The 57,671-nt window shown below is 49.3% G+C and carries 40 protein-coding genes and 1 riboswitch (1 of these 41 running past the window's edge); of the genes, 11 read left to right on the top strand and 29 right to left on the bottom strand.

Features of this window, described 5'->3' with window-relative positions:
- Together Q4526_RS09665 and Q4526_RS09660 are read right to left on the bottom strand one after the other, a co-directional pair.
- Positions 1-1,126 carry the 5' portion of an ABC transporter substrate-binding protein gene (locus Q4526_RS09665; protein WP_215976871.1) on the bottom strand. 113 nt of this gene lie to the left of the window's left edge, so 1,126 of the gene's 1,239 nt are visible here — the first part of the coding sequence; it begins with the start codon at positions 1,124-1,126; its stop codon lies beyond the left edge, outside the window.
- A gap of 73 nt (positions 1,127-1,199) precedes the next feature.
- Entirely contained in the window at positions 1,200-1,682 is a 483-nt protein-coding gene (locus Q4526_RS09660; protein WP_215976870.1) for a hypothetical protein, read from the bottom strand.
- Between the two features lie 312 nt (positions 1,683-1,994).
- Between Q4526_RS09660 and nhaD the strand changes: the two genes are divergently transcribed.
- The 3 genes from nhaD to Q4526_RS09645 all read left to right on the top strand — a co-directional run bounded on the left by nhaD (position 1,995) and on the right by Q4526_RS09645 (position 4,418).
- Positions 1,995-3,440, top strand: a complete 1,446-nt coding sequence (nhaD, locus tag Q4526_RS09655; RefSeq protein WP_215976869.1) for a sodium:proton antiporter NhaD — start codon at positions 1,995-1,997, stop codon at positions 3,438-3,440.
- Between the two features lie 256 nt (positions 3,441-3,696).
- On the top strand, positions 3,697-4,059 hold the full coding sequence (locus tag Q4526_RS09650; protein WP_215976868.1) for a PilZ domain-containing protein: 363 nt from the start codon (positions 3,697-3,699) through the stop codon (positions 4,057-4,059).
- Positions 4,056-4,418, top strand: a complete 363-nt coding sequence (locus Q4526_RS09645; protein ID WP_215976867.1) for a PilZ domain-containing protein — start codon at positions 4,056-4,058, stop codon at positions 4,416-4,418. The genes Q4526_RS09650 and Q4526_RS09645 overlap by 4 nt, the downstream gene beginning before the upstream one ends.
- Positions 4,419-4,426: 8 nt before the next feature.
- Here Q4526_RS09645 and radA read toward each other — a convergent pair whose 3' ends face one another.
- Positions 4,427-5,797 (bottom strand): DNA repair protein RadA, encoded by a 1,371-nt coding sequence (gene radA / locus Q4526_RS09640; protein WP_215976866.1) that lies wholly within the window; start codon positions 5,795-5,797, stop codon positions 4,427-4,429.
- Between the two features lie 52 nt (positions 5,798-5,849).
- A complete protein-coding gene (locus Q4526_RS09635; protein WP_215976865.1) occupies positions 5,850-6,530 on the bottom strand; it encodes a hypothetical protein in 681 nt (226 codons plus the stop codon).
- Positions 6,531-7,037: 507 nt separating this feature from the next.
- Between Q4526_RS09635 and Q4526_RS09630 the strand changes: the two genes are divergently transcribed.
- Positions 7,038-10,082, top strand: coding sequence for a TonB-dependent receptor (locus Q4526_RS09630; protein ID WP_215976864.1), 3,045 nt, complete (start codon positions 7,038-7,040; stop codon positions 10,080-10,082).
- A gap of 692 nt (positions 10,083-10,774) precedes the next feature.
- On the opposite strand, the gene Q4526_RS09625 is transcribed toward Q4526_RS09630, so the two are convergent.
- The 11 genes from Q4526_RS09625 to Q4526_RS09575 all read right to left on the bottom strand — a co-directional run bounded on the left by Q4526_RS09625 (position 10,775) and on the right by Q4526_RS09575 (position 30,241).
- Positions 10,775-13,897 carry a TonB-dependent receptor gene (locus Q4526_RS09625; RefSeq protein WP_215976863.1) on the bottom strand — a complete coding sequence of 1,041 codons (3,123 nt, stop codon included), beginning with the start codon at positions 13,895-13,897 and terminating at the stop codon, positions 10,775-10,777.
- A 423-nt stretch (positions 13,898-14,320) separates the two neighbouring features.
- A complete protein-coding gene (locus tag Q4526_RS09620; protein WP_215976862.1) occupies positions 14,321-16,105 on the bottom strand; it encodes a VCBS domain-containing protein in 1,785 nt (594 codons plus the stop codon).
- A gap of 143 nt (positions 16,106-16,248) precedes the next feature.
- On the bottom strand, positions 16,249-19,008 hold the full coding sequence (locus tag Q4526_RS09615) for a polysaccharide lyase 6 family protein (protein ID WP_215976861.1): 2,760 nt from the start codon (positions 19,006-19,008) through the stop codon (positions 16,249-16,251).
- Positions 19,009-19,622: 614 nt separating this feature from the next.
- Positions 19,623-20,714 carry a polysaccharide lyase family 7 protein gene (locus Q4526_RS09610; RefSeq protein ID WP_215976860.1) on the bottom strand — a complete coding sequence of 364 codons (1,092 nt, stop codon included), beginning with the start codon at positions 20,712-20,714 and terminating at the stop codon, positions 19,623-19,625.
- 43 nt (positions 20,715-20,757) lie between these two features.
- Complete coding sequence (locus tag Q4526_RS09605) at positions 20,758-22,431, bottom strand: fructose-bisphosphatase class III (protein ID WP_215976859.1); 1,674 nt, start codon at positions 22,429-22,431, stop codon at positions 20,758-20,760.
- A 15-nt stretch (positions 22,432-22,446) separates the two neighbouring features.
- Positions 22,447-23,520, bottom strand: coding sequence for a class II fructose-bisphosphate aldolase (fbaA, locus tag Q4526_RS09600; protein ID WP_215976858.1), 1,074 nt, complete (start codon positions 23,518-23,520; stop codon positions 22,447-22,449).
- 42 nt (positions 23,521-23,562) lie between these two features.
- On the bottom strand, positions 23,563-24,489 hold the full coding sequence (locus Q4526_RS09595; RefSeq protein WP_303609605.1) for a sugar kinase: 927 nt from the start codon (positions 24,487-24,489) through the stop codon (positions 23,563-23,565).
- Positions 24,490-24,546: 57 nt separating this feature from the next.
- Positions 24,547-25,299: an SDR family NAD(P)-dependent oxidoreductase gene (locus Q4526_RS09590; protein WP_215976857.1), complete on the bottom strand. Its 753-nt coding sequence runs from the start codon at positions 25,297-25,299 to the stop codon at positions 24,547-24,549.
- A gap of 148 nt (positions 25,300-25,447) precedes the next feature.
- Positions 25,448-25,795, bottom strand: coding sequence for a cupin domain-containing protein (locus tag Q4526_RS09585; RefSeq protein WP_084591621.1), 348 nt, complete (start codon positions 25,793-25,795; stop codon positions 25,448-25,450).
- Positions 25,796-25,874: 79 nt separating this feature from the next.
- Complete coding sequence (locus Q4526_RS09580; RefSeq protein WP_215976856.1) at positions 25,875-28,025, bottom strand: alginate lyase family protein; 2,151 nt, start codon at positions 28,023-28,025, stop codon at positions 25,875-25,877.
- Between the two features lie 5 nt (positions 28,026-28,030).
- Positions 28,031-30,241, bottom strand: coding sequence for a polysaccharide lyase 6 family protein (locus tag Q4526_RS09575; RefSeq protein ID WP_215976855.1), 2,211 nt, complete (start codon positions 30,239-30,241; stop codon positions 28,031-28,033).
- An 887-nt stretch (positions 30,242-31,128) separates the two neighbouring features.
- Here Q4526_RS09575 and Q4526_RS09570 point away from each other — a divergent pair.
- Positions 31,129-32,433 (top strand): MFS transporter, encoded by a 1,305-nt coding sequence (locus tag Q4526_RS09570; RefSeq protein WP_215976854.1) that lies wholly within the window; start codon positions 31,129-31,131, stop codon positions 32,431-32,433.
- 607 nt (positions 32,434-33,040) lie between these two features.
- On the opposite strand, the gene Q4526_RS09565 is transcribed toward Q4526_RS09570, so the two are convergent.
- Positions 33,041-33,919 (bottom strand): NAD(P)-dependent oxidoreductase, encoded by an 879-nt coding sequence (locus Q4526_RS09565; protein ID WP_215976853.1) that lies wholly within the window; start codon positions 33,917-33,919, stop codon positions 33,041-33,043.
- Between the two features lie 749 nt (positions 33,920-34,668).
- Here Q4526_RS09565 and Q4526_RS09560 point away from each other — a divergent pair.
- Both Q4526_RS09560 and tpiA read left to right on the top strand, forming a co-directional pair.
- Positions 34,669-35,445, top strand: coding sequence for a FadR/GntR family transcriptional regulator (locus tag Q4526_RS09560; protein ID WP_215976852.1), 777 nt, complete (start codon positions 34,669-34,671; stop codon positions 35,443-35,445).
- Positions 35,446-35,749: 304 nt separating this feature from the next.
- Positions 35,750-36,511 (top strand): triose-phosphate isomerase, encoded by a 762-nt coding sequence (gene tpiA, locus Q4526_RS09555; RefSeq protein ID WP_215976851.1) that lies wholly within the window; start codon positions 35,750-35,752, stop codon positions 36,509-36,511.
- 180 nt (positions 36,512-36,691) lie between these two features.
- Here the strand turns inward: tpiA and atzF are convergent, their stop codons facing one another.
- The 8 genes from atzF to Q4526_RS09515 all read right to left on the bottom strand — a co-directional run bounded on the left by atzF (position 36,692) and on the right by Q4526_RS09515 (position 47,936).
- Entirely contained in the window at positions 36,692-38,503 is a 1,812-nt protein-coding gene (atzF, locus tag Q4526_RS09550) for an allophanate hydrolase (protein WP_215976850.1), read from the bottom strand.
- Positions 38,500-42,120, bottom strand: coding sequence for an urea carboxylase (gene uca / locus Q4526_RS09545; protein ID WP_215976849.1), 3,621 nt, complete (start codon positions 42,118-42,120; stop codon positions 38,500-38,502). The genes atzF and uca overlap by 4 nt, the downstream gene beginning before the upstream one ends.
- A 97-nt stretch (positions 42,121-42,217) precedes the next feature.
- A complete protein-coding gene (locus tag Q4526_RS09540) occupies positions 42,218-42,859 on the bottom strand; it encodes an urea amidolyase associated protein UAAP2 (protein WP_215976848.1) in 642 nt (213 codons plus the stop codon).
- A gap of 10 nt (positions 42,860-42,869) precedes the next feature.
- A complete protein-coding gene (locus tag Q4526_RS09535; protein ID WP_215976847.1) occupies positions 42,870-43,580 on the bottom strand; it encodes an urea amidolyase associated protein UAAP1 in 711 nt (236 codons plus the stop codon).
- Positions 43,577-44,353: an ABC transporter ATP-binding protein gene (locus Q4526_RS09530; RefSeq protein ID WP_215976846.1), complete on the bottom strand. Its 777-nt coding sequence runs from the start codon at positions 44,351-44,353 to the stop codon at positions 43,577-43,579. Before Q4526_RS09530 ends, Q4526_RS09535 begins: the two co-directional genes overlap by 4 nt.
- Entirely contained in the window at positions 44,350-45,165 is an 816-nt protein-coding gene (locus Q4526_RS09525) for an ABC transporter permease (protein ID WP_215976845.1), read from the bottom strand. Before Q4526_RS09525 ends, Q4526_RS09530 begins: the two co-directional genes overlap by 4 nt.
- A gap of 59 nt (positions 45,166-45,224) precedes the next feature.
- Positions 45,225-46,265 (bottom strand): putative urea ABC transporter substrate-binding protein, encoded by a 1,041-nt coding sequence (locus Q4526_RS09520; protein WP_215976844.1) that lies wholly within the window; start codon positions 46,263-46,265, stop codon positions 45,225-45,227.
- A 61-nt stretch (positions 46,266-46,326) separates the two neighbouring features.
- A riboswitch (guanidine-I (ykkC/yxkD leader) is annotated at positions 46,327-46,451 on the bottom strand.
- 243 nt (positions 46,452-46,694) lie between these two features.
- A complete protein-coding gene (locus Q4526_RS09515; RefSeq protein WP_215976843.1) occupies positions 46,695-47,936 on the bottom strand; it encodes a GAF domain-containing sensor histidine kinase in 1,242 nt (413 codons plus the stop codon).
- A gap of 375 nt (positions 47,937-48,311) precedes the next feature.
- Here Q4526_RS09515 and Q4526_RS09510 point away from each other — a divergent pair, with 375 nt between their 5' ends.
- Positions 48,312-48,728, top strand: coding sequence for a CopD family protein (locus Q4526_RS09510; RefSeq protein ID WP_215976842.1), 417 nt, complete (start codon positions 48,312-48,314; stop codon positions 48,726-48,728).
- Between the two features lie 22 nt (positions 48,729-48,750).
- On the opposite strand, the gene Q4526_RS09505 is transcribed toward Q4526_RS09510, so the two are convergent.
- Positions 48,751-49,206, bottom strand: coding sequence for a DUF2231 domain-containing protein (locus Q4526_RS09505; protein WP_215976841.1), 456 nt, complete (start codon positions 49,204-49,206; stop codon positions 48,751-48,753).
- A 99-nt stretch (positions 49,207-49,305) separates the two neighbouring features.
- Between Q4526_RS09505 and coxB the strand changes: the two genes are divergently transcribed.
- The 3 genes from coxB to Q4526_RS09490 all read left to right on the top strand — a co-directional run bounded on the left by coxB (position 49,306) and on the right by Q4526_RS09490 (position 53,874).
- A complete protein-coding gene (gene coxB / locus Q4526_RS09500) occupies positions 49,306-50,214 on the top strand; it encodes a cytochrome c oxidase subunit II (RefSeq protein ID WP_215976840.1) in 909 nt (302 codons plus the stop codon).
- Complete coding sequence (ctaD, locus tag Q4526_RS09495) at positions 50,214-52,727, top strand: cytochrome c oxidase subunit I (RefSeq protein WP_215976839.1); 2,514 nt, start codon at positions 50,214-50,216, stop codon at positions 52,725-52,727. Before coxB ends, ctaD begins: the two co-directional genes overlap by 1 nt.
- A 334-nt stretch (positions 52,728-53,061) precedes the next feature.
- Complete coding sequence (locus tag Q4526_RS09490) at positions 53,062-53,874, top strand: cytochrome c oxidase assembly protein (protein ID WP_215976838.1); 813 nt, start codon at positions 53,062-53,064, stop codon at positions 53,872-53,874.
- A 25-nt stretch (positions 53,875-53,899) separates the two neighbouring features.
- On the opposite strand, the gene Q4526_RS09485 is transcribed toward Q4526_RS09490, so the two are convergent.
- The 4 genes from Q4526_RS09485 to Q4526_RS09475 all read right to left on the bottom strand — a co-directional run.
- Positions 53,900-54,880 carry a hypothetical protein gene (locus Q4526_RS09485; protein WP_215976837.1) on the bottom strand — a complete coding sequence of 327 codons (981 nt, stop codon included), beginning with the start codon at positions 54,878-54,880 and terminating at the stop codon, positions 53,900-53,902.
- 725 nt (positions 54,881-55,605) lie between these two features.
- Positions 55,606-56,274 (bottom strand): hypothetical protein, encoded by a 669-nt coding sequence (locus tag Q4526_RS09480; protein WP_215976836.1) that lies wholly within the window; start codon positions 56,272-56,274, stop codon positions 55,606-55,608.
- Positions 56,275-56,621: 347 nt separating this feature from the next.
- Positions 56,622-57,509 (bottom strand): IS3 family transposase, encoded by an 888-nt coding sequence (locus Q4526_RS16490; protein WP_368411103.1) that lies wholly within the window; start codon positions 57,507-57,509, stop codon positions 56,622-56,624.
- Positions 57,434-57,671, bottom strand: a 238-nt coding sequence (locus Q4526_RS09475) for a hypothetical protein (protein WP_303609604.1), incomplete at its 5' end; no start/stop codon positions are given. The genes Q4526_RS16490 and Q4526_RS09475, both read right to left, overlap by 76 nt.

Raw genomic sequence — 57,671 nt, 5'->3', positions numbered from 1 at the left:
TAGATTGGTCGTAGACCACATCGTCAAACCACCACTGCCCTACATTCAGCGCCATGCCTTTAATATGTTTGGTTTCGTCACCTTGCCAGTAATCTGATGTGTAAGGTGCCACCGCTACGTTCACGCCCTGGCGATTAGTGATAATAAGCTCGGTAATATACGCCTCTTGGTTTTGCCAAAGTGAGACAAACCCTGCGAGCTTACTGTCTTGCATTGCCAGCATCGGCTCAAAATCACCCTCGGCAAAGGCTTTACGCCATGTATGATCGCGGCTATGAATCTCTGCTTTACTAAGAGGTTCCTGTTTTTTATGCCATAGCAGCCTTTCCTGTAACAGCTGATGCCCCAGCCAATGGTTAACGACCATACTGAGGCGGTCGTAAATCAGTGACTTTTCTTGTTTAGATAAGGCAAAACCTTTTGGCACACAACGTGGGATTTGCTGGTTAAACTGCTTAAAAAAACGTGGATTTTGCTCTAAGAAGTGATGCCCAAAATAGACGCCGAGCGGCACATAGCGGAAGAATTGGGATTGATAGACATCCGGCGACAACTCTAGCGAAGCCGCCGCCTGTTGAAAGTGGTTGAAGTCTGCCAAAATGACATTTATTCGGCCCGCCATTAATAACTTGATCAATTGCGGCAAATCTTGCGCGGCCAAATAGTCGGTTACCCCGTTAAACTCCAACCACTGCTGCTGGTGACTTCCTAGAATGGCCCCGGTGCGAATGTTTTTCAGGTCGGCCACTGACGAGGTACCAGTGCGTGAGAACCAATACCATTTCTCCAAAACCAAGGGATTCGATAGACGAGCAAACTGATCAAAAACCGGACTGGGCATGGCAGTAAAAAAGCCCGCCACTGCACCCTTGCGCACTTCTTGCTGAACCCGTCGCCAAGGTTGAAATTGCATTTTTAACCGATAGGGGAGTCGGTTAAAAATGCAATCGACATAGACGAGTGCGCCTTGCTGGCCTTTCGACACTGACTCCGCTGAATAAGCTGAAGCCTCGTTGGTGCCCATCAGCACCTGCTGATCTGCGCTTTGTTCACTATTCGCTTGAAGCGCAAATGCCATTAATGCCACGATGGCAGCATTCGCTCTAAATACAGACCCAATATTCATCCGAGAATTGCACCTTTCGGTTTCCTTTTCGGAAGTATAGCAGCCCCACGGATGAGAGAAGTTTAGTCGCCCACTAGCGCTTAATTTGGGGTTGAAAGTGCCACTCTTCGAGACCGAGAGGGATGTCTGTCGGCAAGTTGACCAAATACAATCCCATATCTTTCACACGACCGGACACCACAACCTCAATGCTGCCATTGAGCAATACACTTTTGTAAGAACCCGGCTTGCAGATATCGACCATAACGGTATGTTCACCGCGCTGATCCGTATAACGAAGCGCCAAATGTAAAGGCACTGGGCACCCTTGAGGTAGACGCATCCAAGCGGCTAAATCAAACCGTCCCTGCCACGAGCCGGCAGGTTTCCAGCTCGCGTGCGCACTTACCAATGAGGTGGGCACATCGGTAATGCGCTTGTCTTGAACCTCATCTTTGATAAAAGGGTTACCGGTGGTGACTCTCGTCGCGCCATTTGTTGCGCTTTTCATTGCGCCCAGTCCCGCGTGTTGAATGGCTTCGGTAGCCGCTTGAGGTGTTTTGCGATTAAACATCATGGCAAACTCCAGTGCTCAATGAATCGTGTTGCAAGCACCTTAGCACCGGGGTTTTGGTCAAACTGTGAACTTACCGACACTGCGAGCCAATTTTTCTGACAATTTTCGGCAATGCCTGACAGATCTCAACAGGGGCGTGACTGGTAGCGCTACCATTCCCCCCTAAAATCAATCGCTTTGCACTTATTTACCCAACCCCAAAATATGATAAAATCCGCCTTCCTAGATATTAGTCGGCACCTGGGCAGCCCAAGCCCTTTGCAACACCTAATGATTCGACCGGCCCACACTACATAGCACTGGACACTTATCATGTTGACACTGACCCATCGCGTCTTGGGGATTCTTGGCGCGTGCCTACTCGTCATTTCTCCGCAAACTTACGCCGCAACTGGCGCGCTCGACTTAACCACCTCACCTATTGGCTATTTTGCACTGATTTTATTTGCCGTAGCCTACATAGTGGTCATGCTGGAAGAGAAGCTGCACTTACGCAAATCCAAACCGGTGCTGATCGCCGCCGGTATCATCTGGATGTGTATTGGCTGGATGTACTCTCAAGCCGGCTTGCCACACGATGCAGAGCATGCATTCCGCCACACTCTGCTGGAATTTGCCGAGCTAATGCTGTTCCTATTGGTCGCCATGACCTACATCAACGCTTTGGAAGAGCGCCGCCTGTTCGATGTTTTACGCGCATGGATGGTACGTAAAGGCTTTAACTATAAAACACTGTTCTGGCTCACAGGATTTCTGTCGTTTTTTATCTCCCCTATCGCCGACAACCTCACCACGGCACTGTTGATGTGCGCCGTGATCGTTAAGGTTGCCGGTGACGACACTCGCTTTATCAATCTGTGCTGTATCAATGTGGTCGTTGCCGCTAACGCCGGTGGTGCTTTCAGCCCTTTCGGCGATATCACCACTTTGATGGTATGGCAGGCGGGTATTGTCGACTTCCACGAGTTCCTGGCCCTGTTCATTCCTTCACTGGCCAATTTTTTAATTCCTGCGGCCATCATGAGCTTTTTCGTGGAAAACCGAAAACCTGTCGCGGTTGAAGAAGAAGTTGAACTTAAGCGCGGTGCTTTGCGCATTATGAGCTTATTTTTATTAACTATCCTAACCGCCGTTTTGTGTCACCTATTACTACACTTGCCACCGGTACTCGGCATGATGACCGGCCTCGGCTACCTGCAGTTTTTTGGCTATTTTCTACGCCGCACGCTGCCGGGCTCCTTGGCGCGCAAACGTGCTATGGCCGAACGCTCAGGCGACCAACAGGCACTGGAGCGCCTGGGTAGCGTGGTGCCGTTTGACGTCTTCGGCAGGGTCGCTCGCGCAGAGTGGGATACGCTATTGTTCTTTTACGGCGTAGTGATGTGTGTCGGTGGCTTGGGGTATATGGGCTATCTGGCCTATATGTCGGAGCTTTTGTATTCAGGCTTTGGCGCGACCAATACCAATATTATTTTAGGTATTGCCTCGGCGGTCATTGATAACATCCCCGTTATGTTTGCGGTACTGACCATGGAGCCTGAAATGTCTCACGGTCACTGGCTACTCATTACATTAACGGCCGGCACTGGAGGTAGCTTATTATCAATTGGCTCCGCTGCAGGTGTGGCATTGATGGGGCAGGCGCGTGGCGCCTACACCTTTTTTGGCCACCTCAAGTGGTCTCCAGTCATCGCCTTAGGCTACGCCGCCAGTGTGGCTCTGCATCTGTGGCTGAACGCGGGCATGTTTGAACATTAACATTGCACTGTAGCCATTCAGCGGGGGCGCCCCATTAGCTCCCGCTAATATTTTATCTCAACGCCACATTTTAGTGGCGCTGCTTTATCAGGCGGCCACGCCGCCAAGCCCCCGGCAGAAAACCGGCCAATATTCGGCTACACTATCGCTTATACCCATTACCATCGTTCCGAGTATCGCGATCAAGGTAACTTTACCCCAATAAGCACCACGTCTTTTCGCACTCAGCCCAATGCCAGATCAGCAGGTATAGCCCATGTCAGAACAAGAGCGCCGCCGCTTTCACAGAGTAGAGTTTGATGTCAAAGTAGAGCTGTCTCAGCACGGCCTACACTGGCAATCGGAGTTAGTCGATATCTCCATAAAGGGTGCACTACTGGCAGCGCAACTGCCCGATGCTTGCGAACAAGATGACCCTATTGAAATAAAAGTGGTTCTCTCCAATCAGACCACGATCACCATGCAAACTGTTGTGGCACATCAATCGGAGCGCGGGGTGGGGCTCGCCTGCAAATCTATCGATGTAGAAAGTATTCGCCACTTGCGCCGCCTGTTAGAATTAAATTTGGGCAGCGCCGAGCAGGCGGAAAGAGAATTAACCGAGTTACTGCAACAATGACCCAAGACATTTCAACCCAAGACACGCTTACAGCCTCAGAGCGTCGCGATTACGATCGGTTGCCACTACGCGCCTACGCCGAGCTTTCCCACGCCACGGAACGTTACGAAGCACACTTGATCGACATATCCCAATTTGGGGCAAAGATCGCTTTGCTGGTCGATCACGCAATCAACCCAGGCGATGACTTTACCCTAACCTTAGAACCTGAAAATTTACCCGATGCCCTCAGCCAACAATTACCCTTGTCACTGCAAGCCAAGGCGGTGCATATAAAGCAGCATATTTTAGGGATTCGATGTCAGCCCGCCGATGAAGCGGATGTTGAGCGCTTTAACCGCTTGCTTTCGCTGCTATAGCCTTCTGGTTATTCAATCGCCGCCAAGGCATCGGCCAATTTATTCACCGCGACAATCTCGATGCCCTCTATGCTCTTGGGGGCATTGCCAGCGGGCACTATCGCCCGCTTAAAGCCATGTTTGGCCGCTTCGCGCAGTCGCTCTTGCCCACTGGGAACGGGGCGGATCTCCCCCGCCAAGCCTATTTCGCCAAACACCATTAAGTCGCGCGGTAACGGACGATCACGAAAGCTGGACACAATGGCCAGTAGTAAAGCCAAATCGGCACTGGTTTCATTGACACGCACGCCACCCACTACATTGACAAATACATCCTGATCGCCCACCAGCACCCCTCCATGGCGATGTAGCACGGCAAGCAGCATTGAGAGCCGGTTTTGGTCCAACCCCACTGCCACCCGGCGTGGATTGCCCAAATGACTGTCATCCACCAGCGCCTGGATCTCCACTAACAGCGGGCGCGTCCCCTCCCACATCACCATTACCACCGAGCCCGACGATACGTCGTCGCTACGCTGCAAAAAAATGGCCGAAGGGTTACTTACTTCTTTCATGCCTTGCTCGGTCATGGCAAAAACGCCGAGCTCATTAACCGCCCCAAAACGATTTTTACTGCCCCGCAGTGTACGAAAACGTGAATCGTGAGAGCCCTCTAGCAAAATGGAGCAATCAATCATATGCTCCAACACCTTAGGCCCTGCGAGGCTGCCATCTTTGGTGACATGCCCCACCAAAATAACTACCGTTCCCGTTTGCTTGGCGAAGCGGGTTAAAAAGGCCGCGGCCTCCCTAACCTGTGATACCGAACCAGGTGCAGATTGTATCTCCGCCAGATGCACCACCTGAACCGAATCCACCACCATAACACGGGGCTGCAGCTGCTCCGCCGCCTGGCCTATTAGCTCAACGCTGGTTTCCGACAGCATTTGAAGCTTATCAGTTGGCAGCGATAAACGTTTCGCCCGCATAGCCACCTGCTGTAAGGACTCCTCACCGGTCACATACAGACAGGTCATCCGCTCTGCCAGCTTGCACAGCGTCTGCAATAAAACTGTACTTTTACCAGCACCAGGGTGGCCGCCAATTAACACCACTGAGCCCGGCACAAAACCGCCCCCCAGCACTCGGTCAAACTCGCCAGTACCCGAACATAGACGCGGAACATCCTGCAAACTGATTTCTGCCAACGGCTGCACCTTGGCAGTGGTATTGCCGGCATAACCGGAAAACTGAGCGCCACGTGCGCCCGCCTTAGTGGCCGGCCCAAGCTTCATTTCAACGACACTGTTCCAACTGCCGCATTCGGCGCACTGCCCCTGCCACTTGGTGTAGTCGGCACCGCACTCATTGCAGACAAAGGCTATTTTTTGCTTAACCACTCAGCCTCCTTAGGCTATCGCGTAACAATTTCGGACGGTCCAAACCCATGACTCAGCTCTCAACCTCGGTTAAGGCCGGGCCCCGAACATACATAGTGCCGCCCTCAGTCATCAAAAAACTCACCTCCAGCGAGGTTACCGAAACATCCTCAGCCGGCGGCACAGTAAACTCGACCTGATACCGCTGCCAGTGCGCACTATTGTCGTCGGTCAGTATTGGCTCTTTTAGACTGCTCAGTACTGACGAGCCACCCAACAATGGAGAATTCATGTTTCTACCTTTCAATAATACAGCTAGAGCTGCCGGCTCCATTGCCTGCCCCCACTCGCTGGTAAAGTCAGCCTTTACTTCGGCCGAAAACACTAAGGTTTTCCCTTGTAAAGACTCTAGCACTTGCCCACGAAAAAGTTGTCCGACCTTCCCCCAAGGCTCTTCACCTGTACGAGTGATATTCAGCTCCCCTTCATAAACCGTAATACTGTAAGAGGTATTACTCGAATGCTGGGAAAAACTCCACCCCTCCAGACGCCCCTGTTCATTAACAGGAAAATTGGCAAACTCTATAAACCCAGGAGCAGGCGCCACATAACCAACTGGAACATCATCTGCGGAAGAGGAGGAGCTAGAACTAGAGCTCGCGGCATCAGGAAGCTGACTAGAGCCTCCACACCCAACTACGGCACTCAGAACCAACACACATATTGCGGTAGATTTAAGTTGAACAATGTCCATATGCCACCTTACATAACCATTTTCAGAGATTCGGCAGTTTATGGGATTTTAGTGACGTTGGTAAGCACAACCACGACCTAATCCACAAAGGCGAGAAGCGCAGCTCACTCATCACATTCCCCCAGCGCACTTACGCGTAAGCCTCTATCGTCTCCGCCACGTTTTGACTCGTAACTATCCATACCATTTTCATATTGGTCTACCAATTTTAACGCCACCCATTACCCCCAAAAAGTCTGCCAACCCGCCCTAAATCTTTAATCCTATCCTCTTTAAAACACCCCAAAACAAGGGGTTATTCGTGTTTAATATGCCTAATAAATTGGCACAATCAACTATCATCCACTAATTATAGAAATTAGCTGATCTAATTGAACCTTTTTCGACCAAAACACTTGCCTTATGTAGGCACTTTGGTCGACAATATTATCTGCCACGAAAGACTAAATTGGGCGCCAAAGAGCGCTTATCGTACAATAATCAATAGCGGCATCCTTGGAGGAATTCATGCAAGATAAAAATAGACACCCTTTGACGGCTCAAAATCGAGGCCAATTTAAGCGCACAGCTCTGGCTACCACGCTAGCCGCTCTTACCTGTATTCATGCAGCCCAGGCACAGGAAACCAGCGAAGACAACACTTCTGAAATAGTAGAAGAAGTATTTGTTACCGGTTCTCGCGCCACCATTCAAACCACCATTGATATCAAGCGCAACTCAACCACTATTGTCGACGGTATGTCCGCCAACGACATCGGTGATATGCCCGCACTGTCTATCGGTGAAGCCTTGGAAAATATCACAGGCGCTTCGTCTCACCGTGAAAATGGCGGCGCCACCGAAATCTCTATTCGCGGCCTTGGCCCTTACCTAAGCGCTACAACGTTCAATGGACGTACCGCTTCTAACGGCAGTGGTGACCGCTCGGTTAACTTCTCTCAGTTCCCCTCGGAGTTGATCAACAAGCTCGCCATTTACAAAACCCAAGACGCCAGCCTGATTGAAGGCGGTGTTGCCGGCTTAATCGCTCTAGAGACCGTTAAGCCACTGGATTACGGTAAGCGTCGCTTTCAGGTGGAAGTGAAAGGCGGCATACAACCCAACCAGCAAAATATTGATAACTCCATGTCGGGCGATATTGATGTGCGCGGCAGTGCCAGCTACGTCGACCAGTTTGAGTTCGACAACGGTGCCGCACTGGGTATTTCTCTCGGTTACGAGCAGAGCGATATCTCTCAGCCAGAATCTGAAATGCGCATGTCTAGCCCCAGCGGCACATCCCAGTTTGCCTGTATCAATGACCCCAATGCGCCAGATCGCGGTTATTACCTAGCTAATGCGAATGATTGTGAAGGTCCTGGCGACGACGACGACTACAACACCGTGGTAGACCCAGAAACAGGCAAAGCTTACGATGACGGCTTAAACTATGCGTTCGCCCCAAGCTCTAACGGCTATCGCCAGAATGACACGTCGGACGAGCGTGAAGCCATTTTTGCTGCGATACAATTCCAGCCCACCGACAAGCTGGATATTAACGTTGACTATCAAGTCTCAGAGCGTATTCGCGCTGAAAAACGTCAAGACTTAAACTTCGCCAACATGAAGCGCACCACCCCCGGTGTCACGCCAGAGAACTTAGTAGTAAGCGATACTGGTGCCATATCCAACTGGCAGGGTGAAACCGCAATTGAGTCCAATAGTGAACTATTCTATCAAGATGAAGAGTACACAGGTTACGGTTTAAACGTCGCCTATGACTTCACCGATAACCTGACGGTTTCTGCTGATTACTCTTTCTCTGAGACCACTCGTGAATCACAGCTTTATAAGCTTCGGTTACGTTCGGACAATTTCGACACCTCGTTAGAGCCTGGCACTTCGACCTATCGCCCCATGGTTCAGTGGGATACCGACTCGGGTATTCGTCAGTACACTATCGTTGATTTCGATGTTACCGACCCCACCTTGTTCTCTAGCAACTACCGCCTTCGTCTCGACAATGACCTGGACCGCACCAATACTATTGAAGCTGGTCGCTTAGACTTTGACTTAAGCTTAAACGGTGTTATCACCGGAGTTAAAGGTGGTGTTCGTCAGTCTGAGCTTCAATATATTGACATGGGCCCAGAAAACCGCAGAGAAATTTTACTAGACACCAGCGATCATCGTATTGTTCAGAGCATTAACGAAAGCTGTTATATCGACTTCCCGGAAGACGACTTTTTGGGTGCCGAGCGCGACGGTGCTTTAATCACAATCGTTGACCCACAAGGCAATGTTGTTAAAGAAACCAACAGCTGGGCAACGTTTGATACAGCCTGTGTTGCCGAGCGATTGGCAGAAGAAAATGACACAGATTTAGCCTTTGGCGAACTGCCCCTCAACAAAGCCAACATCACCGATGTTAGCGAGTCGACTACTGCCGCTTACATTATGGCCGACTTTGACAGCGAGCTGATGAACAAGACTGTACGTGGTAACTTTGGCGTGCGCGTTGTGCAAACCGAAGTTGAATCTGTTGGCTTCCGTACCGACTACACCATTCAAGACTCGGCCAGTGAAACTGGGCTTGCTCTAGTCCCCGTTGATGGCGCAGACCTTGAACGCGTTGTAGCCGGCAACGACTACACCGAAGTATTGCCCAGCGTAAACGTGATCGTCGATCTGCGTGAAGACCTGATGTTGCGCGGTGCCATTTACCGCGGCTTGTCTCGCCCAGAGCCTGCCGACATGAGCTACCAACGTAGCTTTACCCCCAATGATGAAGAAAATATCACATCATTGGACCAGCTGCTTAATAACGTGAGTGGCGACGGCAACCCTTACTTGGCACCGCTGACCTCGTGGAGCTTCGACGCCGCTATCGAGTGGTATCCCAATGAAGACACGATGCTCACCTTTGGCCTGTATCATAAGAAGTTCCAAGGTGGTTTCGAGACCAATCACGTCACCGAGGAATTCAACATTGACGGGCAAATCCTGCCTGCCTCTTTCGATCTGACCGAAACCAATGAAGACTCCAGCAACCTGACCGGCTTTGAAGTAACCGCAACGCACAACTTCTCTTACCTGCCAGGCTTCCTGAGCGGCTTTGGTTTCAAAACCAGCTACAACTACGCCGACTCAGATTTTGAGTTTGAAGACAGCCTGTACGGTGACATCACTGTTCGCAATGAAGCAGGTGAAGTGACCTCACAGAAAATTGGCATTGTAGAACCGGGCAACGTACCGGGCTTCTCTGAGCACGTCTTCTCAGGTCAGCTGTACTACTCGGTAGGCGACTTTGACGCCAGCTTGATCTACAAATACCGCAGCGAATACTTCCAGCCCTACACCAGCAATGGCACTCGCCTACGCTTTGTGGGCGATACCGGAGTCTGGGAAACTCGCCTGTCTTACTACATTACCGACAACGTACGCCTAAGCCTGGAAGGCATTAACTTGCTGGATGAGCCTAAGGTTCAATACCACTTTAGCAATGACAACTTGGGTGAGGTTAACAGCTACGGACCTCGTATTTACTTTGGCGTAAAAGCTAAGTTTCAGTAAATAGCCCGCAACAATTACCGCCCTACGGGGCGGCTTTTAAATGGCCCGCCTTGCGGGCCATTTTTTTACCTATTCACTTTAGACCTTTGATATTTTCTCGCCCACACAAAAGACCCAACACCTAGCCTCAGGTAATGTCCTACAACATTTCAGGCAGTATCTTTTAAAACACCTTTTACTAACGCCTCTCAATAAGCAATCGCAGCTGAGCGGCACCCGCCAAACCCACCTACAAATACCCGCCCACCCTCTAATTTATGATTCCCTCAAGCAAAACAGAACACGTTAAACTAAATCTTTACGCAAACAGTCACACCCAATTAACCATTGCAATATGGGCACACTAATCACGCAAATGCCCTTCAGAACAATAAATAGCACACCTCAAACTCTTTTCCTGCAGCCAATTAAAAAGCCCACAATCAAACTGCAAGAAACCAATACGAAAAAGGCCTTTACCCCAACCACCTAAAATACGCATATCAATCGTGCGGGTGTGATGTGGATGTGGCGTGGCGTGAATCGTCTATGTTATATATTCACCCACATCCACGCGCAGAAAACACTAAGAAAGGACTAAGGACTGTCGTTGATGTAAAAACCCCAAACAAAAAAAACCCAGCTAATGCTGGGTTTTTTTGTTATAGATGCCGCCATAGGCGACACCTAATCCTTTAGAGCAAAGCTATAGATTAAAATCTGTAGCTACCACCAAAGGTGATACGACGATCAGGATAACCTGAGAAACAAACCGGACCAGATTCAGAAACACAACGCTGGGTCACGCCTTCCTCTGTCAGGTTCACAGCCTCAACACCAACGGTGATTTGGTCATTGATGTCATACGATACACTTGCATTCAGCTGTCCACGATCTTCGTTTACAACAGGGAAGCTCAGCGTACTGTTAGTACTTGAACCACCTGCGAAATCTTCTGAACGGAACGCTTCACGCCAGGTGTAACGCAAGCGAGCAGATAAGCCGTACTTCTCATAGTATGCAGTGATGTTATAAGCATTTTCAGAGAACTCAAGCAGGCCTTCTTTCAGCTCAAGGCCTGAACCAAGTACTTGCTCACCACGGCCAGTGGTAATATCTACCGCAGAACCGCCGGAGAACTCTTGCATGGTGTAGTTAGTTAATACACCAAAGCCAGATGCCCAACCCAGAGTGTCTTCAAAGTTTGATAAGTCATACTGGAATGCAAACTCAAAACCTGACTGCGTGGTTGTTACAGGATCATTACCTGGAATAGAGAAATCAACACACATCCCAAGCTGACCAGGAGTTCCCAGAACATTTGGGTTCACAATTGGATTGTAGAAACCGCCACCAGGACAGTTGGGGTCAGTTTCACGCACAAAGCCATTGTTTACTGGGGTCAACTTAGCACCTTCCAAAGTTGTACCGAAGATATTGGTACGCTCTTTTTCAAAGTAGCCTAAGCTTACTACCGCAGATGGAGCAAAGTACCACTCAACACCGATGTCAAATGAATCTACTTCTTCTGGCTCAAGACCTGGGTTACCCAGCGCTACTGTGGTGTTTTCGTTATCACTTAAGGTATAACCTACAGCTAGCTGAGAAAAGCTTGGACGGCTGATATCCGAGCCGTAACCGATACGAACCAAGACATCTTCAGTAGGCTGAACTACTAAATTCAACCGTGGCAGAATAAAGTCATAGCCACCAGTAAAGGTCTCTAAACCTGATGGACCATACCCTGTAGAGGCTACATCTGTCTCAAGATAACGGAAACCAACATTACCGCGCACGATGCCATACTCAAAGTTTGCTTGTGCATAAAGCGCTGTAGTTTCTTCCTTCGCTTTACGGTAACCAGACTCTGCAAATGTAGGCACGAAGCTTGATGGGCTTGAATCGTGCGCCTGCGTCTCTTCTTCGAGCCTAGAGATTACATAATCTGAATTAGAGAAAGAGGCATCAGGATCAACCAACATGAAGTCTGAAATGTACAACGACCTGCCATCAGCATCACCAAAGTTATCCGGACCAACCACTAGCAAATCGTCAAAATTAGCAGCAAATGGACTATCATCTAAATAGGAATAACCTGATTTCGCTTGCGAACGACCATACTCATGCTCGGACTCATTATAACGAACACCAAAATCAACTGAGTTCACACCAAACATTTCGAGTTCATACGAGAAGTCTAAGCGGAACGCATCTTCCGAGTTTGTCGTTTCATCGAAAGTGATTTCATAACCGTCTAACACGTAGTTAGCTGCATCGGTCAATTCAGCAGCCGAAGGACTATACATGCCCCCCTCTGTAATACCAAAGGCTAAAGAACCACCGCTTAGGTCGTACTCGTATGGCAAGGCGTTATCATTATAAATCCGGATACTTGAAGGATCTACTTGAGTCCCTTCAGCGGCTAGATATGCAGCTGCAATTTCATTTTGAACACCTGCGATATTACCTCCAAAGTCGTCCATAACCAACGCACGTTGAGCATCACTAAGCGCGTAATAGTGGCTACCAACTGGCGCAATCAATGGCGTATTGGGGTTCAGGAAGTTCATGGTGTTACTTACTGTAGGACTAAAAGTGTCCGATGTAGTTGAAGCGAGTTCAAAACTTGCAGTAAGCTTGTCACCAGTCCATTCACCACCAATCGAGAAGATCTCACTATCAGTAACACGCGAGCCGGTCTCGCTTGATGTACGGAAGTTACCATCACTTGGGTTGACCGATTTATCAACAAACGTTCCATTAGCTGGAATAACTGGGTTTATATCGCCTGCAACTGCTACATCGTAAGTAGGGAATTGCTGACCTTCCAAATTGCCATAACTAATGGTTTCATAATCAGTTGGGGTATTGAAATTTAGCAGACCGCCAATACCTGATGCCTGCAAGCGATACTGATCTCGACTTCGCTCTTGCTCGGTTATAACCACATCAGTGTAGAACTTAAGGCTATCGCTAGGCGCCCACTCAAAAGTAGCGGCTATGTTTTTGGTTTCATAGTCGTCATTCTCTTGCTCTTGGACTAAGAAATTAACGCCCTGCCATTGTGCTGGAGCACCGGTAGTATCAACTCCGTTAGCCGCAACATTATCACGCTGAACTAGAACATCAACATCGACACGAGGACGGAAAGATACAGCTTCCTGCTCAGTGTAGCTACCGCTAATAACGAAACCAAAATCACCTGCATCGGTTGACCAGTTATCACCATAAGCGCCTGAGATACGAGGCTTAATACCTTCAGTGCTAAGACTGCTGTCTTCGCCTTGAATTCTGATTGAGCCCAAAGTCTCTTTCAGATCAAGCGGACGAATGGTACGCAAATTAACAGTACCACCTACAGAGCCTTCAATAGTTTTCGCTTCTGGAGATTTAATAACTTCAACTGCAGCAATCATTGCAGCATTAACATCTTCAAAATTGATACCATTACGGCCTGAGCCAGAACCTACTGTAGACACACCATTAACTTCTACACGGTTTGAAGTAGTACCACGAATTTGTACACCAGTACCTACACCCGCTGTACGAGTAATTTGAACACCAGTGATGTTCTCCATTACTTCAGCCAAGTTTTGGTCAGGTAGCTTACCAATGTCATCTGCGATGATTACTTCGACTAGCTTAGTTGACTCGCGTTTCTCCTCGAGGGCATTTGCCAGAGAGGCACGAATGCCTGTTACGACAACCTCTTCCAGCATAGCGTCGTCTTCTTGTGCAACCGCAACCTGGGCAAAGGTCAGGGCTGACGCCGTCATCATTGCGCCACTGATGGCCGCAACGGCTTTGGACAAATTAAATTTATTATCGTTGCTCACTTCTCATTCTCCATTTTATATGTTTTTTGGCAGAACAATTTTTTCTCTCGCCACAGGAACATTACCCAAACAGCTGCCTTATTGTCAACCATTTTGAATACAGCTGGTCACAAGCTTGATACACCATCAGACAACAATCCATTATATTCTTTAATTTCAATTAGTTACGCTATTTTCCCTCTCAATTGTTAGCGTTACAATTCTACCCACTTTCAACGCTACAAACCTGCCTAACTCGCCAGCTATATAGTCAGAAATACCATTACCGCCTGTAAACCAACAGTCACTCTGGTTAACCAATTTGACCACCCGAATCGCAAACCCAGAATAAATATATAAAATAAAAGTAGCACCCAAAGACATAAAAAAGCCCGCCACTGCATACACAGGGCGGGCAAGACAGTTATAAAAAATATGGAACGGTTACTCTACATCAATAACCACTTCTTCAGAGTTACTGTGGTAAATAGAACCCTCATTAACATCCGGATCCAATGAAATACCAATATCGTAGCTTTCGAAATCATCTTCAAACTCTAAAACAGTGCCTTCTTTATCAGAATAAAGTTTGAATTCATCCACTCGGTACTGCGCCGTTGGCAGCACTGAGCTGGTATCACCAAATCTAAAGGCGATTACTTCAACACCATTTTCTACCGCAGTGAGTATGCTCGAGGTCGACATGAAGGGCTCGTCAGTGACATCTTCACCATTGATGGTAATTGTCAACAACGGTGGAGTACTCGCATCAGCCTCAGAAGCATCCCAAGTGATTTCCACATAGTTCCATACCGCCGGCTCGTAAACTACAGGCACTTCGTAATCTTTATTGCGAATTACGTATTGATCAGCCTGAATACGCAAGTCAAGTAACGCTGGGTTGGTACTGGTACTGTTACCAAATAATCCAATATAGGCATCTTTAGCAACACCATCGGCAGTTTCAGCCATATCATCTTTGTTAAAGTAAGCGGTGATCTTACCCTCTACCATCGCCTCATCAAGCTTGTAACGCAATTCGGGGTTGTCGTTGGTCATGCTGTCAGTCATGCGGGCCACTTTGTTGCCAGCAGCACCAGGGCCTGACTCGGCACCTGTTCCACCACCACCAGTACCATTCACTGCAACCGCTGCCACTTCTACCTCGGCACTATTGCTATGGTAGACAGAGTCTGCATTCTCGTCTGGATCCAGCTTGGTGCCTGCCTCATAGCTTTCGAAGTCATCTTCAAAAGCGACTTCAGTACCGGCAATATCTGAGAACACTTTTACATTATCCACGTGATAGGCGGCATCCGGCAGCACCGAGCCATCATCACCTAACTTAAAGATGACAACCTCTACACCGGCTTCTACATTAGTCAGAACACTAGCAGCAGATGAGAAAGGATCGGTAGTAACGCTCTCACCATTAATGGTGATGGTTACCAAAGGCGGAGTGCTAGCATCGGCGGCAGAGGCATCCCAAGTCATTTCAACATCGGTCCACACGCCGGGCTCAAACGGAATTGACACCTCGATATCGTCTTGATCGCGAATTACAAATTGATCTTCCTGAATACGCAAATCAACTAAAGCCTGGCTGGTACTAGTACTTGTGCCGTACAGCCCGATATAGGCATCTTTAGCTGAACCATCGGCGGTTTCAGCATTGTCGTCCTTCATAAATGAAGCGGTCAGCTTACCCTGCTCCAAAGCTTCGCCAAACTTATAACGCAGCTCACCTGCATCGCTGGTCATGCTATCGGTAATGCGCGCAACCTGAGAGGTCTCAACCGCTTCACTGGCACCGGTAATAGTAATTTCTAAGGTTGCCGTAGTGCCATCTACTGATTCAAGCTCAATCGAGTCGACTACTGAATCATCAGCGTCGGCCAGACCTGCAACCGTGGTGTCGGATGCATCAACGGTGTAGCTCCACACGCCGCTGGCTTCGATCGAAAAGGTGCCGTACATAGTGCTCTCATTCGTTAACGGCACGACTGCATCTTCGCCTTCATCTAAATCGGTAACCGACACTAAACCTGCGACAGCGCCTGCAGTGCTATTGTTAGTAGTACCCGTCAAACCGGTGAACGTTGCTGGAACATTTTCTACTGGGCCTGCGCTTGAAGTATTGGCTGGCGCTTCAAACACATCCTCGCCATCACCCCCACAACCCGCTAAAGTTATGGCCAAAATTGACGCGGTTAAAATCTTCATTTTCATAAGCTTGCACCCTTATTTATAGCTAAGTTTTTATGCGAATCATTTAAACGTACTACGCACTTAAAATGTCACGAATAACAAATGCCTAGTTTTCACCTAAGACAAGGGCCCAGCGGGGAGCCCTACCTTAGGTTTTATTATTTCTAACTATCACCACCAACATGACTGACCAATCTAAAGCCATCAAAACTGGCTTCATCGTCAGACGATGGGGCCGCCTCATAAGTCAACTCAAAATTATCAACACGCAACTCATATATTTTTCGAGTATCGCTGTCCATTTGCTCCGTGCCGCCAGGGTTATTAGCGATAGACTCGGCATTGAATTGAGCAAAAATTCTCACTGAGGTATTGTCACCACTATTAAAGGTCATTGATGCTTGGTAGTACCCATCTTCTGACGATTCGGGTGCCCCGCTGCTTTCCAACTGATCGTAATCGGCTATTTTTTCCCCTAATGTCACGCTACCTGCTTCATTTTGTGCGCCAAAGGTTGCCGTGGAGTTTGAGGTAGACTTCACCAGCAAATACATGCTCAGTGTGTACTCGGTGTTGGGAAGAACACCATCGATTATCTGGTACAACGTAGGTGTACTGTTTTCATCTTCTGGGTAGCTATAACCCAATTGCACCGAACCTTTATCACCGAATGCCGAGTTATTCGAGCTACCAACATTACCTAAACCTTGCGAGCCTTGATCATCGCCAACGTTTTCGATGGTTTCCCAACCGGTGATATCAGAATCATCCGTGCCTTCTGGAAAATCGGGATTTTCAATATCAGCCTGCTTACTCAGCGTGGCAGGCATACGGCCAATAATATCGGCTGAGGTATTGTTTCCCGAGTTAAAGGTTACCGAACGGAATTCAAAATCACTTGAATCATCTGTTGCCATAAACTCATCGCCATTTGCCAGCTTGACACCGAATTCTCCCGGCCCTTTCACAAAGGCGGACAAGGTGTAGAGGGTATTAGCTTCTAGGTCGACACTCTGACTAAGCTGGCCGGCGCCCGACACAACGGCAGAGGCGCCGCGCGAAAATACCTTATCGCTATCGTTTGACACTTGCGCCGAACCACTGAATGACCAAGCTTGCCCACCGTCATCGAAGTCAACGTTCTCAAGTGATATACGCTTCACAAAACCAGCACTGAAGGAGGGTGTGTAGCTTTTAGGCCCCACTTGATCGGGCGTAATAGGGAACCAAGTCGCGCTACCCGAGGCCACGTGATCGGCCCCGACAATGGTATTAGAACCACGCGCCTGACCATCCATATCGATATCGACGCTGGCGAAGCTGCCCATATCAGCGGCTACAGCACTTAAGTTAGGGCTGTTATCACTCGGGCGCCAAAGGCCATCATTACCTTTTTCCAGCTTAGCGTCGACAAAGTTCATTCCAGACACGGCACTTGAACCATCGTCCGCTAAGCTTTGGCCATAAATAATGTTACCCGCTATTTCCGAGCCACTGGGCATACCATCACCCATCTGTGTTAACACCGGCCCGATGCCTTGGGCAATCAAGTTATTCACCAAGAACAAATCTTTAGGGTTCTTGGATTTTTTACCGCCGTCAACATTCAAGCTATTAATACTGTCCACAACCGTGTTGTAACCAATTAAAGAATCTTCCAGTTGTTGGTAACCGCTTGCGCTTGGGCTGGAATCTGCCCCCATCAGTACAATGCCGCCGTGGTGAGTCGTATTTTTATAGCGCGCACCCTCAATGTAATTATTAACCACACGGTGACCGCCATCAATCAGTCGCAGGCCGCCCGCAAATGGGTGACCGTCGCCAAACATAAAGTTGTGAGCGATAGTGGCATTGCCACCGTGGCGAGTAGTGATTGAGCCATAACTGTCGCGCACAGTGTTGTGAACGATGCTGTTATTGGTCGCCTTGTTAGAAATAACTTCGGCTTCGCCGTCAATACGCTCAAAATAGTTGTGTGCAACCACAGAGAAGGAGTCCCCCTCGTGTGTGGTACTCAAACCAATACGAACCGCCTCATATTCGTTGTCACCGCTGTCGGCGTAAGCTTTGCCCTCTGTGGGCGCTCTATCACCAAAATAGTTGTGATCGATTTTAGTGTAATCGACTTGTGCTGTACTCGGATCCTGGCCATCGGGAATCCAACGATCAACAACCAGCAGTGCGCCACGGGTTGTTTTACCTGCGAACCAGTTATGGTCAATTCGAGTAAACTCACCATAATCATAAACCCATTTGGTATTGCTATCGCGCCCTACGTCCATATCGATAATGGCGTTTTCGGTGATACGACAATGGCTACATAAGTCGCCGCTACCCAAACGGGTCGCAATCATATTACTACTGGCCGACTCACCATCTTTAAAGATAAAGCCCTGAAGTACGACGTAAGAACCACCCATCTCCACTTTCACTTCACCACCGATGGTTACCTGACCTGGGTTTTGCGCGGCCACAGTAATCGGCTGTTCTGGCGTACCAGCACCGCCGATGTCTATATCGAGATTTGAATACTGACCATCCGCCAGACATAAAGTGGTACCTGGCGCCATTGCGCCGCCAGCAGCATCTTCTAATGCTGAAATTGAGGTAACCACTTGGGTACAGCTGACCTCTGGCACTGAGTCTTCATAAGTGAAGTCGCCGGCAACGGGGGCGTCCCCGGTCTGCGTCGGTGTGCTCGACTGCGATGATGAATTACTACTTACACTACTGCTCTGCGAAGAAGACTGATCCGAAGTACTAGAGCTACTAGAACTAGTGGTGGACACAGAGGAGCTAGAAGATGAAACTGGCTCGGAAGAACTGCTTACCGACGAGCTCGGCGAAGAACTGCCACCGCCAGAACCACCACAAGCGGCAAGCACAGAAACTGAAAGTAACAAACAATACCGTAAAAAAATCATACACAACCTATTTTTATTCACTATTATTTTATAAATTGATGCCACAGCAAAAACGCAACTGACTGTGATACCACTACTTAATTTATAGAAAAGAGAAACTGCACCGAACGGTTAGCCTGCATATCTTGTCCTGTAGCCTCACCCACCACAGGAGCCACTTTTACTGTGGCAGCATTCTGTACCTATATTTATGCGCTGCGTTTACCCTCTGCTAAAAGCAATTTAGTTGTTGAGCGAGCCTATGTTTGATAAGAAATTAAGCTTAACTCCCTAGTTTATGCTTATTAGTAGGGATAATCTGCCTGTATAAGCTGACATTACCGAATTGGCTGCAGCATTGTCAACCGATTTGACATACATTTGGTTCAACCAAAGATAAAGCCGGTCACGCCCCAAAAAAAACCATCACAATATCAATAAGATAGCCTCGACAAATAGTAAATAATCATTAAAATCAGCCAATCAATAGAAGCTTTTATCGCCATGCGCTCAGCGGCAGGCCAAAATACGAAATACTCACAAAGGTAGAGATTTAGTGCAAAAGAGAGGAGCTGAAGTGGCGATCATCACGACTCTCAGCCTAACTGGAGCCGTGATGGTCGAGCAGAACAACGCTAGTTTAAAGTAATTGAGCGGAAAGTGGCCTGAGCGTAATGACCTGCCTGAGAGTCTTTCTCCCAAAGCCCAGTACCGGCACAACCTGCGTACCACATACCCTCTTGATCCTTACTGCTGCACTGATTGTAAGCACCCGCTTTAAAGTAGAACCAGTCACCACTGTAACCTTTAGGATTGTCTAACTCATCCACCTTGCCATAGGGGTCGACATTATTTGACAAATCAACCGAATATTCTATGGTCTGCTTACCTTCACCCGTGAAAGTAAGGTTCATGACGCTACCATCGACATCTACGACATAGCTGAACGTTTCATCGAGCTTCAGGCCCGCTTCACCGGGATCCTCCGGGTTATCCCACACATTGCCCCACACGGGGAAAGCAATATCGGTACGGTTGGGATCATCCTGTTCAAGATTGCGCTCGTAAGTCCAGAAAACAGAACCGTACTCATGATCGGGCCACTTTTTGTAGTAAATCTTTAACGGCTCATTCCCATAACCGAAACCTTTGGCCATTTTGCTATCTTTACCCGCATGTATTTGACCGACTACGACTGAAAAGGCAGGCTTTTTATTTGGGTTTTTGGCCTCAACAGCAACATGATTAACAGCCAGGGTTGCTGACAGTTTGCCACCAATAGAGCCATAGCGCGAAGCTTTAGGGTGCGCTGCCAACGCAAAATTATTACCAGGCGCCTTTGTAGAGCCTTTAGCATCGATCATTTGACGCAGCTCACTGCGGGTATTGGTAGAGCCCGATGTCGTCACCGCTTTATTGGGGGCGGCAAACACTACACCAGCATCGGTGGCATAAAAGAAACGTGGCTCAAGCAAGCGGTCAATGTGCGGCGGGCCCACTTCATCAATTTTACCGTCTCGGTTACTATCCATGGGCAGGGTGATCTTCCATTGAGAAAGATCTATGACAGAGCCAGGAATACGTTTACCGGCAAGAGACGGCTGGCTAGCACTGCTCTGTTTTGTTTCGGTCTGCCCCTGACAAGCGGTCAACAGAGCCACAGAAGATACGACAGACAGCGCAATAATCGGCATAGCGCGAACGGTTTTTTTGACGTTTTTTATCATAATTTTCTCCCAAAAAATTTTCTTAAAGGGTGGTTTTGTTCAGTTATATTTCATTAAAGCTAAAACCAGCAGTCTCAGCATCAAGTTTGAATAATTGGGCACTCTGATCATTGGCAATTAACACCATGCCAGCGGCACCTGTGCGAGATCGATAAGCTTGAGAAAACCCCCCATCGATGCATAACAATTGATTATTAGCGTACCGCGGCGACTCTCCGGCTTTTAACTTTACCGGCACATGGCCATTGATAATAATACTGCCAGCATCTCCACTCAACTCTTCTGCCACCTTGGCGACAAAATTAGCATCGTTTCTGGCATCAAAATATGGGTTCTTACCCTCTTTATGGAAGTGCTTATTCGCAATAAAGTAGCGTTCAAACGTCGTCATTTGTTCTTTTCCGAACAAAGGCGAGTTGGGCCCACACCAAAGATACCAAGCAACATCCGATAGATACTTACAGCTGGTTGAGTGTCGACGTGAATAGGCTTTGCGCATTTGCAGCTCGAAGGCATCGAACATCGCCCGCCCAGTTACTTGGCGACCAGCAACTGGGGCCGGCAAAAACTCCAAGTCATCATCCACCGGCATGCAACCATGAAACAATAAATATTCACCATCGCTATCCACTAAGCTGCCATTAGCAAACAAAAAGTTAACGTGCCGCTGTAAGCGTTCAGAACCGACAAATTGTTGCTTTAATTTCTCAATGACCGACCACTCAGCATCGGTTAAGGATGTTGGAGAGTGCGGGTTAACCGTTGGCAACGACGAGTCAATTAAGTCAACTGTCTCGCCCTGCAGGCTGATTTGTCCATGCGTATAATCGATTTTATTCAACAAGAGCCTGGACTCCATTGAATAATCTGGATTCCTTTCAACTATATGATGCTCAAGCTTAAATTGAATCATCGCAACTGCTTTATGCATCGCAGCCAATTGCAACTGAGACCACTGCGCCGCGTCAGACAAAGGCATAAACTGCTCGCAAGAGTCGTCAGCGTAAGCCTGCTCAGCCAGAGTGGCCAAATCTGACAGGTCAATTGAATAGTCGTCCGTCAGCGTTTCAACATGCCCATACCGAATACAAAGACGAACAGCCGTGGCAATACACTCAAGCGAGCCTGAGGCGGCTCCCATCCACAAAACATCATGGTTGCCCCACTGAATACCAACCGCGGGCAGCTTTTCCAACTGATCAATAATATGGGGAGCACTTGCACCACGGTCAAAAATATCTCCCACCAGCTGTACTCGATAAGCAATCAGACTGTGGACTGACTCTGCGATTAGATTGCAAACTGATATTCGATCGAATGCATCAAGACGGGAAACTGCCTCAAGGTCAACTTCACTCACCTCAGCCTGTATGGCGCACTGATCAACAACAGGCAATAGCCAGCTACAGTTAACAAATGCATCAACGCATACAGGCCAAAAGCGACGTTCATTTTTAAATGTGAGCAACAGATCCATCATAATGACAACATCACTCACGGCACTATATTCAGCATCTACCGTTCGCTGTCGAGGCAATAAGTAATGCCTGAGCACACCTGCACGCGAGTCATCATGTTCCGATGCATCGATCACAATTTTCTCTACGATCCCGAATTTTTCTTGCACCAGATAATCAAATACATCCCCCTGACCATGTACATCAGAGAGAAATACCCGATAAGGGCTCGCGGCAAACTGACTGCTATTGGCACTCATCACATTTCTCGCCGATCAAAAAACGCTTTCGCAATTTAACTGCCGACAAATGTCGGTAAGTTTTGATGAAAAACCCTCTTCAGCTTTACGCATCCAAACACGCGGATCGTAAAACTTCTTATTGGGCACATCTTTACCTTCAGGATTACCTATTTGAGCCTGCAGGTAACCTTTACGGTCTTCATAAAATTGCCGTACGCCATTCCAGTAGGCCCACTGAAGATCGGTATCCACATTAACTTTAATAACACCGTAATCAATACCTAGAGCGATATCTTCAGCGGAAGAACCCGACCCACCATGAAACACAAAATCGACAGGGTTGTGACCCAGCTTATACTGCTTACTGAGATGATCTTGAGAGTTTTTCAAGATTTCAGGACGCAGAGAAACATTGCCCGGCGAATAAACACCGTGAACGTTACCAAATGAGGCCGCAATAGTGAATTTATCGCTGATAGCACTGAGCTTCTCGTAGGCATAAGCCACCTCTGAAGGCTGCGTATATAGGCGTGATGAATCAATACCAGTATTATCTACCCCATCTTCTTCGCCACCGGTAACACCTAGCTCAATTTCAAGGGTCATACCCATAGCACTCATACGTTTGAGATACTCACAGCAGGTGTCAATATTGTCTTCTAGCGGCTCTTCGGACAAATCAATCATGTGCGACGAGAACAAAGGCTTGCCGTACTGCTTAAAATACGCCTCACCGGCATCAAGTAAACCGTCAATCCAAGGCAATAATTTGCGCGCAGCGTGGTCTGTATGCAGCATGACAAAAGCCCCGTATGTGGACGCCATAGAATGTACATGCAAAGCCGCCGAAACCGCGCCTTTTATCGAGCCCTGATGATTGGTGTTTGAGACAGATTTACCACCATAAAATGCAGCGCCGCCGTGAGACAGCTGAATAATGATTGGAGCATTTAATTCAGAGGCAACCGCCATAACACTATTAACAGTGCTGGAGCTGGTGATATTCACAGCGGGCAACGCCATTCGATTCGCTTTGGCAAAGGCAAAAGTTTGGCTAACCGCATCACCGAGGATGACATTATCAGTTAAATTCAATTTGTTAATCATGGACAACTCACTTTTAGTCTGTGGGTATGTGGTGTCGAAAACTTAAAAGCTAGGCATATCGCTTTCAGCAATGATGGCACCTTTATACTGAATCACCGTAGAGGCCAACAGATGGCCTTTTTGTGCGGCAATTTCATGGCTTTCGCCCTGGGCGCGAAAATGTAAATACGCAGCATTAAATGAGTCACCCGCCGAAGTGGTATCGACGACCTCAACCCGGCGCCCACTCACCATTTGGCGAGACTCCCCTGTATCCACACAACAGCCTTCAGGGCCCATCTTCAGTACGACTTCTTGTGCGCCGCACTGGCGAATACGATTAATAACCGCATCTTTATCGGTTTCGCCGAACAACAGGGTTTCATCATCAATGGTGGGCAGAGCAATGTCGCTCAATGCGTAAGCGCGGCTAAAAGCCTTCTTGGCATCTTCTATGTTGGCCCAAAGTACAGGGCGATAGTTACCATCAAAAACGATCTTTTTACCCGCGGAACGCAACTGCTGCAACATCGCAAATAAACGATTCAATGAGGGCTCATCAACAATGGCCAAACTGATGCCGGACAGGTAAATGAAATCGAACTGAGATAACTCATCGGTTAATGCCTGCTGCTTTTCATCGCTATCAAACAAGAATTTCGCGGCCGAATCATTGCGCCAATAAATAAAATGGCGTTCACCTTCAGCATCGTTACTGATATGGTAAACACCTGGGCGCTTAGCAGGGTCAACTTTTACCAAACTGGTGTCGACACCATTGCCTTCCCACTGGGCCATCATCCAACGGCTCGCTTGATCATCCCCCATGCCAGTCACAAAACTTGCATGGGTACCAAGGCGGGCCAGATAGACGGATGTATTCAGTGTGTCACCACCGTAGCCAATCACCGCTGGAATTTTTGCTTGATCCGGAGATAAGCTACCACTGGACATTTCCAGCATACATTCGCCAATCGCTGCAATCTTCACTCTCTACCTCTTCAATGTATTGTCTCTCGAGCTTCAGTCGAGATCAAAAGCTTACACTCAGGAAAACAGCAGGCCGCCGTTAACATCTAAATTCAAGCCAGTTAAAAACGATGCTTCATCTGAGGCCAAATAAACCACCACATCACCCACTTCATCGGGTGCCCCTTCACGTCGTAAAGGTGTTGCCGCCGCAATGTTTTGACGCACTTCATCTTTGGTAAATGTATCGTGAAATGTGGTGCTGATGACACCTGGACACAAAGCGTTGACCCGAATACCTTTAGGGCCCAGCTCTTTTGCCATGGCACGGGTGAACGTCATAACCGCCCCCTTGGCCGTGGCATAAGCTGATGCACCCGGACCGCCTCCATCGCGCCCCGCTTGTGAAGCAATATTTACCACCGAGCCGCCCTTACTCATATGAGGGGTTACATACTTGGTCAACATAAAGGTGCTGGTAAGATTTAAGCGCATTACCAAATCGAAAAATTCGGGGGTCATCTCATCAATGGTTTTGCGTTGAACCAAACCGCCCGCCACATTCACCAACAGATCAATCTTTTGACCAAATGCTTCTTGCGCCTTAGCCACTAAATTTTGTACATCTTGCGCATCGGTCATATCGCCCTGGACTAGAATAGCATCCACGCCTAGCGCTTTAACTTCCTGCAGAGTAGATTGCGCCTGCTCGGCATTGCTGAAATAGTTAATAACAAGCTTTGCTCCTTCCTGGGCCAGCTTCAGCGATATTGACTTGCCGATATCGCGAACCCCACCGGTAATAATACAAACTCTATTTTCAAGCTTCATACTAAACACCACCTCAAGTTCAAAAAAGCGACTGTCCATCAGGTTTTAGGCGGTCACTCTACCAATAAATAACCGAGCAAAACGGGGCACTATCGCCCCGTTTACAACTACCAATTTCTTACTATTTAGGCTTTTAGATAGGTTGAGCTTATTTTCCACCCACCATATCAGCACGAATTGGGCTGAATATATCGATCAGAATACCGGCCTCTAAACAAACGGCACCGTGCTCTTCGTTCGGCGGAACATAAAAACAATCACCACCTTTCAGGATTTTCTTTTCACCATCAATCATAACTTCAAATTTGCCACGCTCAACGTAGGCAACCTGAGAATGGAAGTGACTGTGAACATAGCCTTCACTGCCCTCATCAAAGGTAACGCGAACAACCATGATTTGCTCGTTATAGCCCATGATGCGACGCTTAACCCCCGGCGCCACATCTTCTTCTTCGATGGTATCCATTTCAATAAATTTACTTGATTCGATCAGCATTCTCTTCACCTTTTACTATCACGGAATATTAAAAGTAACTGCCTATCGTTCCAATGAGAGGCAGTTCTAAACATCAATTCTACTGTTGTAAGACTTCAGCCTCAACTGGGGCAGATCCTTTCTTACCAGTGGTGAGCACCAGCGTATAGGTGCCTGCATCACCCATATTAACAATGAGCTCGGCGCCAGACTTAGTTGTATTGTAGTCCAAAGACTTAACACGGCTATAAGCGTTAGTAACAAACTCAGCCGTGCCATTGTATTCGCCGTGTGGCTCAACAATCGAGTACATGACCGCATTGCTCGCCTGCAATCGACGCACAGCACCTTGATCGCGACGCAAATTGTGGTTTGGATCGTTGGCGCCTAACTGGAAAAACAGTGTTTGCGCCGACTCGCCATCACTCGCCTCGCTGCCATAGGTATACGAATAGAACCGATCACCCAGAAGCCATGTCAAACGATTGCCCTCAGACGCCGAATCGCCCTGGCTACGCAGCAACATATGCTGATAACCATTATCATTACCCATCGCCGTCCAGGCATCGAGGGCCTCTGCATTTTTAAGATTATGGTCAATCACCTGGCCATTAAAATGCAACGGCAAGTCATACAGGTGCTTGTCATCAGATTGAATAGACACGACATCGATAACAAATGGCTCGATTGACTCAGGCTTAACCAATGCTTGTACGCGGGTAATTGCAACCCCGTCATAAGCGGTATTAATTCGACCAATGCTTACATCAGCTGCATCACCAGTACTAAAGAAAACTTGCTCGGCAGGCCTTGTATTGGCCACCGCCAAATCGGCATTGAACTGGCTCGTCTTATCGACAACCAATGCATTATGAGCGACCGTCTGTTTAGCCCAGGTGTTATTTTCGTGTAAATAATGGCCGCCGTATTTGGCTTCCACATTCAAATAGCGTGCAGCACCGTAATCGGTAACAACCTCTTTGCCGTTATCATAAAACTGCCAACCCAAACGATCGTAATGGCCGTGCCCCATACCTTGGCTTGTATTTTTTGCCACAATCAAGGAGCCCGATTCATTATCACCAGAGCGCATTAATGTTAAGCCACCCTGATCACCTTTAGCGCCATCGCTATACACTTTCGACTCATAGGGATATGGCTCGACGTTATTACTGGCAAGAATTTTAGACAAAGCGACGCCACCGGCACTTAGGCTAACGCGCCCTTGCTGACGGGCGATATCACTTAATGACTCATCTTCAGTAATATCGTAGGCAATCGCCAACGCCTGCACCAATTCTTCGGTCTTAATGCCTTTGTCTTTGATGGCATCGTTAATTGGGATAAACAAGCCGTTATAGCTCAACTCGATAGTTGTTTTAATTGCCTTGAGCAGAATACCGTCGCGATGCTCAAAAATGCCGATTTCAGGCTGATTGGTTTCGATAGCCTTGGCAAACCAAACGAAAGGCATTAACGCATAACGCTGATAATAAGGCCCTTCGGTGTAGTAACCATCAGGAGAGAAAAGCTCATCCAACTGCTTTAGAAAGCCAGAGTTGCCGCTTTTATCCAAACCCTTAAGCGCCTTTTCCACATAATCATCTCGGCCGGTGGCATAACCCACCATCCCGACAGCGGCCACAGCCCAAGTGCCGTGATTATGGATCTTATCGAAAGTTTGCGGCTGACCTTCAGACAGATAATCAGCAACCGGGAACAGCAAGTTGTTCAAAATCTTGTCTTTTTGCTCGCCGTTTAACGTTTCCGAAACCATGTCGTACGCCTGACTGGTGTAAACCAACCAAACCGCTTCGTTTAGACTCTGCCAAAATAATTTGCCCGGCGTTTGCTCTTTCTTCTCAGGGTGTAAGCCCAGCTGTGGGTACATTTCAGCGTAGGTATTTAGCATTTCAACAACATAGTCACTGTAACGACTGTCACCACTAAGCTGGAACTGCAAACCAGCAGCGTGCATGGCCTTATAGTTGCGCTTATGCTGCTCGTGGGTATAACCACCACCAGCATCTTTAGGCCAAGGCACTACAATACCTTCGGCAATGGCGGCATCAGCCACACCCTTGTTGCTTTGCAATGATTGCTCTAACAGGCCACCCGAGGCGGACTGCAAGGCAACAATATCATTCTCACTAATAACCAGTGACGGCGATTCTGCAGCAGTGGCATTTACACCACCCATTAGCAGGCAGGCAACGCCACCGGCTTTAACGATAAAAGAGGGCATTTTCATAAAATTTACTCAGAAAAGTTATTATTGTCAGCGTTAAAGGTAGATTCCATGCCTGGCACGACACTTTCTACTTTGTACAATGGTTTTTGATTATAAGTGTTATTGTCGATACGAATCACAGGCCCACCAACGGTGTGCTGAACTAGGATTGGAGCACTGTCTTCGAAATGACTATTTTCAATTAATCCACGCTGAACACCGTGCAGCACAATACTGCTACCGGACTTATCAGCAGCCGGGGATGCAGTAACGGTCACGCCATCTACGTGCACGTGTGGGCCAAATGTACTTTCGTCGGTTCCGCCACGATAAACTGTCATCAGGCCACCGGTGGCGTTATTTACCTGGCTATTTTTAACCGTAATATACTCGGCGTTATACATGCCGTAATCGTCTTTTTCCGAATCCAGCTTTAAAACTGTACCTTTAATATTATTAAAGCTGGAATCTTTGACAATCACATGGTCAGCGAATGTGCTTTGGCGCAACTTGATTACATCAAAGTCTTTATTGATATCCAAGTCCTTCACCTCAACACCCAACAGCTCCAACCGAGAGTTTTTCCCCATAGGCTTACTGTCAGAGCGAATCACCGCATTGGCCTTATCATCAGGAGCGCGCACGCCACTGATCGACAAATCTTGCAAGCGCAGCGCGCTACCATTCAGTAAATCCACCAGAGACTTTCGGCCAAACGTTAAGCGAGTCTCACCTTTACCTGCACCGCGAATTACCAGCGCTTCATTTAGCAGTAACGTTTTTGACAGGTGAAAATCACCCGCAGCCAGCACCAGCTCGCCCGCACCATCCAAGGAGGCGTAAGCGTCTAGAATTGTGTCAGTTCCGGGGTTCACGTTGACACTTTGCTCTGTGTTAAAGCGATCGGATTTTTCAAATTTTGGATACCATGAAACACCCACCTCAGTTTTCTGCACAGGCAGCACTGGTGCGGACACATCGAGCCCGGCAACTTTCTTAAACCCACCTTCTAACTCGTCACCAGTTTCGAAGTTCGATTTGTTACCGCTAAAATCAATACCTTTTACACTATCGTGCAGCTCAAAGGGCGACTCTTTAGAATCGTTAATGACAGTGTTGTTAACAAAGCGGCTGTTTGAAGGAGCGGCGCTGCGCTCTTCATCGCTACCAGCACCGAAAATAATACGCTCAACATTCACCAAGGTGTTACCTGTGATCAGTGCGTTATCCACTTGATGATAGCGGTTAATCGGAGAGTTGGGCACGCCATTCATAACAACCAAACCGCCGCCAAAACGCGAGCCAGCCAAACCAGAGAGGTAGTTGTTTTTAATAACTTGGTCAGCATTGATCACGCGAATACCACCGGTATGATCAACCCCATTACCGATAAACGCATTGCCTTCAACCAGATTACCGTTGCCGTGACGCAACGTCAGGGTGCCACGCGATTCAAAGAACACATTATTTTTTAAGACGTTTTTACCTGACTTATTGGAAACAATCTCAACTTCACCATCGCAGTGCTCAAAGTAATTGTGAGCCACGGTTGTTAAAGAGTCGCTTAGCGAGTAATGACTGGTGCCGATACGTAAGGTTTCGCCACCGTTTGAGCCCAACACAGGGCGCGGGCCAAAATAATTGTACTCAATGATATGACGGTTTTCGCGACTGTGCTCCGTGTCGAGCTTAACCGCCATGGTGACGCCCTTATTACGCTTAAAGCTGAAATGGTTATGATCGATGCGGTTATTTTTACCGTAGACGCTCACCCAGTAATCAGTTTCGTAACGATCGGGGTTACTAAAGTCATCGATCACCACTTCTGTCAGGCGAGTGTCAACCGCTATCGTCGAGTAATCTGATTCATCTTTTGGCTTGGCCGTACGAAAGGAAATAACGGAATCGGTTGGCGTATAGCCGTCTTTAAACACCAGCCCGCGCACCACTAGGTGCTCACCGGCCAGCTGGAGATTTGAGCGTCCGCTGATAATCGCTTTACCCGGATTAGCTGCCGCTAGGGTAATGGGCTCTTGCTCGGTACCTTTGGCAGAAAAAACGAATTCCACATCACGCCAAACACCATCTTCTAGCAACACTCGATCACCAGGCTCTAAGTCGCCTGCGACTTTTTGATACTCAGAGAAGTCAGCAACGGAGTAATCTTTTGCCGCACATAATGCCGGAACAAGAGTAAGGGCAACAACACCAGAAAGGGTAGAAAGCTTATTATTCATATTTATCACACCACAATTACGCTCAAAAATCGGCCGCAACCGTTAAAGCCATGCTCAGCGACAACTTAGAATGGAAGACCTGCGACCGCTATAACAGCTGGTACACACAGGGGAAAGACGCCCCCAGAATCAAGCACATAAGGAGTCAAGCAGCCCACTTCTAAGCCAGCCGCCAAGGCCACATCTTACGCTTACAGCCCCACTGGAACTTATACACCGAAAGGCTATCACCGAAGGAATAAAAGTGTCAACCAATCTATCTTACAATTCTGGTCAACAGCCTAACCCCTAGGGCTCGCAAGCCCCGCCAACAAACCCTCGCACCACCAAAACCACCTCAATTGTCCCTCTTACGCCACCCTTGCCAACTGCTGTACATACATCAATTTATGCAGACAAAAAAACTTAACAAATCGTCTACCAATATGTATTACCAATTAATACGATTCATGGTAGGATTTACCTTGCAGCCTCAACTAAGAAATGGCCTGTGCATAAGTCGGAGTGGCGTCTCACCCAACCAGGTATTACGCCAAGCCCAATCCGTCCAGCACCTGACCATCGCGGCTGCTATAGCTCCGAAAGGTCGTCAGCACCTTAATGGTAGTCTCCACATTGGAACTCTGCCGTTAAGGTCTCAGAGCTAACGATGACACAACAATAAAGAGGTTGCCGCTATGCTAAAACCACCCTGACTCACGAGGTCTTTATAAAGTGGCGATAGCTGCGTAGCATACCCAAAGGCTCCCCCTCTCACCCAGAGGCCGCCAACAGCTCCGGCACCGGCTCACCGAAGCCGGCAAAATCGCAAGCAGTTCGAGTACACTCGAGTTAATAACGATCCACAAAAATAGATAAGACGAAAATTAGCCCTGAGGGAGTAAACAATGAAAATCAAAAACTTACGATGGTGGGTGATCTCTCTGATCGCACTTGCCACCATTATTAACTATATCGACCGCCAAACGATGAACGTCCTCTGGGCAACCAGTATGGGTGAAGAGCTATACCCAGACCTAGACGCCGATGGCCGCAAAGCCATATACGGCACCATCTCCGGCTTCTTTATTCTCGCCTACGCCCTCGGCCAAGCAATTTTCGGGAAAATTTTCGACTGGGTCGGCACTCGTATAGGCTTCGCCCTATCTATTGGTGTTTGGTCAATCGCTACCGCCCTGCACGCGTTCGGGCAAGGTGTGGTTTCTTTAAGTATTTTCCGCAGCCTACTCGGTGTAGCAGAGGCCGGTAACTGGCCTGGCGCTGCCAAAGGTAACGCCGAATGGTTCCCGTCCAAAGAGCGCGCACTGGCGCAGGGCATCTTCAACTCCGGCGCGGCTATTGGCGGCCTGGTATCGATTCCAATCATTGCCTTCTTGGCCATTCACTTCAGCTGGCAAGCCATCTTCGTTATCGTCGGTCTGCTTGGCCTGCTATGGCTCGTGCCTTGGCTCGTTCTGGTCAAGTCTCCGCCTGGCACACACCCCTGGATCACCGCCGAAGAGCGCGAATATATTCTTACCGGCCAGAAAACCACCCCGGCCACCGACGACAACAACGTCGAAACAGAATACGCCCCCAATACCAAAGAAATGCTATCGCGCAAGCAAAGCTGGGGGGTTATTATTGCCTCGGCGGCTATCGACCCCATCTGGTGGCTGTTTGTTTTTTGGATTCCCACCTACCTTGCCGAAGTTTACAATATGGATGTTAAAGGCATCGCCCTATACGGCTGGGTACCTTACGTGGGCGCAATGTTCGGCGCTTGGTTTGGCGGCCTTCTCTCGCAAAACCGTATTGGCGCTGGCTGGACCATCAACAAAACCCGCAAATTCGTCATCACCCTTGGCTGCCTGCTGATGCTGCCTTGCCTGCTGGCCATGGCCAGCCCTGGCGGCCCAGTTACCGCGGTACTGCTGATGGGTGTGATCCTGTTTGGCTTCCAAACTGCTATCAGCAGCGTGCAAACACTGCCTGCAGATATGCTGAGCCAAAAATCAGTGGGCACGCTATCGGGCTTTGCCGGTATGGCTGCCAAGTTCTCAGCCTGGGGCCTAACCATTTTCGTTCCTTGGTTAACCTCTGGTGGCAACTACGCACCCGCCTTTATCATTGGTGCGTCACTAGCCGTTATCGCCCTAGCGGCAATCTGGATTCTTATCCCAACTGTTGAGCCTTTGAAAGCAAGAGACTAAGCCTCAACTGTGCCCCGCAAGCCCCTCGGCTTGCAGCACACCCAAGCCGCTCACCACTAATGCCCTGCATTATGTGAGCGGCTTTTTATTGCCTGAGCCTACCCCCTTACCGCCCAAGCTTATCCCAGCCGCCCCTGTGAACACGCCCCCTCCCCCACAATGCCCACTGTTAACACAGGCGAGCGAGCAAACCGCCCACCACTCAACTCAAACTCTCTTTTGCAGCACCACCATCCACCTACAGGCAGCGACTATGCGCGATACACAGTGACCTTACCTATCTTCAAGCCTCACGAGCCAAGTGCATGGACCGCCATACAGGCAGCGAATTAAGGGGGATAAGAGCCAAACAAATCAAAGGCCGGATAAGCGGGCAAGATTAAGCATTTTGAGACCGAGCAGGAACACGCCAGCGCCAACAGACGCTCCCTAAAAGGCAGGCCTAAAAAGCAGATCAGTGAAACGGGAGTTAAGCAGAGGGGACAGAGCAAAATACTCAACCTTTCCGGCCGAGCTCAATAAAACTATCTTAAGAGGTAAGCTATCAGAACGAAAAAAGCCGCGCTGAGCCGAGAGGCTCAAGCGCGGCTTTTTATTACCGCTCAAATTATTTTGCTAACTTGAGGTAGTAATCAAAGATCTCTGGAACATTGCCATTGCCCATATCGGCAGCAACAGCGTCCTGCAAGCCTTTAGAAGTACCTTCGGCGATTGGCGCCTGAGTACCCAGATCGTTGACCATCTCAAGGAAATAGCCCAGATCTTTATTAGCGTTAGCAATCGAGAATCCCAAATCACTCACACCATCAACAGCGTAATTCTTACAGAAGTTCATGAAAGGTGAGCTAGATGGGCCAGTAGACATAATATCGAACAACTGCTGACGATCAACACCCGCACGATCTGCAACTGCAAACGCTTGAGACATAGCACAAACGGTCGTCATACCCATAAAGTTGTTAATCAACTTAGTGGTGTGGCCGGCACCCAGCGCGCCCAGGTAGAAAACATTCTCACCTTGCTGCTCTAGTACTGGCTTAACTTTCTCAAAAGTCTCTTTGTCACCAGAGGCCATAATGTTAAGCAAGCCATCTTTCGCGTGAGCAGGTGTACGACCCAGAGGAGCGTCAACCATGCCGGCACCTTTCTTGGCCAAATCAGCGCCAATCTTGCGGGTTGAGGCAGGAATTGAAGTACCGAAGTCAACCAGTACCGCACCTTCTTTAATACCCGCTAAAATGCCGTCATCGCCGTATACCAGCTTTTCTACCACATTAGAGGTGGTCAGACACAACATAATAATGTCGCTAGCTTCAGCCAACTCTTTGGCTGAAGACGCCGCAGTTGCGCCGCGTGCTACAACGGCATCAACCGCTTCTTTATTAAGATCCATTACAACCGGCTCAAAACCTCGTTTTTGCAGGTTTTCAACCATGTTGCCGCCCATAAGGCCCAAACCGATAAATCCGATAACAGGTTTAGTCATATCTGACTCCTAAAATATACATTTGAAACTCGACGCATGAGCGCAGAATACTGAGTCCTCGCGGAGATTAAAGCAACCGCGAGCAACAAAATTAAACGAGCTGCCACCGCAAAAGCATAAAGCCCCGCGAAGAAAAATCGTTTTAAGGTAATTCTTACTGCCGCTGTGAAACACCAAAGGGCAAAGAAGCCTTGATTGAGAAAAAGCAGGCTTTTATGTGCCAAACTCTCAGCTTCACATTATCGCTCAAAAAATAGATCGGGCCTACCCAATAAAGGGAGGCCCGACCCAAGGAGAGCCACACACTAGAATTTAGCGGATCAGCCAACTTCTAGTCTGATCAGCGGGAAATGATCAACCGAGCCCTAAGCCCTTATTAGTACTGGCATACGCCACACACAGAACTAGGCTCAGCCACCACCTTCGACTGAACAGTTAGACTACCAACGATACACCCAAAGTGTCAACCAATTATTATTACCGGATTGTATCACCTCATAAAAGGTACAGACTCATCAAACCTTGCGGCGATATGCGCCAAATCACTATCTATTCGCATTAAGACTGTTACGTTTTAGAGCATGAGTTGAGCACCCCCCACTATAATTCCACACGTTTTTTGTGCCTTTTGTTACGTCGCTCTCAGCTTTTCATGGTTCCGTCAACCAACCTGTATTACCAATTAACGATTCTGTGCTATGATTGCAAGGTTAATAATTAGAGAACATTACAAGTCAGGAGTGGATTAAATGAGCGATAGCAGTAATAGCGGTAATAGACGCACCTATCGCAAGGTTGCGCAGAAAATGTTGGCGGCCCTCGATTCTGGGGAGTTTCCCGCCGGGGCTCGCTTGCCTCCCGAGCGCGAGCTTTCGGAGCGCTACGGTGTCAGCCGTCCAACTATTCGTGAAGCCATTATTGCTCTTGAGGTAATGGGTCGAGTCGAGGTTCAAACCGGCTCAGGTGTTTACGCCCTAAAATCCTTCAAGGCTAACAGCACTAATCCGCGCGAGTACAGTCCCTTTGAGGTAACTGAGGCGCGGGTACTGATCGAATCGGAAGCCGCAGCATTGGCTGCATCTACCATCACGGCTGAGCAACTCGAAGAGCTCAACACCGCGCTGGAAGAAATGAACAAAGAAAATAACGATGGCAACCTCACCTCAGAAATAGCCGATCGAAAATTTCATTTGGTCATCGCCAACTCCACCCAAAATCGCCCCCTAATCAGTATCATCCAACACCTTTGGGAGATTCAGGCCAACTTACCTGACTTAAAAGTTGCTCATCAGTCGGTGTGTAAAACCGACGGCGAGAGACGTATCAAAGAACACAGGGTAATATTGGAGGCACTCAAAGCACGCGATCCGCACGCCGCACGCCTATCCATGAGAAATCATTTTTCTCGCTCGCTCGATGCACTGCACGCCACGACTGAGCAGCGGGCGGTTGAAGAGATCCAAAGGCAGTTAAGTGAACGGCGCGAGCGATTTTCTCTCAACCGCATTCAGTATATGACTGAATAAGATTGTGCTCGGCCCTTATTCAACAGGCCGAGCATAACTCACAAACCTTATCAGACGGTCAGTCAAAGCCATTCACTATCGCTCATGAACTGCTCTACTTACTCAGACCAACCACATCCAACTGTATGGTAAGTCACATGATCACTGTTACTTCCCATGCATTGGAGTCTCGACGAGTAACGGTACGACCTGACCAAGCAAACAATAACTAACTCACTTATTCATACGAACAAACACTCGGTAACTGGCAGCCCACACAACTCGGCGCGCCATTACATCCACGAGCCACTGAGGTTTTAATCAAATGAAAAAACAAGCCCCTTTCGTCATTGCCAACTGGAAGCTCAACGGAGGGATAGATCTTACCTGCACTTCGGTCGCATCCATGCTGAACCGAAAATTCGAGGCTAGAATCGGCATCGCACCACCCTATGTCTACATCGGCGATATGGTGAGCTTTTTACGCAATTCTGACATTATGGTAGGAAGTCAAAATGTCAGTAAATTTGCCTCTGGCGCTTTTACTGGAGAAACCTCTGCACAAATGCTGAGCGAAGTGGGCTGCCAATTTTGTCTTATAGGCCATTCGGAGAGACGCCAAGTATTTTTGGAGAACGACAACTCTTGCCACACCAAAATGGAAAAGGCGCTCGATAATAACCTGATACCGGTTTTGTGTGTCGGTGAAAATTTACAGCAATACGAGCTCGGCCTAACCAACGACATACTCTATCGTCAACTACACCAATCGCTGCCCGACCTTAACCTTGAAGGGAAAGAGCTGTGCATCGCTTACGAACCCGTATGGGCTATAGGCACCGGCAAAGCGGCCACGGCCGATCAAGTTCAAAAAGTGCACAGTTTTATATATCAAGAGCTGGTAGAAATACTTGGCACAGAACGGGCCAATAAAGTACACATACTCTATGGTGGTAGCGTCAATAAAGACAACGTTGAAGAGCTCCTTTCCACACCACACGTCGATGGCGTGCTCGTTGGCGGTGCTAGCTTAGATCCCGAACACTTCGCTGAAATTTGTGCGCTGGCCAACAAATCGGCCCAATAACAAACAGCCAGTCGCCTTCGATTTTTTCGAAACAAAGGTAGAGGGCGGCGCCGTAGCCACAAGCTATCTCTAATGCCCTCGGGCATTAGAGATAGCAGCATAGAGATAAGTAAACAGGCTCCCTGGCCGTTGTTTCATACTGCAGAGATGCTCGCCCTGCTTAGGTGACACTCGTGATTTTCAACTACTGCCTAGGTAGGCACGCCAGCCACCGAATTGACTAATATCGATAGCCCCCTCAATACCCGACTGCTCACAAATAAACCCCGCGCACTGCGTACCGTCGACTAAACGCACTTTGCCGATTCCTAAAGGGGCGGCAATGCCGGCGACAAAACTGCCTAACTCCGCCACAGGCATTGACCATACCTCCACCTCAATAGCGCAACCTTGGCCCTCTTCTGCCAAGACCATAGCTGGGCGCAGTGGTGGCCCACCAGGCAGAGCATAAAGCTGATACTCCGGCGCCGACTGAGTACAACGCTGCAAGGTTGCCCCGCGCTCGCGCAGCTGCCAATTAAGCGGTTGCCCATTTAAGTGTGCTCCGCACACCACCAGATCGATGCGCTCGGCACCACCGGCAGGCTTATCGGATAACGCCTCAAAGGCGTTTTTATTCGCGCCCAGTGGCAACGCGAAACTTTGCTGAAGGCGGTTGCCAATGGATAACAGCTTGCGGTCACTAAAGGCTTCGGCCACGAGTGTCAGGCCAAAGGGGAAACCTTGTTCGGTGAAAGCCGTTGGCAACGCCAAACCGCAAAGATCAAACAAGTTCATGTAATTGGTGTAGTAACCGAGCTGGCTGTTTAACTCAATCGGGTTGGCCTCAAGTTCTGCAATAGAAAAAGGCCGTGGCGCGGTTGGCGTGAGCAAAGCATCCACCGAGTCGAGCACACGTTGTGCCTCTTTGCGCAGCGCTTTTAAGCGGTACTGCGCGGTAAAGCCATCTCGCGCAGACGGTGCGGCACCGGCACTGATAATCGCCTTGGTCACCGGCAATAAAGCGTTGGGGTGTTCCTCAATTAATGGGGAGCACGCGAGGTAGCGCTCGGCCACCCAAGGGCCTTCATACAATAGTTTAGCGGCCGATAAAAACGCCGACATATCCACTTCAATCAATTCTATATCAGCAAGCTTTTCTATCGCACTTAAACTGGATTGGTAGGCACTTTGATACCCCTCGTGGCCAAAAAACGCCAACTGCTCTGCGGACATAACCCCTAAACGCAGAGGGCCAGATTGGCGGCCGTAGTGACGAGCACTATTGGCAAAAGGGTTGACGCGACTGTAGGCATCGCTTTCGTCATCACCCTCGGCGACTGACAGCGCCGCATGGGCATCATCGGTATTGAGAGCAAATACGGTCATGCAATCCAGCGAACGGCAAGCGGGCACCATACCGGTGGCCGACAATAAACCAATGCTAGGCTTAAGTCCCACCAAATTATTAAAACAGGCGGGCACGCGCCCCGAGCCGGCGGTATCGGTACCGAGACTAAAGCAAGCCAGCCCCTTGGCCACGGCTACGGCGGAACCAGAGCTGGAACCGCCACTGATCATATTAGGGTCGGCGCTATTCTTACACGCGCCCCAGGGGGAGCGTGTACCGACCAAACCGGTGGCAAATTGATCGAGGTTGGTTTTCCCAACAGGAATGGCCCCGGCATCAATCAATGCCTGCACCACGGTGGCGGAGTGCGGCGGCGTATAAGTAAATGCCTCACAGGCAGCGCTGGTAGGTACACCCTTTAAATCAATATTATCCTTGATCGCAAAAGGTAAGCCATACAGTGGCAGGCTGTCGGGACTTTGCCCTTCTAGCGCCTGCAAATAGGGCTCAAGCTCGGCGGCGCTAAGGCGATAGATCCAAATATTATGGTCCGTTAAAGCCTCGCAGCGTTTGGTGATTTCTGCCAGTAGCGCTCTGGGAGTAAGACGACCATCGCGATACGCGAGGTGAAGACTATGACGCGTTAAGGTAGGCGTACTCATGACTCAAGCCCTCCGTCCAAAATTAATAACGGCTGGCCTGCACTCACCCGGCCCCCTTCTTTTACCACCACCGTTTTTACTGTGCCCGGTTGAGTGGCAACAACCGCCACTTCCATTTTCATCGATTCCAATAGCATCACACACTGGCCAGCTTCGACCTGATCGCCCTGTGCTACATTAAGCTGCCAAACGCTGCCCGCGACCGAGCTATCCACCACAATATCGTCATCGCCAATCACTAGACTATCGTCATTTAGCACCACCTCTGGCGCCTCGTAATGGAACTGGCCATCGGCGTGCCAACGGGCTAACTCATCGCTAAAGGCTTGCTCGCGACGCTGGGTATGCGCCTCAATTTCTGCGCTGTGCTGCTCAATATGCGCTTGATACCCCGCCAATGAAAACTCCCCCGGCTCAGTGCGAAGCGGGTAATCGCCCAAAGGAAAATCACGACGGATTTGACTGAGTTCATCGTGACCTACTTCGTAAAATCGAATTTGATCGAAAAAGCGCAGCAGGTAAGGCTCGGTAAAAGCCTCGGTACGCCGGTAACGATTCCACATTTGCATGGTGCGACCGACAAATTGATACCCCCCCGGCCCTTCCATACCGTAAACACAAAGATAAGAACCGCCAATACCCACTGAGTTTTCCGCCGTCCAGGTGCGGGCGGGATTGTATTTGGTGGTCACCAGTCGGTGGCGCGGGTCCACCGGTGTGGCCACGGGCGCACCGAGATACACATCGCCCAACCCCATGACCAAATAGGCGGCATCGAAGACGATACGTTTTACGTCATCGATACTATCGAGGCCGTTTATACGGCGAATAAACTCTAAGTTATCGGGGCACCAAGGTGCGTTTGCGCGCACCGATTGTTGATATTTATCCACCGCCAATTGGCAAGCTTCATCGTTCCAACTTAACGGTAACCATACCGTACGCGAGGGTACTGTTAGTGAGTCTAACCGTTGCGATAAATGGCGCTCACGTTCGGCCAACTCTGCCAACAGTTTATCGAGTGGCAACTGTTGTGAATCGTAATGCAGTTGCAAAGAGCGAATGCCTGGCGTTAATTCACGCAAACCCGGCAGCGGATTTTTCTGTAAGTCTTGCATTAAGGCGTGCGCGCGAAAACGCAAACGAATATCAAGCTCGAGCGGGCCGTACTCCACCAATAGAAAATGGTCGCCCGCCAAACGATACACTACCTCGTCACCTACCTCCGCAGCACTAAGACGCTGCACAATGGGAGAGGGTAATTCATTCAGATCAATGGGCGCCGGGTTGGTTGTGGCAACCTGAGCGCTATTATCGACAAACAATGCCTGCTGCTGTTGCTCAGCGACCACCGCATCGGCATAGCTCACCGGCACAAAACGCAAGGTGTCGCCCGCGCGCAGCTGGCCGAGCTTCCATAAATCGGCCGTGATTACGGTGGCAGGGCAAACAAAGCCGCCCAATGACGGGCCATCGGGGCCAAGAATAACTGGCATATCACCGGTAAAATCTACCGTACCAAAGGCGTAAGCGTTATCGTGAATATTAGACGGGTGCATACCGGCCTCACCGCCACTTTGACGTGCCCACTCGGGCTTAGGGCCAATCAAACGTACACCGGTGCGGCTGGAATTGTAATGCACCTCCCAATGTTCGCTAAAAAATGTTTGCACGTCGGCATCGGTAAAAAAATCCGGTGCGCCGTGCGGCCCGTAAATCACCCGCAATTCCCACGAAGAACCGATATCAACCAGAGGCGCCTGTTGCGCGGTGGGTTCACCGATCATTTGACCCAGCGCCAATACATCGCCGGTGCGCAGTGCGCGGCCGTTATGACCACCAAACTGGCCCAAGGTAAAAGTCGAACGCGACCCTAAATAAGTGGGGCAATCGATACCGCCGGCCACAGCCAAATAAGCGCGAGCACCCCGCTCGATGCGCCCCATTACCAGGGTTTGCCCCGCGGCGACATCCACCGGCGTCGACATGGCCACGGCCTCACCATCCAGTGTTAAAGGAATCTCGGCACCGGCGACTAAAATACGAGTAGCGGTACTAAATTGCAGTGTTGGCCCCTGCAGGGTGATCTCGAGTGCGGCGGCATCGGGCAAGTTACCTAACAGCGCATTGGCTAAGCGAAAGGAGTAATTGTCAAATGGGCCCGAAGGCGGAACGCCTACATCCCAATAACCACCGCGCGCGGGGTAATCTTGAATGGTGGTCTGAGTGCCGCCTTGTAGAATATCGATGCGAGCCGGGCACCAGTCAACCGAAGCCAAATAGCGCGTGGTGACTTCGCCGCGAGTAATGACGCTGTCGTCCAGCAAATGGCGCAAGTAGGCGCAGTTGCTTTCAATACCGTAGAGCTGGGTTTTATCCAGCGTGCTACGCAAACCTTGAATCGCCTCAGCGCGATCGTCACCACAGTAAATAATTTTGGCAAGCATGGGGTCAAAAAACGGGGATACTTCAATACCACTATCCAACCAATGTTCAATGCGCAGCCCCGGCAGCTCATCGCTAGGGGTAGGAAGTTCAACATGACTCAACAAGCCCGCGCAAGGCTGAAAATCGCGGTAGGGGTCTTCGGCATACACTCGCAATTGAATGGCGTGACCACTGGGTGTTAAGCCTTCGCGCAATTGCTCTAGTGGCGGCAATTCACCCGCTGCTTGCTGTAACATCCATTGAACTAAGTCCACCGACCAAACCATTTCGGTTACACCGTGCTCGACCTGTAGGCGCGTGTTCACTTCCAGAAAATAACACTGCTCGGTATCGGCATCGTATATATATTCCACTGTCGCCGCATTGCGATAGCGAACGCTGGACAGCAACGTTTCGGCCAGTCGATACAAACGCTGGCGCACGGGTTCTGGTAGATTGGGAGCGGGACACTCTTCAATGACTTTTTGATTGCGACGCTGAGCACTGCAATCACGCTCACCAATGGCCAACACACCGCCCTTGCCGTCACCAAAAGCTTGCACTTCAATGTGCCGGGCGCGGGCGATGTACTTTTCTAGAAAGACGCCATCGTCAGCGAAATTATTTTTACCCAGCTGTTTTACTTTATTAAAGGCTTCGCGCAGTACAGATTCAGACTCGCAAACCTGCATACCAATGCCCCCGCCGCCAGCGGTACTTTTCAGCATAACGGGATAGCCAATGTCGGCCGCCGTCTGGCAGGCCGACTCAATATTCGCTAATAAGCCTGAACCTGGCGGCAAGGGTACATCCGCGTTTGCGGCTATTTCACGGGCCCGGTGCTTAAGACCAAAGCTTTGCATTTGTTCCGGTGTAGGACCAATAAAAGCAATGTCAGCGGCTTCGCAATCGGTAACAAACGCGGAATTTTCACTGAGAAAACCGTACCCCGGGTGAATGGCCTCGGCGCCACAGGCGCGGGCAATTTCCAGTACCTTTTCGCTATTTAGATAGGTGTCTGCGGCACCACCTTCCCCCAAGCTGTAAGCTTCATCCGCTTGACGAACGTGCAAGCTCTGGGCATCCACTTCGGCGTAAACCGCCACTGAAGTCACGCCCATTTTTCGCAGAGTACGAATAATTCGAGTGGCAATAGCGCCTCGGTTAGCTATCAAAACTTTTTTAAACATACTGGTCCGTTACGGGTCGTCCCGCTTTGTTATACGACAGTGGCCGTCCACTGAAGTCGTTGATTCACTGTTGATCTATTCGGCTGTACATTTTCAATTACGAGTCCCAAGTCAAGCATTCAACCGGTGTTGGGTTATATGCATTGCAAGGGTTGTTCAATTGCGGGCAATTTGAAATTAAAACGATGGTATCTACCAGCGCTTTAAACTCTACGTACTTGCCTGCACCAGAGATACCATCGGCAAAGGTCAGCTCACCTTGCTCGGTAACGGGGACATTCATAAAAAAATTGATATTATGGCCAATGTCGCGTTTATTCAGGCCGGTTTCCGGGTGCTCGGCAATGGCCAGCATCCAACTGTCTCGGCACGCGTGCATACAGCGTTTTTCCAAATCGTAACGCACGGTATTGCTTTCGGTCGCGCAGGCGCCACCAAGCGTGTCATGTCGGCCGCAAGTATCGGCAACGATCTCTAACATTGGGCGGTTACGGGTCGTGCGCAATATTGACCCCGCGGTGAGGTACACGTTGCCCTGCTCGCGAATGGTGTCGGTTGCACTGTAGCGCTCAGCTGGGTCATCGGCACAAAAAAACAAAGTATCGGCAGCTTGATTACCCTCTATATCGAGAATGCGCATCACCTGCCCGGCTTTTAACGTCTCTAAAAAGTAATCTCCAGCATCGACCTGCGCGCGGCTTTTGGCAGTGTCGGCTACACGTTCGCTGTGTTTAATCATAATATTCTCCTCAAGCGCCTAAATGGTAGAGCGCATTGTTGGCAAAGCCGCGCCCATTTTCGTCACAATGATTGAGACACACATCCTCCTCAGTCATAGGCTCTGCCAAGCCTAGCGAGACGCCGATTCTGCAGCGCGGGTACTCGGGGGACTGGTTTAACGGATGGGGACAGGCGTGAATCAGAACCAGACAATCCATTTCAATGCGCAAAGCAATTTCACTGCCGGCTGGGCTGTGATTGTCCACTAAACTCATATTGCCTTCGCTGTCGGTGACCACTTTACTAAATACATTAATATTGGCAGCCAAGTCGGCAGCGTTCAGCCCGTACTTTGCCTGTTCGACTAAAAATGCATCGTAACCATTCTGGCGCCAATCGTTGCGATCGGTTTGATAATCGCGTGCGCCCCAACGATCTTCAATATGACTGGCGTGGCTATTGCCGCACACGGTATCGTGCCAACCTAAATCATCTTCAATGATTGAGGCAAAAATCCGCCCCATATCAGAATACAAACAATTGCCCCGCGTTAACTTAAAGGTGTGCTGACACTTAAGCGTATCCGGCGCGTTGTAGCGCTCAAGTAAATTACGCGAGTTGTAAAACAGTACACCGGCATTGCCATTGCCATCGAGATCTTGCAATCGCAACACAGTGCCACGGCGCAACTCCAAGGACCAATGGCCACCCGGTGCTATTGTGGTTTGGTAATGATTCATTCGCTTAACTCCTGGCCCGTACTATTCAGGCCACTATCAATTTTTTCCAGTAACTCCGGCTCACAGGCCCCCACGGGCAAGTCATAAGTAATGCCGGCGCCATAACTGTTGGGCGCTTGCGGATCAACACGCAGCTTGTCGAAAACCCACAAACGCGTACCAAGGTGAAAGCCTTCAGCCAAATCGTGCGTCACCATAAATACGGTGAGTTTGTGCTTGCGCCACAAGGACAACACCAATTTGTGCATATCCGCACGGATGCCTGGGTCAAGTGCACCAAAGGGTTCGTCGAGCAGTAAAATACGAGGTTTCAGGATAAGCGCCTGGGCGATCGCTAAGCGCTGGCGCATACCGCCAGACAATTCATCGGGGTAGCGATCCGCCATGTGCGCCAAGCCTACCGTTTCAAGCATGGTCATTGCTTCTTCACGGGCGGCGCGTTTGCGAGCGCCCCACAAAAACCCTAAAACGGAGCCCTCAAAAGCGCGAGCAATAGTGACATTTTCCAGTACACTCATGTGGGGAAATACCGAATACTGCTGAAAAACCACACCGCGCTCAGAGTCGGGCTCATCAAGTATGGGCTTACCATCCAGTAGTATTTCCCCTTTACTGGGAATATCAGTACCCAACAACATACGCAAGAAAGTGCTTTTGCCGCAGCCGGAGGCCCCCACTAAAGTGACGAACTCGCCTTCTTTGACCGAGGCATTAATGTCTTCCAAAATAACGCTGTCACCGTAACGCTTCCAAACATTTTGAATGTCAATCATGAGCGACTCTCCTGCCAAGGGAAGGCCCATAAGCTGACTTTTCGCAGTACAAAGTCAATAACAAAAGCCAGCAGTGCAATCCAAGCCACGTAAGGCAAGATCACATCCATAGATAAGTAGCGGCGCACCAAGAATACCCGGTAACCTAGGCCATCGGTGGAGGCAATAGCCTCGGCGGCAATTAAAAATAGCCAGGCACTGCCGAGCGATAGACGCACGGCATCAATCAAACGCGGCATTAACTGCGGCAGCAAAACTCGCAATAATATTTGGCCACTATTAGCCCCTAATGTCTGAGCTTTAACGAGTTGTTCCCGGGGGATTTCTAAGCAACGCTTTTGAATATCACGAGCAATAAACGGGGTGATGCCGATAGCAATCAGGGCTACTTTGGAAACTTCACCCAGACCAAATACAATAAAAAGTATCGGCAGTATTGCCATGGGCGGAATCAGCGAAGCAACGGTGACCAAAGGCGCAACGCCTGAGTAAACCATAGGAAAAGCGCCGGTGCTTAAACCAAACACAAGCCCCAGCGATGCGGCAATTAACATCCCTAAGCCTAAGCGCGTCAAGCTACTGAGCGTATCTTGCCAAAATAAGTATTCCCCTGTGCGCCGGCTTGGCTCAAAAGCCAGCCGATAAATAGCATCGCCCATTTGCTCAAAGCTTGGCAGCAGTTTGTCTTGTGGGTTTTCTGCCAATCGGGCATCAGAGGCCAACACATACATCAGCAGTAAAATTGCAAAGGGCAGCAGCGATAATGCAACGCCCCACACTCTTGATGGTTGTTGGTTGATTAATCGTTTCATGTAAGTATCCCAACTATAGAGGAGTTTGGGCGGTGTAAAACACCGCTCATCGCACCGGTTTACAGCTTGCCGTCAGCAGCCATTTGCATATAAGTAGGATTAAAACGAAGCTTAATATTGTTTTGGTTACCGTAAAGACCGGCGGGAGTTTCGATACCGATAAATCCAGCATCCGCAGCCCCTTCACCCAAGAGTCCATGCTCAAAGGAGAATTCCGCTACGTTCTGCATGGTGGCTTTTAGATCGTCACTATGAGTAAAGCTCACGGCATCGGTAGGCTGATAAAACATTTGGGTACTGGCCAGTTGCGACTCGTAACCGGCCAGATCGGTGCCTGATGCACTCGCCATAGCGGTGCGGGCGGCGGTACCTTTTGCGCCAGAATCACTCATGGTCGCCATGATTTCATACCAAGCGCCGGTAAGGGCTTTACCCAGAGCAGGGTTTTGCTCCAACACCTCAGTATTGACAACCATTAGGTCAATAATCTCACCCGGTATCTTTGATGAATCAAACACCTTGCTAGCACCGGGCATACCCACAATTTCGCTCAACAGTGGGTTCCAGGTGACGACCGAGGACACACCATTGGTTGGATAAACAGCAACTAGATCGGCATCGGAAGTATTGACCACAGTCACGTCTGACTCACTCATACCCACGCTATCCAGAGCACGAGCAAGCAAATAATGTGACACGCTTAGCTCAACCAAGTTAACTCGCTGGCCTTTAATATCTGCCAGTGAATCACTGCCTTTTAATACAACTCCGTCATTACCATTGGAGAAATCCCCTACAATTAAAGCGGTGCTATCTACACCGCCCGCCGCGGGAATGGTTAAGGCATCCATATTGGTCATAGCGCAGGCATCAAAAGCGCCGGTGGTATATTGATTGATGGATTCGACGTAGTCATTGATCTGTACGACATCAATGTCGATATCGTATTTCTCAGCCCACTTGTCGACGATTTTTTGCTCGTCACCGTAACCCCAGGGCATCCAGCCTACGTAAATAGACCAACAAACCTTAAAGCTATCTGCGGCTGAGCTATAAGAAGAAAAAGAGAGTAACAGTAATAGCGTGGCTATTTTTTTCATCGCCTGCCTCCGGCATAAATTACGCGGTAAAATAGAGCACTCCTGGCAAATTCTGCCGATCGTCTCCCGGGCTTTTGTCCCGCCGTGTAACCTGCTCCGTGGCGACTTAAATCGCTATAGAAAAAGGTCGAAAGCTCTCGGACCAGTCGTTGCGTTGGTGCAACCGGAACCCTAGCTTTCCATTGCCAAATTGTGATGCCTACTAGGCATGTCCTAACTTACCAAGAGTGCGGACACAAAACTTGTTACAGTTTTCGTGCCAACCGTCTACACACCGCAACCTACCGCTCTGGCCCGCAACCACTCAAGCCTTTTCCCTAAAATACGCCCAAGGATGGAGCACGCAAAATCCCGACGCACCAAAAACGCACATAGGTTTGTAAGCTGGAATGGAAGACTTCGGGAGGATCTCAGCGGAAGATACTGGGTTTACTTAGGATTGCGAGGCAATAAGATGACAAATACCGCACCCCTGCCTTCTCCTTCACTGAAGGCCTGAATAGTGCCACCATGCAACTGCACAATATGCTTGCACAGATGTAGACCAATCCCCAACCCACCCAATTGACCGCAGGCGTTGGGCGCCTGCACAAAAGAGTCGAAGATACGCTCTAAAAACTCAGAGGAAATACCACAACCATTATCAGTGACTCTCACTTCAATATAATCATCAGCGATGGCTTTCGTTTCTATTTGCACATGGCCATTTGTAGGTGTGTATCTAACAGCATTAGCAAGTAAGTTGGTGACTAATTGAGTTAGGCGTACCTGATCCCCGGAAAGGGTTAACGTGTTCTCTGGTACGGTTAAGGAAAACTGTTGATTTTTTTGTAACAGAGCCTTTTGATTCGCAGCCACACTGTCGTCAATAATAGTCGTTATATCACACAGCGTTCGCTGTAAGGAGATGTTACCGGTCGCAATTCGCGATGTGTCGAGCAGATCATCCACTAACCGCACTAGTAGCTTTGTTTGACGCCCCATCGACTCAATGGAGTCAATAACATCTTGATCGAAATTTTTGCCTTTTAAACCAAGAAAATCCAACCCCATGGTGAGCGACGACAAAGGATTGCGCAACTCATGAGAGATCATCGCCAAAAATTGATCGTTGCTTCGCTCGCGCCCCTGGAGACGATGGTTAAGCCGTGCGAGCTCAACTCGCGCTTTTTCAGATTCCAGAAACAGCCGCCGCTGCTCCAGCTGAGACATCACTTGATTGGCGAGCACTCGTAAAGTCTGACGCTCACACTCGGTAAAATCGCGCGCCTGATAATCCAAAATACATAGGGTTCCCAGCGCGTGTCCCGTAACACCTCGCAACAAAGCCCCCGCGTAAAAGCGTAGGTGTGGCTCGCCGGTTACCAGAGGATTATTCTTAAAACGGCTATCACAACGGGTATCCGGGACTACCAGTAAGTCTTGCTCAAGTAAGGCATGAGCGCAAAACGAAGTCTCCAGTGGCGTTTCGCGAACGCCTAAGCCAACTTCCGATTTGAACCACTGGCGGTTGCGATCAATGAAGTTAACCACCGCAATCGGGGCGTTAAACAAGTTCGCAGCCAACGAGGCAAGCTCATCGAAGGCATGATCGGTGGGAGTATCGAGAATGTCGTACTGGTACAAGGCGTTTAAACGCTCTTCCTCACTACAAACAGGTGTGGGCTGCATCGATTCTCCGGGGAAACGACTTAATAACGTTATATAGGCGATCGAGTGCTGCAAATATGCGCCAGGCGCTGCAAACAAGCAAGATCTAGCCAAGAGTTGGTTATAATAATGTTCGTCTGTGGCGAAAGCAACAATGTCGGCAATTTGTCACTAAAGCCTATAAAAAGGCTACGAACCTATCCTCTGATAAGACACCCCAACACTAGAGAGCAAATAGCCTCGAATGTTAGCTGGCTCACAGACACCAACCCACCACTTTGCCTAGATGCTCACTATTCAGTAGGCTAGTAAGCCGCTGACGAACCTCTCTCGTGCCTAGCAAGTTAGTGCGAGAACACAGGGTCCAATTTTCAAAGAGGGGGACGAGTAACAAATATGCCTTGGCTATTAGCTTTCCATATTGCGGCGCTTTTGTGCTGGTGCGGAGCTCTTCTCTACCTGCCGGGGCTGGTTATGACACAACAGCGCACAGCAATTAACACCGAACTAGATCTGCAACCACCGCGCTTCGTATATAGCCTGATTGCCACACCCGCCGCGCTCGCCGCTATTATCGCTGGCACGTTAGTCTTTAGCTTTTATCGTATTTGGGATATTTGGCTGATCGCAAAACTGCTGTTAGTCGCGGCACTGGTGCTTGTGCATCTATTACTTGGCTGGCTGGTCGCGCGCGCTGAGCGGCAGCCACCCAATCACTTACCGCTTTGGTGCTACAGCACAGTGCTGCTGGCCGGTGTCATTATGACCGCTATTATTTGGCTGGTACTGGCCAAGCCCTTACGTGGCACCTAATATGGCACTTATCACGAATGGCTCAGGAGTCGGTATCAACCCCCACACCATGCTCGTAGACAAGCTGGCCACCCAATATTCCAGCCAGCGAAATCAGTCCAGCCGTCACGACAGACAGGGTAACGCCCCATGGACTGACCCACGCCAACATATCCTGGCAGCGCAACAGCCAGTTAAGCGTCACAATAGAGAGCGACATAACCGCTACCAGAGCGTGACTCCAGGCAGTTATCAAACGCCTAATTTGCACCACCGATACCAGGTCAATCAAACCAATCAACCCCGCCGCCCAGCCGCCCACCGCTCCGACGCCCGCCAGCCACAAACTGGCTCGCGCCCAAAACTCATCGCCAGTAAATATATAGGCAAAGTCGGTCGCCACCAATCCCACCAAAGCGGCAACGGGAAAGTGAATCAGCATCGGGTGGATGGGGTGACCTGCCACAGCCGTGCGGCTAGGAATAGACGATCGAGCCATAAATTATTTCCCACAATTAAGTACAACCAAGCGCAAGCAACTAAATGGTTGGCCACTACCTTACCGTTTTTTTGTACCGGTTGCAGCGGACCACAATCAATGCTGGAACCAGCTGGCCCCGCGGCCGATATTATCACTTGGCTGTGGTGGGGCATGTTTGCGTTCTTTACACTGGTATTATTGGTGGTATCAGGCTTGTGGCTCTATGCCATGCAGCGTCACCCGCAAGACGTTAGCCCCCGCGATGCAGCCATAACAACAAAACGCTGGATTATCGGCGGCGGTATTGCTCTGCCACTGGTGAGCATCATTATTCTACTCGGGGTCGGCATACCTGCCGGCCAGCAAATATTAACCTTGCCGGACGAGCGCGCTGCGCTGCGCGTTGATGTGCACGCACATCGTTGGTGGTGGTCGTTTCATCAGCCCGATGGCGATATCACCACGGCCAACCAGCTCACCATTCCAGTGGACACCCCCATTGAATTTTATGTGCATAGCGACAATGTTATCCATTCGTTTTGGGTGCCCAAGTTAGGCGGTAAAATTGATGTAGTCCCAGGGCGTGTAAATACCATACGCTTGCGCGCCTCTCAAACGGGCCTCTTTCGCGGTCAGTGTGCGGAGTTTTGCGGCACAGGGCATGCCCACATGGTGTTTCAGGTAAAAGTGCTAAGCCAAAACGATTTTGCCCTTTGGCAAGAGCGTCAACGGCAGCCCGCGAGCGTACCTAGCAAGCACCAAAAGGCCGCCGAAGCATTTACTGAGCACTGCGGTCAATGTCATACCATCAAAGGTGTAAGTCAAGGTAATAAAGCGCCCGACCTTAGCAATATTGGCGCGCGCCGCCTGATGAATGTAGGTGCACGCCTCAAGCAAGATATTAGTATCGAGCAGTGGATGAAGACGCATCCTACCTGGCTGCGCGGCGGCCAAACTCCACATCATAAAACAATAGCCCCGAACCGAATGGCGGACATCGTCACCTGGCTGGAGACTTTGGATTAATGGATAACGACCCGCAGGCAGCGAGTGATTTTCACCATCAGTTTGATAAAGTGTGGGGCAACCCGCGCGGCTGGCGCGCGTTTACCATCGTTAATCACACCACCATTGGCCTGCGCTTTTTAATTACCGGCGGCGTATTCTTTTTAATCGGCGGGCTACTGGCTATGCTGATTCGCACCCAACTCGCGCTGCCTGGGCACGACCTGCTAACGCCAGAAATTTACAACCAAGTATTTACCATGCACGGCACCATTATGATGTTTTTATTCGCGGTGCCAGTGATGGAAGGTTTTGCGATTTATTTAATTCCCAAAATGATTGGCGCACGCGATTTGGTGTTTCCGCGTTTAAGCGCTTTTGGGTATTGGTGTTACTTATTTGGCGGCATCATTCTTACCTCCAGTTTAATTATGGAGATCGCCCCCGCTTCCGGCTGGTTTATGTACACCCCACTCAGTAGTGCCGTTTATGCGCCGGGGCCCGGCTCTGACTTTTGGTTGCTAGGCATTACCTTTGTGGAAATTTCTGCGGTATCGGCTGGGGTTGAGTTGGTGGTGTCGATTATGCGCACGCGCACCAAAGGCATGAGCTTACAAAGAATGCCGCTGTTTGCTTGGTATATTCTGGCCATGGCTTTAATGATTGTGTTTGGGTTTCCGCCGCTGATTTTAGGCAGTATTTTACTTGAGCTTGAGCGCGCCGCCGGTATGCCATTTTTTGATGTAGCCCGCGGTGGCGATCCTATTTTATGGCAGCATTTATTTTGGTTGTTTGGTCACCCCGAGGTGTATATTTTATTTTTACCAGCAGCGGGAATGGTATCCACCATACTGCCGGTGTTTGCCCAGCGCCCTATTGCTGGTTATCGCTGGGTCGTGCTGTCTATTATCACCACGGGTTTTATCAGCTTCGGCTTATGGGTACACCATATGTTTACCGTGGGTATACCGCAGTTGGCTCAGGCATTTTTCTCGGCCGCCAGCATGATGGTGGCAATACCCACGGCCATTCAGGTATTCGTCTGGCTGGCGACTCTGTGGAATGGACGCCCGGTGTATGCGCCACCAATGTTATGGATACTGGGGTTTTTAATTATTTTTGTCGCGGGCGGTTTAACCGGCGTTATGCTAGCGTTGGTACCGTTTGACTGGCAAGTACACGACACCCACTTTGTGGTAGCGCACTTTCACTACGTCTTGATGGGGGGCATGTTCTTCCCGTTAATGGCGGGAATTTACTATTGGCTACCGCACTTCTCCGGCCGCATGCCCAACCGCCAGCTCGCCCGCTGGGGGTTTTGGCTGGTATTTATCGGCTTTAACCTCACGTTTTTAGTCATGCACTTCACAGGCTTATTAGGTATGCCGCGACGTATTTACACCTATGATGCCAACCTCGGCTGGGATATTCCCAATATGATCTCATCTGTGGGCAGCTTTATTATGGCCACGGGAATTGCCACCTGCCTACTGGATATCGCGCTGCATTTTCGGTTTGGTGAAAAAGCCAAGGCCAATCCGTGGAATGCCGACACCTTAGAGTGGTGCACGTCGCTACCGCCAAGCGCCTACAACTTTGCCACTCTGCCCGAAGTAACTAGCCGGCATCCATTGTGGGAAAACCCCGATCTGCAGCGTACTATTGAGCAAGGCCATCACGATCTCGCCACCATTGATCACGGTCGCCGGGAGACCTGGGGCTCGGACCCACTCACCGCCAAAACGCGGGAGATTATTCATTTACCAGGCAATAGCTGGCTGCCATTTTTTGCCGCCCTGACCACGGCGGCACTGTGTATGAGTTTATTAACCAAGCACTATATGGTGGCAATCGTGGCTGCATTGTGTAGCGTAGCATTGCTACTGCGTTGGTCGTGGGAGAACGGCGCACACCCGCAGGCAGCGCCCAATCAAAGGCGAGTTGAAAATGATCCGCCGCTACACTCTCGCACCCACGATGGACCGGGGCTGTGGGGCATGGCAGTCACCCTACTGACCAACGGCTCCTTGTATTTATCATTACTATTTGGCTGGCTTTACCTATGGACGGTCGCACCGAACTGGCAGCTACCGACCAAACCACCCGTTGATGGGTTAGCCTTGTTATTGTCGGGCGTTTGCCTGTCTGTTGCATTGTGGTGGTTCAAAGTCGTGATCAAACGGTTGCGTAACAAAGTCACTGCACACTTACAGCCGCATCTATGGGGTATTAGCGGCCTGGGGTTTATCCACCTCGCTACACTTATAGTCACTTGGCAAACAGCCGCGCTAAAACCGCAAGTAACTTCGCACGATGCGGTCATTACCGTTATGTTGGTGTATCAAGTGTTACATAGCGGTTTAGCCGTCATTATCACTGCGCTGCAAGCGCTTAGAGTGGGCAAAGGTTATGTCGGCCACAAGGCGCCCTACGAGCCTGTGGTGGTAGAGCGTTGGTGGGTGTACACCGCCGCCGTATTCTGGATTAGCTACGCGGCCATTATTGTGCTGCCAATGATGTGGGTGGTGCCTTAATGTTATCGCCTTTTCATCCCCTTCAGCTCGCCTTGGGCCTTATCGCCTGGAGTGTGTATTTCGTTGTGGTTTACGCAAGCACTTCCATCGCTTGCACACATTTCACTCCTGGCAACGGGCCTCTTACCTGGCTCAATGCTGCCTTGCTAGCCTTTACTCTACTCGTTGCTCTAGGCTTAATGTATCAAGTATGGCGCGGCTGGCTCGCACTTAAGCGTGCGCCCCGCTCGCTGCCCCCAGCCAAACGATTTATCGCTGGCCTCGGTTGTGCTGTGTATCTCGTCGCCGCTTTGGCAACCATACTGGTCGGCGCTCCGACAATGATATTAACCCCATGCGTTTAATCTGTTCGACTCTCACACTTCGTTCGTTTTTGTTATGTGTGGTGGCTTTTTGCCCGACTCAGGCTTTTGCTCACAACCCAATAACCGACCCGACACAAAGTGCTACGGTGGCCGGCGCCTTAATGTTGTTAGCGCTTTGGTTAGCTTACGGGTGGGGCTGTTTAAAGCTTCGGCCTGCGCGTCATCGTTGTTGGTTGTTTAACGCCGCCGCCATACTGAGCGTCTTTACGTTATTTGGCCCGCTGGACGAGTGGGCCGAGACCAATGCCGCTGCCCACATGGTGCAGCATATGATTATGATGGTGGTCATTGCCCCCATGTGGGTAGTTGCCAGGCCCCTACCTCAGCTCTACGCACTGAATGCACCGATTGCCTCCGCCCTGTGTGCGCCATTACTACTGTTGGCACGCCACTCAATGGCCGCTGCGGTTATTCACGGCGCCTTTATCTGGCTTTGGCACACGCCTAAACTCTACATACTGGCACTGGACAATCTTTGGTGGCATTTGTTTGAGCACCTATGCTTTTTAGTCAGCGCTGGCGCCTTTTGGTGGGCGGTGTTACGAAGCCAGCAGCGCAATACACCGGCCGCCCTATTGGCCTTATTATTTACGTTAATGCACACCGGTTTTTTAGGCGCACTACTCACCTTTTCGCAAACATCCTGGTATGGAGCCGCGCGACCCTTAGAGTACCAGCAGCTAGCTGGGTTACTAATGTGGGTACTGGGCGGCCTGCCATATTTTACCGCGGCTCTTTGGTTAGGTTGGCGTTGGTTTAACCGTGTCGGTGACAAGTCGTAAAAAAAGCAGCGCGATTTAAACCAGGCTACCAACCATCGTAGAGACAAGTTGTGACCAACACGCGCCGAACGCTGGAGAATTCTTGCCAGGTGAACAACTCTGATTCCACTTTCTCTATGGACGAATAAACCCGATAGCGCTCATGCTGATCGGACTCACCATCAGCGTGGTCATCGACAATATGCTGTAAACTTTCAGCGTAGGAGACCATAAGATTTTTAAGGGCTATCACAGTACTCGCCGATGGTCTTAGCTCTTTATTGGGGTGATTAGCAAGGTAAAACAATAGATCGGAAGCCTTTAAATAGGCCAGTGAAAATGCACTATCTGAGCTTGATGTATGAAAATACGCGACAACCGGATAGGCACTGTATTTATTAGCAAACTTTGTCCCGTCGAGCTGAATTTCAAATAGCTTTTGCCAAATAAATTCTACATTGTCTTGATCATCAATCCGCTTTAGCAGTTGCTCAGAGTCGCCTGCAACAATATTGATTTGGCGAGCCAGTTGACGCTTCTCGAGTGCCACAGGAACGACGGCAATAATATAAGACAAACCCACCGAGGTCAGTAGTGTTCCGGTGGCCACCGCCAACGTACTATAGATTGTCCAGGGAAAGTGCTCGGCGGTATAATCACCATAACCCAAACCGCTGAGTGTTACGCCCGTAAAATATAAGGTTTCGAGCCCTGTGGCCGCCGTGTAGGTACTGCCATTAATGACATTGCCCTGAACCGACTGGAAAACTAAAAACCAGCCCAGGTATAAAAGTAGGTACCAAAACATCACCACCAGAATCATCAACACCGGGCCACTGGCCGACAACAGTCTATGTGAGGTTTTATACTGGTGAAAGCGCAGCGCAAGCCGCCATAGCTTTTGTGAGATAAACGAGGTTGCTGGACCACCACCTCGCAAGCTAAGTATGGTGACAAAGGCATCAAACAGTGTAAAACCGATTAAAGCCACTCCAAACATCATCTGAAAAAGCGCGAGACTTGTCATCAATTCACTCGGTTTTTGTAGTGGATTAGCGTGCTCTATACCTACTTACCCTAAAGCGTAGGCACAGCGCGTGCAAACCAAAAACATTAAGGATGTGACAGTGTGCAGCCCAAGCTTAAAAAATCCATATTGAATGCCGGTAAGAGAGTAGCTCACTTTCTCGATCAATTGCTGCCTTGATCGTACTCGCGTTCCAATTGCTCTAACGTCAGGTAACCCGACCAAAGTCTGGAGCCTGTTGTCACCCAGCATAAAACGGCAAACACCCCTGCAAGTATTGGAAAATACTGTGGCAATAGGTAAAACAATATGGTCTCGGAGCCTTCCGCTAAGCCGCCCTACTTTGCTGCAGGGCCTACGTTAAACTAAACTCCATTCGTGTTGGCATGGCGAATACGCCAAAGACTTCTGAATACATCAATATTCAACACAAACGACCGATGCAGCAAAGCAGAAAACTCCGCACACACTGGCTTAACTAATGTCCTTTTCCGAAAGAGGATAACAACATTAATCTGCCACGCACACTCCCATCCAACTAAGCGACTATCTGGACTGGCCGACTGGACAGGCCGCACCATTCGCAAAGACAAACAAATCTCAATCGAGCACCAATCATCCAATTTTTTGCAAAGAATTAATGCATGCTGGAGTCAATTTTAGCTAGAGAAACAGTAAAAATAAGGTCCAACCTGAACGTCAATAAAAAGTTATAGATCTTTTTATTACTCAACCTCAATTAATGCTGGCCCGCGGATAGACATAGTACCGCCTTCGGTCATAAGAAAACCCAACTCCAGAACCGTCACTTTGGCCTCTTTACTTGATGGCACTGAAAACTTAAGCTGATACCGAGTCCAAACTAGACCTGCCGACAAATCAGTTACAGGCTCTTTTATACTTTTCAACAAACTAGCACCCAATAAGGCTGGGGCGCCCTTTGGAAGTCCTTTTATCGAAACGAACACTGCGGGAGGCTCCATCGCCAGCCCCCACTCACCAGTAAAATCAGACTTAATATCAGCAGAAAATACCAAGGTTTTACCTAAAAGTGGTTTCAAAGAGTTTCCTTTGATTATCTGATCCACTTTTCCCCATGGCTCCGCCCCTGTGCGCGCAATACTCAGCACTCCATTTGTAACCGATGTGCGGTAAGATGTGTTGCTTGAGTGCTGAGAAAACTTCCAATCTATCAACCTCCCCTGTTCGTTCACCTGAAAACCGGGTGATTTTATAAATCCTGGTTCTGGAGCAACATACACAGCTTTTGATGAATGGCTCGCGGTTGTGGCAGAAGCATCCTCCTCTCCTTTACTAGAGCCCTTACACCCTAGCATCAGCAATGCGAACAAACCCCAAACAGTTGCCTTAACAGCAGTTTTTGCCACATTCATAACAAATTACTCTGATCAATCGGAATTAGGAGTGGCAGTGTAATAGATTTCCACAAATTTAGTAAGCGTGAAACTGTTGTTCTGAAAGGTGCTGAACTTAGCTGTAACCTTTTTAGTAAAGCTCTGCACTGTGCGACTGACCGTTGCGTAACTGAACCCAATCGCACCACTAGCTTTTGTTAACATTTTGTAGCCTCTGCAATAGCCGCTCGCATACCTTCCAACAAAAACCGATGCCAAAGCCTCGATTTATATAAAATACCTGACCGTGAAAATCAATATAAGTGCGCTCAATAGATTAAACAGGACTCCTGATCTTGCCCCGATAAAATGGACACCTCATGCTCTCAATCTTCCATGAGCTCATATTCTATCGGCGAGCAATACCCAATCCCTGAGTGCAACCTCACCGTGTTGTAAAAATTGTTTATATATCGTTTTAATGCTCGGTGCAAATCACGAAAACACTGAAACCGACTCTTCCGTATAAGCTCGCCTTTCAGTGAGTGATAAAATGATTCCATAAATGCATTGTCCGTACAGTATCCAGGACGATTTACACTGTGCTCTATGCCAGCACTCGCTAAGTGTGACTGAAAGCCTGAACCCGTAAACTCCACTCCTCGATCCGTATGTAATATCACGCCTTGAGCACTCGCTCTCTTTCGTAATGCGTGCTTCAAGGCAGCGGTAGTGAGTGCCGTTGTTCTAGTGTGGTCGAGCGACCAACCCAGTATACGACGCGAATGTCTATCCATAATCGTGGCCAAGTAGCACCATCGTCCTTTTAACTTAAGGTACGTGACATCAGCCACCCATATTTGATTGCATGCCGTCGTGTCACCAAAAGTTAGAGTCTTATTTTCCCCTTTAGACAAAAACCGTCTTAACCCAGGCATGCGCCGAGTAACACAAGCAACACGGGCTTTTAGACCGGCTTCTCTCATTAGCCGAGCAACGCGCTTACGAGAGACCCAAACACCTTTTCTTCGTAGCGCCTTCTGGACTCGTGGGCTGCCATAGCGACCAGCACTAGCCTCAAATACTTTGACGACTTGCTCAAGTAACCGCTGGTCAGACATCTCTCGATTTGAAGGCTCACGGTCTCTCCAGGCATAATAGCCGCTTCTAGAAACACCCAGCCAGCGACACAATGCTGCTACTCCGAATTCTTGTCCGTATCTGTGGATAAATCCAAATCGTTCTGATGTGACTCCGCCAGATACTGTTGCCACTTTTTTAGAAGATCGTTCTCCCTTTTAAGGCGCTCGACTTCCTTCTTTAAAATCGCTGTCTCAGTGACATTCTTTTCTGATTTAGATCTCTTTTTATTAGTCAAACCAACTCGCTTCTTCCCGTCGCCCTGGAGCAAACCTTCTCTATATTCTTTTCTCCAG

The sequence above is a fragment of the Gilvimarinus sp. 2_MG-2023 genome, assembly GCF_030547685.1.
Taxonomy (GTDB): Bacteria; Pseudomonadota; Gammaproteobacteria; order Pseudomonadales; family Cellvibrionaceae; genus Gilvimarinus.
The sequence above is the reverse complement of the archived record's forward strand: the minus strand, read 5'-3'. Positions and strand labels throughout refer to the sequence as shown.

What these genes read in the sequence shown, in the direction of transcription:
- Q4526_RS09660 (WP_215976870.1), bottom strand. Translation starts at nt 1,682, where the DNA reads ATGATGTTTAATCGCAAAACACCTCAAGCGGCTACCGAAGCCATTCAA.
- nhaD (WP_215976869.1), top strand. Translation starts at nt 1,995, where the DNA reads ATGTTGACACTGACCCATCGCGTCTTGGGGATTCTTGGCGCGTGCCTA.
- Q4526_RS09650 (WP_215976868.1), top strand. Translation starts at nt 3,697, where the DNA reads ATGTCAGAACAAGAGCGCCGCCGCTTTCACAGAGTAGAGTTTGATGTC.
- Q4526_RS09645 (WP_215976867.1), top strand. Translation starts at nt 4,056, where the DNA reads ATGACCCAAGACATTTCAACCCAAGACACGCTTACAGCCTCAGAGCGT.
- Q4526_RS09635 (WP_215976865.1), bottom strand. Translation starts at nt 6,530, where the DNA reads ATGGACATTGTTCAACTTAAATCTACCGCAATATGTGTGTTGGTTCTG.
- Q4526_RS09630 (WP_215976864.1), top strand. Translation starts at nt 7,038, where the DNA reads ATGCAAGATAAAAATAGACACCCTTTGACGGCTCAAAATCGAGGCCAA.
- Q4526_RS09620 (WP_215976862.1), bottom strand. Translation starts at nt 16,105, where the DNA reads ATGAAAATGAAGATTTTAACCGCGTCAATTTTGGCCATAACTTTAGCG.
- Q4526_RS09615 (WP_215976861.1), bottom strand. Translation starts at nt 19,008, where the DNA reads ATGATTTTTTTACGGTATTGTTTGTTACTTTCAGTTTCTGTGCTTGCC.
- Q4526_RS09610 (WP_215976860.1), bottom strand. Translation starts at nt 20,714, where the DNA reads ATGATAAAAAACGTCAAAAAAACCGTTCGCGCTATGCCGATTATTGCG.
- Q4526_RS09605 (WP_215976859.1), bottom strand. Translation starts at nt 22,431, where the DNA reads ATGAGTGCCAATAGCAGTCAGTTTGCCGCGAGCCCTTATCGGGTATTT.
- fbaA (WP_215976858.1), bottom strand. Translation starts at nt 23,520, where the DNA reads ATGATTAACAAATTGAATTTAACTGATAATGTCATCCTCGGTGATGCG.
- Q4526_RS09590 (WP_215976857.1), bottom strand. Translation starts at nt 25,299, where the DNA reads ATGAAGCTTGAAAATAGAGTTTGTATTATTACCGGTGGGGTTCGCGAT.
- Q4526_RS09585 (WP_084591621.1), bottom strand. Translation starts at nt 25,795, where the DNA reads ATGCTGATCGAATCAAGTAAATTTATTGAAATGGATACCATCGAAGAA.
- Q4526_RS09580 (WP_215976856.1), bottom strand. Translation starts at nt 28,025, where the DNA reads ATGAAAATGCCCTCTTTTATCGTTAAAGCCGGTGGCGTTGCCTGCCTG.
- Q4526_RS09575 (WP_215976855.1), bottom strand. Translation starts at nt 30,241, where the DNA reads ATGAATAATAAGCTTTCTACCCTTTCTGGTGTTGTTGCCCTTACTCTT.
- Q4526_RS09570 (WP_215976854.1), top strand. Translation starts at nt 31,129, where the DNA reads ATGAAAATCAAAAACTTACGATGGTGGGTGATCTCTCTGATCGCACTT.
- Q4526_RS09565 (WP_215976853.1), bottom strand. Translation starts at nt 33,919, where the DNA reads ATGACTAAACCTGTTATCGGATTTATCGGTTTGGGCCTTATGGGCGGC.
- Q4526_RS09560 (WP_215976852.1), top strand. Translation starts at nt 34,669, where the DNA reads ATGAGCGATAGCAGTAATAGCGGTAATAGACGCACCTATCGCAAGGTT.
- tpiA (WP_215976851.1), top strand. Translation starts at nt 35,750, where the DNA reads ATGAAAAAACAAGCCCCTTTCGTCATTGCCAACTGGAAGCTCAACGGA.
- atzF (WP_215976850.1), bottom strand. Translation starts at nt 38,503, where the DNA reads ATGAGTACGCCTACCTTAACGCGTCATAGTCTTCACCTCGCGTATCGC.
- uca (WP_215976849.1), bottom strand. Translation starts at nt 42,120, where the DNA reads ATGTTTAAAAAAGTTTTGATAGCTAACCGAGGCGCTATTGCCACTCGA.
- Q4526_RS09540 (WP_215976848.1), bottom strand. Translation starts at nt 42,859, where the DNA reads ATGATTAAACACAGCGAACGTGTAGCCGACACTGCCAAAAGCCGCGCG.
- Q4526_RS09535 (WP_215976847.1), bottom strand. Translation starts at nt 43,580, where the DNA reads ATGAATCATTACCAAACCACAATAGCACCGGGTGGCCATTGGTCCTTG.
- Q4526_RS09530 (WP_215976846.1), bottom strand. Translation starts at nt 44,353, where the DNA reads ATGATTGACATTCAAAATGTTTGGAAGCGTTACGGTGACAGCGTTATT.
- Q4526_RS09525 (WP_215976845.1), bottom strand. Translation starts at nt 45,165, where the DNA reads ATGAAACGATTAATCAACCAACAACCATCAAGAGTGTGGGGCGTTGCA.
- Q4526_RS09520 (WP_215976844.1), bottom strand. Translation starts at nt 46,265, where the DNA reads ATGAAAAAAATAGCCACGCTATTACTGTTACTCTCTTTTTCTTCTTAT.
- Q4526_RS09515 (WP_215976843.1), bottom strand. Translation starts at nt 47,936, where the DNA reads ATGCAGCCCACACCTGTTTGTAGTGAGGAAGAGCGTTTAAACGCCTTG.
- Q4526_RS09510 (WP_215976842.1), top strand. Translation starts at nt 48,312, where the DNA reads ATGCCTTGGCTATTAGCTTTCCATATTGCGGCGCTTTTGTGCTGGTGC.
- Q4526_RS09505 (WP_215976841.1), bottom strand. Translation starts at nt 49,206, where the DNA reads ATGGCTCGATCGTCTATTCCTAGCCGCACGGCTGTGGCAGGTCACCCC.
- coxB (WP_215976840.1), top strand. Translation starts at nt 49,306, where the DNA reads ATGCTGGAACCAGCTGGCCCCGCGGCCGATATTATCACTTGGCTGTGG.
- ctaD (WP_215976839.1), top strand. Translation starts at nt 50,214, where the DNA reads ATGGATAACGACCCGCAGGCAGCGAGTGATTTTCACCATCAGTTTGAT.
- Q4526_RS09490 (WP_215976838.1), top strand. Translation starts at nt 53,062, where the DNA reads ATGCGTTTAATCTGTTCGACTCTCACACTTCGTTCGTTTTTGTTATGT.
- Q4526_RS09485 (WP_215976837.1), bottom strand. Translation starts at nt 54,880, where the DNA reads ATGACAAGTCTCGCGCTTTTTCAGATGATGTTTGGAGTGGCTTTAATC.
- Q4526_RS09480 (WP_215976836.1), bottom strand. Translation starts at nt 56,274, where the DNA reads ATGAATGTGGCAAAAACTGCTGTTAAGGCAACTGTTTGGGGTTTGTTC.